This is a genomic window from Pseudomonas sp. I2 (assembly GCF_040984075.1).
In the GTDB taxonomy this organism is placed as follows: Bacteria; Pseudomonadota; Gammaproteobacteria; order Pseudomonadales; family Pseudomonadaceae; genus Aquipseudomonas; species Aquipseudomonas guariconensis_B.
Genome location: NZ_JBCGFQ010000036.1, coordinates 1 through 56330 on the forward strand (window position 1 = coordinate 1; position 56330 = coordinate 56330).

Sequence of the window (56330 nt, forward strand, 5' to 3'; positions counted from 1 at the left end):
TCCTGGTGTTGGGGGAACGGCATCCTGAGGTGTGACAGCGGCTGGGGCGGGGAAGTGCGAAAAAACTGCGGGCAAGCCATTCGGGGCCGCTGCGCGCCCCATCGCCGGCAAGCGTCCCTGCGCCAGACGCTGGCGCACAAGCTTTTGGCCAAGCGGGCGTTTGGCGCCACTCGTCAGCCCTGGGCCATGTCGATTGAGCAGAGGCCGCCAGCGCCGGTTCGGAAGTACTGCATGGCGCAATTCCGTGCCAAGCCAATTCCACTAGCAAGGAGAAACGACATGGCGCGTGACCAAGAGCGATCCGGCCAACGTGGCGGCACCAAGGAAACCAACCCGGGCAATTTCGCCAACGACCGCGAAAAAGCCTCCCGCGCCGGCCACAAAGGCGGCCAGAACTCCGGGGGCAACTTCGCCAATGACCGTGAGCGCGCTTCCGAGGCCGGCCGCAAGGGTGGCCAGCACAGCCACGGCGGCGGCCACAACCGGTGAAGGCCTGCGTTCGCTGAGGCCCGGCGCTGAACCGGCCGGGCAGCGATCCGGGGTGGTGGCCAGGGGCCGCCGCCCCGGATCGATCCATACCCTCCTGGCACGGGGATGCAGGCCGCGGCGAGGGTTTCAGCCCACTCATTCACATTGTTCGACAATCTTTTGAATCTTCACGGAAAACCCCGATCAATCAGGAAGTCATCCATGGAGAAGAGGAGGGCCCCTACGATGCCAACCCCACAGCTGTACATCATCGACTATCGACTGCATGGCGAGCAGCGCAGCTTCATCATTCGCCTGGAACGCATGGACAACGCCGAGGCCTGGCATTGGGCCAGCTGTGATGCCGGGGTCGGGATCATTCCGAAATTCGGGCGGGAGCGGATCAGGAAAGTGAGCCGGCCGATGGCCGAGCGCTACGGGATCACCGAGGTGAGTTGGCGCTTGTCGGGCAGCGGGGCGCAGTTCGTGCCGAAGTCCGGGCCCGGGGTGGCGGCAGCCTTGCCGGGCGATTCGCCGTTGCCAGGGGAGGGGGAAGCTGCGGTCATTGCCTGATCGTCGATGGTCTTGTTTGTCCGTACCAGCCCTATCCTCCCACAGGTACTCCATCGCGTCTGAGGGCAGTGGGAAACCTGTGGAAGCCGGCGCGAAGCGGCCGCAAAACTGGCAGCAAGGCTTGCCCGAGAAGGGGCCACCCCCCGCATAATGGCGGCGGCCTTCTCTAATCCGGTTCAGGGAGAACACATGCTGGCTTCGCTGTTCGCCGTCCTGGCGCCTGTCTTCATCGTCGCCGGCATCGGCTATGCCTGGGCCCGCCGCGGGCTCGACTACCCGACCGAGTTCATCGCCGGGATCGTCATGACGGTCGGCACCCCGTCCCTGGTGCTGTCGACCCTGAGCCGCACCGACCTCGACCCGACGGCTTTCGCCAGCATGGCCCTGGGCTGCGTGCTGTGCATGCTCGGCATGGCCCTGGCCGGCCTGTTGGTCTGCCGTGCGTCGGGCCAGCACTGGCGAGTGCTGCTGCCGGCCTTCATGTTCCCCAACACCGGCAACATGGGGCTGCCGATCAGCCTGTATGCCTTCGGCGAACACGGGCTGGCCCTGGCCGTGGCGTTCTTCCTGACCCTGTCGATCTTCCAGTTCACCGTGGGCCTGGCCATGTCCGGCAGCGCTGCGTCGTTCAAGGCGTTGCTGCGCAACCCGATCGTGATCAGCCTGGTCGGGGCCATGCCGATCATCTTCCTCGACCTGGAGCTGCCGCGCTGGCTGGCCAACACCGTCGACCTGCTGGGCGGCATGACCATCCCGCTGATGCTGCTGACCCTGGGCGTGTCACTGGCCAGCATCCGCCTGCGCCATGTAGGCAACGGCCTGCTGCTCGGCGGGCTGCGCATCGTGCTGGGGGCGGCGGTGGGTTGGGGCGTGGGCGCGGCGCTCGGCCTGGAGCCGCTGGAGCGGGCGGTGCTGGTGGTGCAGTCGTCGATGCCGGTGGCGGTGTTCAACTACCTGCTGGCGGTGCGAGCGAACCGTTCGCCGGAGCAGGTGGCCAACCTGGTGATGTGCTCGACAGTGCTGTCGTTCGCCTGGTTGCCGGCAGTGCTGGCCTGGTGGTTGTAGACGCAGGGCGGGCCCTGCGCCTCGGATGGCTACTTGCCGAACAGCCGCTCGTGCACCCAGCCCTTGTTGGTCAGGACCATGGCACGGGTTTCCTTCAGCGGCGTCTGGGCGCTGGCGACGATCTTGTCCAGGCCCGAGATGCCGGCCTTGACGTTGTCATCGCCGGCCCACGCGGGCAGGTCGGTGACCTTGTAGGCGTAGGTCACGCGGGAGATCTGCTGGCCCATCATCTCGCCCGGCTCGCTGAACCGCTCGATGGCGGTGACCTGGGCCTTGCCGAAGCACAGGCCGCCAGAGGTGGTGCCGTTCATCCTCTGCTGCGCATCGGCCTTGTAGTACTTGCGGCCTTCGTCGGTCAGGTCGTAGGCGTAGTAGATGTCGGTGCGGGCCGGCTGCCACAGGCGCTCGGGCACTTGCGTGCGGGAAATCTCCTTTTCGCTGACCACGCCGACCTGGGCCAGGGCATGCAGCGCCTTGTTGGTGCCGTTGAGGTCGAAGTCGCGGGTCTTGGTCGGGAACGAGGTGATCACGAAGCAGCGGGGGTACTGGGTGTCGAGGTAGGCTTGGGCGGCCTTCTGGAAATTGGCCTCGCTGGCATCTTTGGTATCCGTGCAGCCGGCCAAGGTGGCCAGCAGTGCCAGCGGTACGATCTTCCTGTGCATGGTAAAGCGTCCTTGATTGCGAAGGTAAGGCTCCGGCGTGGCCGGCGGGCAGAATTAGAACCCGCGGGCCAGAGGGTGCGCAATCATGGCAGGACGGCATCTGCGCAATCGGCGGGCCCCATCACTGATGGGGCACATCCCGCGTGCGCAGCTTCTGCGGCAGGGCGAACAGCACCAGGGCGACGGTGACCAGGCAGGTCAGGGCGATCAGGTACAGCGCCGGGGTGGTACTGCCGGTCAGGTCGCGGATGCGCCCCACCAGCACCGGGCTGACGATGCCGCCCAACTGGCCAAGGGTGTTGATCAGGGCGATACCACCGGCAGCCCCGGCGCCAGCGCCGGCCAGCAGTTTCGGCGGCAGCGCCCAGAAGCTCGGGATCGAGGCCACCACGCCAGCCCCGAGCAGGCCCAGGGAGAGGATCAGCAGCGGCGTGTTGTCATCGAACAGCCCGGCGCAGAGGAAACCCAGCGCCCCGAGGGCGACCAGCCCGGCGGTGAACCAGCGGCGTTCGCCGGTGGCGTCCGACAGCCTGCCGCAGATCACCATGGCAATGGCGCCGCAGATATAGGGCACCGCGGTGAGCAGGCCGATCATCGACGGGTTCTCGGTACCCGCGCTGCGGATCAGCTGTGGTGCCCAGAAGTTCAGGCCATAGGAGGCAATCTGGATCAGGAAGTAGATCAGCCCCAAGGTCAGGAAGCCGGGAATACGGATCGCTTGCAGCAGCGAGCCCTGGCCGTGGGCGGCCTGGGGCGGGTCGATGCGCGAGAGCAGCAGTTGTTTCTCCCGGGCGTCCAGCCAGCCGGCATCCTCGACACGGTCCTTGAGCAGGGTCAGCACCAGCAGGCCGAGGCCGACGCAGGGCAGGCCGCCGAGCAGGAACAGCCAGTGCCAGCCGCGGATCTGCATCACCCCGTCGAGGTGGTCGAGCACGAGCCCCGAGAAGGGGGCGCCGAACAACCCGGCGAAGGCCGAGGCGAGAAACAGCAGCGAGGTGATGCGGCCCCGGTAGTGACGCGGGAACCACAGGGTCAGGTAGTACAGCACGCCCGGCGCGAAGCCGGCTTCCATGGCGCCGATGATGAAGCGCAGGGCATAGAACTGCCACTCGCTGGTGACGAACACCATGGCCGCGGTGGCCAGGCCCCAGGAGATCATGATGCGGGCGATCCAGCGGCGCGCGCCGACCTTGTACAGCATCAGGTTGCTGGGCACCTCGAACAGCACATAGCCGACCACGAACAGGCTGGCGCCCAGGCCGTAGGCGGTATCGCTGAAGCCAAGGTCGGTTTGCAACTGGAATTTGGCGAAGCTGATGTTGATGCGGTCGAAGAAGGCGAACAGGTAGCAGACCATGATCAGCGGCATCAGCCGCCAGGCGACCTTGCGCACCAGGGCTTTTTCGCTGTCGGCGCCATCGCTGGCGCCCAGTTGCAGGGCGGAAAGACTCATCGTTCATTCTCCAGTCGGCCGCACTACAGGCGGCCCTGTTGTTCTTGTTGTCTGGTGGGGGCCGGGGGCCCCCGGATGGCGCGGTGTTTCAGCCGGGCAGGTGCTCCGGCAACGGGTGCAGGTCGCAATTGCGTCCGGCCTTGGCCAGTTGCCCGGGCACCTCGTGGCCGAGCAGCGCCGGCAGGCTGCGTGACAGGCTCAGCAGGCCGTCCAGATCGATGCCGGTGGGGATGCCGGTTTCGGCGCACAGGTTGACCAGGTCCTCGCTGCAGATGTTGCCCGAGGCGCCTGGGGCGAAGGGGCAGCCACCGAGCCCGCCGAGGGCCGCGTCGAAACGCCGGGCCCCGGCTTCGTAGGCGGCCAGTACGTTGCACAGGCCCAGGCCACGGGTGTTATGAAAGTGCAGGGTGAGCATGGCCGCGGGCAGGCGTTCCAGGCTACGCCGCACCAGGCGCGCGACCTGGCGCGGGTTGGCCATGCCGGTGGTATCGGCCAGGGTCACGCCTTGCACGCCCAGTTCGAGGTAGGCATCGAGCAGGCGCAGCACCAGGTCTTCGTCGATATGCCCTTCGAACGGGCAGCCGAAGGCGGTGGCGACCGTGGCATTGAGGCTGACCGAGCGCCCGTGCACCGCCTGGACGATGTCGCCGAAACCGGCCAGGGACTGCTCGCGGCGCATGCGCATGTTCGCCAGGTTATGCGACTGGCTGGCCGAGAGCACCAGGTTCAGCTCGTCGGCGCCGACGGCCAGGGCGCGTTCGGCGCCCTTGAGGTTGGGCACCAGGGCGACGTAGACCACCCCGGGCTGGCGGCGGATGCCACGGAACACCTCGTCGCCGTCGCGCAGCGCCGGGATCGCCTTGGGCGAGACGAACGAGCCCGCCTCGATACGCGAGAACCCCAGGCCCGAGAGACCGTCAATGAGCTCGATCTTCTCTTCGGTGGGCACCCAGGTCGGTTCGATCTGCAGGCCGTCGCGGGGGGCGACTTCCTGGATCAGCATGAAGTCGGGATTGGCCGGGATCATTGCACCACCCCCTCGGTACGCAGGCGGGCGATGTCGTCCTCGCCCAGGCCGATGCCCGCGAGCAGGGCATCGGTGTGTTCACCCAGCGCCGGGCCTTGCCAGTCGACCCGCCCCGGGGTGGCGGACAGCTTGGGCACGATGCCCGGCATGCGCACCGGGGTACCATCTGGCAGTTGGCTGTCGAGCAGCATGCCGCGCGCCTGGTAGTGCGGGTCGGCGACGATGTCGGCGACCGAGTAGATGCGCCCGGCAGGAACCTCGGCGGCCTCCAGCGCGGCCAGCACCTGCGCGATGGGATGGCGACGGGTCCAGCCCTCGATCGCCTCGTCGAGCAGCGCGGCCTGGGCGGCGCGGCCATCGTTGTGGGCGAACTCGGCGGCCTCGGCCAGGTCCGGACGGCCAATGGTGTGCATCAGGCGGCGGAAGATCGGGTCGCTGTTGCCGGCGATGACCACGAAGGCGCCGTCGGCGGTGCGGTAGGTGTTCGACGGTGCGATGCCGGGCAGGGCACCGCCGCTGCGCTCGCGTACATGGCCGAGCAGGTCGTATTCGGGGACCAGGCTCTCCATCAGGTTGAACACGCTTTCCACCAGCGACACATCCACCACCTGGCCTTCGCCACCGTTGGCGCGCACGTTGAACAGCGAGAGCAGGGCGCCCATGACGGCGTGCAGCGAGGCCAGCGAATCACCCAGGCTGACGCCGGCGCGGGCCGGGGCCGAGCCCGGTTCGCCGGTGGTGTAGCGGATGCCGCCCATGGCCTCGCCGATGGCGCCGAAGCCTGGGCGGTCGCGGTAGGGACCGCTCTGGCCGTAGCCAGAGATGCGCACCAGGGTCAGCCTGGGGTTCAGCGCGTGCAGCACGTCCCAGCCCAGGCCGAGTTTCTCCAGGGCGCCGGGGCGCAGGTTCTCGATCAGTACATCGGTGTCTTGCAACAGGCGCTTGACGATCTCCAGGCCTTCGGCGGCCTTGAGGTCGAGCGCCAGGGATTTCTTGTTGCGCGACTGCAGGTACCACCAGAGCGAGGTGCCCTGGTGCAGCTTTCGCCACTTGCGAAGGGGATCGCCCTGGCCGAGGGCTTCGATCTTGATTACTTCGGCACCGAACTCACCGAGCAGGCGAGCGGCGAACGGGGCGGCGATCAGTGTGCCTATTTCCAGGACCCTGATACCTTCGAGTGGGGCGGGCATGGTGCGTACCTCTTGTTCTTGGACTATGTGCCAGAGGCTACGGCGACGCGGGCGAGGGCACCAATCCTGTGTCGGCAACTACCGTTCGCCAAATGCGAACGGTCGAGGTGTCCGGTGAGCCTGTCAGCCCATTCTCAACCCCTGTCACCGCGCAAATGCTCGAACAGCAGCCGGCTGACCGGCGACAGCGAGTCGAGGTCGCGCGCCACCAGCAGCAGCTCGCGCTCGGCCCAGTCGTCGCTGAGCGCCACGGCCTGGAGCCCCAGCGCACCGCCGAACAGCTCGAAGGCCTGGCGCGGCAGGATGCCCACGCCCATGTCTGCCTGCACCATGCGGCACACGGCATCGAAGCTCGGCACATGGATACGCAGGCGCAGCACCTTGCCGGCACGGCGCGCCGCCTCATGGGTGCGCATGTTGATGGAACTGGCCGCGTGCAGGCCGACGAAGTCGTTGTCCAGGGCATCGACGAAGGCCACCTGGCCATGCCCTGCCAGCGGGTGCCCGGCGCGCAGCACCAGCACCAGCTGGTCGCGCTTGTAGCGCACCTTGAGCAGCTCGCGGGTGTCGCTGTCGCTGGAGCAGATCCCCAGGTCGGCGACCCCGTCGAGCAGGCCCTGGATCACGCCGTTGCTCGGCCGCTCCTCCAGGTCCACCTTGATCCGCTCGTGGTGCGCGCAGAACAGCGCCAGGTCCTCGGGCAGGAACTGGATGATCGCCGACAGGTTGGCGAGCATGCGCACGTAGCCGCGCACGCCCTGCAGGTGCTCACCCAGCTCCAGGCCGATCTTCTCCAGGTTGAACAGCATGCGCCGGGCATGGTGGAGCAGGGTCTCGCCGGCTGGGGTCAACTGCATGCCACGGGCCTGGCGGACGAACAGTGGCGAGCCCAGGGCCCCCTCGAGCTCGTTCAGGCGCTTGCTCGCCGCCGAGACCGCGATGGCCTCGCGGGTGGCGGCGCGGGTCAGGCTGCCTTCCTCGTGGATGGCCACGAACAGTTGCAGGGTGACCAGGTCGAGGCGGCGGATCAGGTTGTTCAGTTGCATGGGGACAACTCCGGCAGGCAGGGCGTGCGTGCGCGACAGTAAACGCTGGGGCGATGTTTGTCATGGCCTGCGCGTGAGCCGGCAAGGCGCCGTGCGTCATCCATACTGCAGTGATCGGCGGCCTGGAAGCTCTTCGGGGGGGAGGGGCCGCGCTTCTGAGCCAGGGGGCCCATGGACAATCGCTCACCGACCCGGCAGGACCCGCCGCCACCGTACAAGGCCGCTGCGCCAGCCGGCGGCTGGCAGCGCTGGTTGCCCGGCCTGCGCCTGTTGCGCCACTACCCGCCGGGCTGCCTGCCCCGGGACCTGCTCGCCGGCCTGGTGCTGACGGCCATGCTGGTGCCGGTCGGTATCGCCTACGCACAGGCCGCGGGCGTGCCGGGCATCTACGGCCTGTACGCCACCATCGTCCCCTTGCTCGCCTATGCGCTGTTCGGGCCCAGCCGCATCCTGGTGCTGGGGCCGGACTCGGCGCTGGTGCCCATCATCCTGGCCGTCGTGCTGCCCTTGGCCGCCGGCGACCCGACGCGCGCGATCGCCCTGGCCAGTGCCATGGCCCTGGTGTCGGGGCTGATCTGCATCGCTGCCGGCCTGCTGCGGCTGGGGTTCGTCACCGAGTTGTTGTCCAAGCCGATCCGCTACGGCTACATGAACGGCATCGCCCTCACGGTACTGATCAGCCAGACGCCCAAGCTGTTCGGTATCTCCAGCCAGAGCAGCGGCCCGCTGGGCGATACCACGCAACTGCTGCGCGCCTTGCTCGATGGCGCGGCCAACTGGCACGCCTTCGCGTTGGGCGCCGCGACCCTGGCGATCATCCTCGCGTGCAAGCGCTACGAGCGGGTGCCGGGCGTTCTCATCGCCGTGCTGCTCGCGACCCTGGCCACTGGTGGACTGGGCCTGGAGGCCAGCCATGGGGTGGCGGTGGTCGGCGCGCTGCCCGAGGGGCTGCCGGGGTTCTCCCTGCCTTTGATCGGCCTGGATGACCTGGCCACCGTGCTGATCGGCGGTGCCGCGGTGGCGCTGGTGTCGTTCGCAGATACCAGCGTGCTGTCGCGTACCTACGCCGCCCGGACCCGCACCCAGGTCGACCCCAACCAGGAAATGCTCGGCCTGGGCCTGGCGAACCTCGCGACCGGGTTGTTCCAGGGCATTCCGGTCAGCAGCAGTTCGTCACGCACGCCGGTGGCCGAGGCGGCAGGGGCGAAGACCCAACTGGCCGGTGTGGTCGGTGCGCTGGGCGTGGCGCTGCTGCTGTTGCTGGCGCCCGACCTGCTGCACCACCTGCCGGAAAGCGCCCTGGCGGCGGTGGTCATCGCGGCGGCGATTGGCTTGTTCGAATTCAAGGACCTGCGGCGCATCTACCGCATTCAGCGCTGGGAGTTCTGGCTGTCGATCACCTGCTTCGTCGGCGTGGCGGTGTTCGGTGCGGTCCCAGGCATTGGCCTGGCGGTGGTCATCGCGGTGATCGAGTTCCTCTGGGATGGCTGGCGCCCGCACTATGCCGTGCTTGGCCGGGTCGCCGGCATTCGCGGCTACCACGACGTGTCGCGCTACCCCCATGCCCGACGGGTGCCGGGGCTGGTGCTGTTTCGCTGGGATGCGCCGTTGTTCTTCGCCAATGCCGAGCTGTTCCAGCGCTGCGTGCTGGACGCCGTCGCCGACGCCGGGGCCGGGGTGCGGCGGGTGGTGGTGGCGGCGGAGCCGGTCACCAGCGTGGACGTGACCTCGGCCGACATGCTCGTCGAGCTGGAGCAATTGCTGCGCAATGCAGGCATCGAGCTGCACCTGGCGGAGGTGAAAGACCCGGTGAAGGACAAGCTGCTGCGCCTGGAGGTGCTCAGCCATATCGGCACCGACATCTTCCACCCAACGGTGGGGGCGGCGGTGGATGACTACCTGGATGACCATGGCGTGGACTGGACGCCCTGAGTATTGGGGGCTGCAAAGCAGCCCCCAATGGCCAGCCGTCACTGCTCCCGCGTATCGATACTGACCACCACCGACATCCCCGGACGCAGCCGCCGTGCCTCGGGCTGGTCGGGGTCGACGGTGATCCGTACCGGGATCCGCTGGGCGATCTTGACGAAGTTGCCGGTGGCGTTGTCCGCCTGCAGCAGGGCGAACTCCGAGCCGGTGGCCGGCGAGATCTGCTGCACGTGGCCGCGCAACCGCAAATGATCGAGGGCATCGACGGTGAAGGTCGCCGGCTGGCCGATGCGCACGTTGGCCATCTGCGTTTCCTTCATGTTGGCGATCACCCACAGGGTATCGGGCACCAGCGCCATCAGTTGCGCGCCCGGGTTGACGTAGGCCCCCAGGCGGGTGCCGATCTGCCCCAGCTGGCCATCGCGCGGGGCCGTCACCCGGGTGTTGTCCAGGTCGATGCGGGCCAGCTCCACGGCGGCCTTGGCATTCTCCACCGCCGCTTCCAGGGCAGCGCGGTTGACGATCACCGTCTCCCGGTCCTGGCGGGCGATCTCCAGCGCCGCCCTGGCCTGGGCCAGGCTGGCGATCGCCGCGGCATGGCTGGCCCGGCTCAGGTCCAGTTCACGCTGGGACACCGAGCCATCGCTGACCAGCGCCTCGTTGCGCCGCAGGTCGGCCTGGGCCTTGGCGGCCTGCGCCGCAGCATCGTCGATGGCCGCCTGGCGCTGGGCGATGGTGGCCTCGGCGCTCTTGCGCTGCTGCAGGTTGTTGGCCAGTGCCGCCTGCTGCTGTTGCAACTGGGCGATGGACTGGGCCAGGCGCTGCGTGTAGATGCGGTCGTCCAGGCGCACCAGCAGGTCGCCAGCCTTGACGAACTGGAAGTCGTGCACCGGCACCTCGACGATATAGCCGCCCAGCTGTGGGCCGATGATCGTCACCTGGCCACGCACCAGGGCGTTCTCGGTACTTTCGATGGCGCTGCTGAACGGCGGCAGGCGCCAGGCATAGAGCACCAGCAGGATGCCGGCCAGGGCCACGCAGGCGAAGCTGACCGACGAGAGGATGCGCACGCGCCGCGAGCGTACCGGGCTGCTCGGCTCGCTGGGTGGCGTAGTGCCTTCCGGGGTCTCGGCGATGGCGGTGGTGGTCGTGGACTGGGTCGGTTGGGTCATCGGGTCGAAGCGCCACTGGTGGTGTCGGGGGAGGGGGCCTGCCGGGTCGCGTACTTGACCCAGCTGCCGCGGATGAGGATCCAGATCATGGTCGCGACGGCAATGGCGCCGATCAGCATGAAGACATCGTTATAGGCGAGGATATTGGCCTCGCGGGTGGCCGCGTTGGCCAGCAGGCGCATGCCGACCTCGTTGCGCAGGGCCGGGTCATGGATGATGCCGGCGTAGCTGGCGCCGCCACCTTGGACCCGCGCCGCGACCAACGGTTCGAGGGCGCTCAGCTGGTCGACCAGGTTGCTGGAGTGGAACTTCTCGCGCACGGTCTGGAAGGTGCCCAGCAGGGCCGAGCCGATCAAGCCGCCGAGGTTGTTGCAGATCCCGAACATCACCGAGAAGCTCACCAGATTGCGCGGGTTGGTGCGCACATGGCTGATGCCCAGGGCCATGGACGGGCCGAGGAAGAAGGTGCTGCCGAAGGCCAGCATGAACTGGCTCAGGTACATCTGCCCGGGGCGCGTCAGGTTGCTCGAGGCACTGTCCATGAAGGCCCCGGTGGCCATCGCCGCCAGCGAGATGAACAGCGGCGTGACCAGGTGCGCGGGGTTGATGGTCAGAGCGCTGGTGACCAGCCCGCAGACCGCGCCCAGCAGCATGATCGCGTACAGGGTGCGCATCTGCTCGCTGCCCATGTTCAACCCCTGCAGGAAGCCCACCGCGCCGGTGGACTGTTCCGAGGTGACCATGCGGATCAGGATCACGCACAGGGCCAGGCGGATCACCGCGGCGCTGCCCAGCCAGCGGGTCATCAGCAAGGGGTTGCGGCGGTTGTGCTCGATGGCCAGCCCCGAGCACACCAGGGCGATGGACGCAGCCAGGGCCACGCCGATCCACGGCGCGTCCAGCCACCAGTCGATGCGTCCCAGCGACAGCACGGCGCAGAGCAGGGCGGTGCCGCTGGCCATCAGCGAGAAGGTCAGGAAGTCCAGCGGCTCGAAGGTCTTGAAGCGGTCGCCCGGCGGCAGCTTGAGCAGCAGCACGCAGCCCAGCGCGGCCAGCGCCAGGCCCAGCTCGAACAGGTACAGGCCGCGCCACTCGGCGATCTGCAGCAAGTCCTCGGAGAACACCCGGGCCAGCGGTACCGCCAGCTGCGAGGCACCCAGGCCCAGCACCATGGCCTTCAGGCGCCACTGCGCGGGGAAGGCCTGGATCATGTAGTACAGGCCCAGCGAGCTCAGCGCCGCCCCGACCATGCCGTGGGCCGCGCGCACGGCGATGGCCGAGTTCAGGTCGTTGACGAACAGGTGGGCGAAGGTCACCAGGGCATAGAGCACCAGGAACACTTCGGTGAAGGCGCGCAGGCCGAACTCCTGGCGGAACTTCACCAGCAGCAGGTTCATCGACACGTTGGTCATCACGAAGGCGGCGGGCAGCCAGGCCATTTCCGCGCTGGTCGCGCCCAGGGCGCCTTGCAGGAACGGCAGGTTGGCGACCACCAGGGCGTTGCCCAAACCACCGGTGATGGCCACCAGCAGGCCGACCACGCCAAAGGCCAGGCGCTTGGCCGGGGCATGCAAAGGGGTCGATGGCGAGCCGGGCAGGCTGGGCTTTTCGTGGGGAAGCCACTGGCGTGGCGCGTATTTGTCCATGCGTGATGCGGTGCCTTGGTTCGCGTGGGGAAACTCTACGCGACAACCCAGGCCAAGGAAAACACCTACGCGACCACGGCCAGGGCTACGCCCCGCTGCGCTTGTTCTCCAACCAGGGGGCGAACCAGCGTGTGACCTGGGGCATGAAGATATACACCACCAGCAGCACGATGCTGAGCGTGATCAGCACGTTGCTGGCCACATAACCCCCCAGCCAGGGCCAGCGGGCGAACAGCGGCTGCCACAGCAGCGGCACGCCCAGGCTCAGGGGTAGGATCACCAGGAAGGTGACGCAGGCCTGCTTCCAGCGCACCGGCGCGCTGCCTTGCTCGGAGGGCGTGAACCAGAACTCGCGGTCGGCGTTCGCCTCGGTGCGGTCGCCATCGACCAGCAGCGGGGCCACTTGCGCGACCAGTTGGCGACGCTCGTCGGAGTCGAGCCAGCCCTGCAGTTGGGCAGTGCTGGCGAAGCGAATGACGGAGGTGAATTGATGCTGGCCGGCGTCGCGGTTACGCATCACATCGACGCCGAGGTGGCCCGGGTAGCGCTTGGCCGTGGCCACGGTGCGGCGCAGCCACTGCTCATAGTCCTGTTCCGCGCCTTGTTTCACACAGTGGCGTACCAGCAATGTCGCGACATCTTGAGACAGGTCATGGGTCATCGGGCCGCCCTCGGTTTGCGGTGCTGGTGACTACGCTAGCCTCGTCCGTGCGAGGTTTCTTGAATGAATGTGCCGGCTTTGCACCTATGTGCCCTGCTCGTCGTTGCCGTGTCGCTGGGCGCGACGCCAGCTGGCCGGCGCGACGCCAACCTGTTTGAGGAACACCCGGGAAAGGTGCGACTGGTCGGCGAAACCGCATTCCAGGCCGATCTGCGACAGGGGCAGGTGGCTCTGCGTCATCAGCGTCTTGGCCTTGTCGATACGCAGCTTCATCAGCCATTCATGGGGAGACAGGCCGGTGCTGCGCTTGAAGGCCCGGGTGAAATAGCTGCGCGACAGCGAGCATTCCTGCGCCAGGCGTTCGACCGAAAGGCCCTCGACCAAGTGGCTGGCGATCATCTCCTTGGCCCGGCGCAACTGCCAAGGGCACAGTCCCTTGCCGTTCTCGTTGGCCAGCACGGCCTTGCCGTAGCGATCGTCGAGGTGGGTGAGCAGGGCGAGCACCACCTGGTCGATGAACAGCTGGTTGGCTTCGCCGGGCTGGGTCATCGCTGGCAGCAAGGCTTGGGACAGGTAGTAGCTGACCGGATCGACCTGGCTCAGGACCCGCTCCAGCCCTTGGTCCGTCGGGCTGCCAGCTTCGTAGAACAACGAGCGGATTGTGTGGCGTGGCACGGTGAACCTGATGTTGTCGTAGGCCGCCAGGTGCTGGCAGCGCAACTCATCGCCCAGGTAGGCGATGGACACGCTCTGGCGTGCGTGGCCGCCGACAAAGGCCAGGTCGCGGCCACGCCACAGCTTGTGCGCGGCGAAATCCTGAAGCTGGACGATGACGGTGTAGGCGTCGGCACAGGGAATGTCCAGGCGAAGCTCGGGGTCGGGGTGATCTTCGCGATTGCGCACGATCGAGTAGTTCCCTGGTTGCGCCATATGAGAAGCCTTCCCCGGGTTCGTCGGGCGCTTGGCTGGCAACGTAAAGCGCATGGGCGTGCTCCTTCCCTTCAGAGTTCCACTCAGGGCCAAGGGGCTGGGTGGCAGCCTCGCTTGGCCAAGGCCTGCCAAGCATAGTATTGAGAACGGCCGATACGCTGAATAGAATGAATGGCATTTCATGCATGCCATTTTTTCGATGAAAAACCTTCCAGACTTGGAAGCCTGGGCAATCTTCGCCCAGGTCGCCAACAGTGGTTCATTCGCCGGTGCCGCGCAGGTGCTGGGCATCTCCCAGCCGACGGTGTCCAAGGCCATCGGCCGGCTGGAGCGGCGCCTGGGCGCCGCGCTGCTGCATCGCACCTCGCGCCGCCTGGAGCTGACCAGCACGGGCCAGCAGGCTTGGGAGCGTGCCCAGCGCATCCTGGAGGAGGGGCGCGCCGCCGAAGCGCAGGCCTCCCTGCAGGCCAACGTGGCGAAGGGGCGGATACGCCTGGCGGCGCCCATGTCGTTCGGCCTGAAGTACCTCGCGGCGTTGCTGCCGGTCTTTCAACAGCGCTACCCGCAGATCGAGCTCGACCTGTCCCTGGACGATCGCATCGTCGACGTGGTGGCTGGCCGTTACGATGTCGCGCTGCGCATCGCCGAGCTGCCGGACTCCACGCTCAGGTCTCGCCGGCTTTGCGCCGTGCGCCGCCCCTTGGTGGCCACGCCGGCCTACCTGGCGCGCCACGGGCGACCGCAGCACCCGCGGGACCTGGGGCAGCACCAGTGCCTGATCTACACCAACCTGCCCACGCCCGAGCGCTGGACGTTTCGCCATGCGACCCAGGGTGATTTCAGCGTGCCGGTGCAGGGGAGCCTGCGCAGCAACAATGCCGACCTGCTGGGGCCTGCCTTGCTCGCCAGCCAGGGCCTGGCCCTGCAGCCGGAGTTCATCGTCTGGGAGGCGCTGCAGGCGGGTGTGTTGGAAGAGGTGCTGCCCGACTGGCGATTCGCCGATATCGCCATCCACCTGGTCACACCGCCCGGCAGCTTCCGGCCCGCTCGTGTCACGCTGCTGCTGGAGTTTCTGGCGGCTCATCTGTCCATCGCGCCTTGGGCCCGGGCCGGGCAGTTGAGTGGCGATTTGTAGCCCTGGGGCGCGATGCGGCCCCCAGCGCTGGCCGACATTGCCACCAGGGCACAAACATACAAATCAGGATCATTCGTACAAGAAGCTGCCAAGGCACATGCCACACAGTCTGGGCTCGACAACACAACCAGAGGCTGTATCCCATGGCTATCGCAAAAGCTGCGCCTGGCAAGACCCTGCTCGATCCGAGCAACCACACCCTGATCATGATCGATCATCAGTCGCAGATGTCCTTCGCCACCAAGTCGATCGATGCGGTGACGCTGCGCAACAACGCCGCGCTGGTGTCCAAGGCCGCCAGGGAGTTCAAGGTGTCGACGATCCTCACCACCGTGGCGGAAAAAAGCTTCTCCGGGCCGATTTTCGATGAGATCCGCTCGGTATTCCCCGAACACAAGGTGATCGACCGCACCACCATGAATACCTGGGAAGATGAACGCATCGCCGTCGAGGTCAATGCATTCGGCAAGAACAAGATCGTTCTCGCCGGCCTGTGGACCTCGGTGTGCATCGTCGGTCCGGCCCTGTCGGCGCTGGACCAGGGCTTCGAGGTCTATGTCATCGCCGATGCCTGTGGCGATGTCTCCAACGAAGCGCACCAGCACGCCATGGAGCGCATGATCCAGCTGGGCGCGCGTCCCATGACGTCGCTGCAATACCTGCTCGAGCTGCAGCGCGACTGGGCCCGGGGCGAAACCTATAACGAGACCGTGCAGACCTCCATCGCCCATGGCGGCGCCTATGGCCTGGGCCTGATCTACGCCAAGACCATGTTCAACGCCTCCGAAGGCCACTGATCGGAACAGGCTCGCCGGTGGCGCCATGGGCGCTGCCGCGGGCCGTTCATTCCAGCGATGGCGGGCTATGCTGACTTCCGACCCGTGCGGCCTGCGAACCGCTTGCCGTCTGCTTGGAGCGGCCGTGCCACGCCATCGGTGCCGACCTGTGTCGGCCTTGCGAGTAGAACGCCATGAACCAGGACCCACCCAACGACAGCCGTCGCCACTTCCTTGCCGCTACCACCGTACTCGGGGCCGCGGGCGCGCTCTGGTTCTCGTTGCCTTTCGCCAGCGCCAGCGACCCGGCCCATGCCAACCATTCAGGGGGTTCCATGACCGCCGATCTGATTCTTTTCAATGGCCGTTTGCATACCGTCGATCCCGAAAAACCCAGTGCCACGGCCGTGGCCATCAAGGATGGCCGCTTCATCGCGGTCGGCAGCGATGCCGAGGCGATGGCCTTGCGCGGCGCCGCGACCCGCACCATCGACCTTAACCGGCGCACCGTGGTTCCCGGCCTGAACGACTCCCACCTGCACCTGATCCGCGGGGGGCTCAACTACAACCTCGAGCTGCGCTGGGAGGGCGTGCCGTCCCTGGCCGATGCCCTGCGCATGCTCAAGGACCAGGCCGACCGCACCCCCGCACCGCAGTGGGTGAGGGTGGTCGGTGGCTGGACCGAGTTCCAGTTCGCCGAGAAACGCATGCCGACGCTGGAGGAACTGAACAAGGCGGCGCCCGACACGCCGGTGTTCGTCCTCCACCTGTACGACCGCGCCTTGCTCAACCGAGCGGCGCTCAAGGTCGTCGGCTACGACCGCAACACGCCGAACCCGCCCGGCGGCGAGATCCAGCGCGATGCCAGCGGCGAGCCGACCGGCATGCTGATCGCCCGCCCCAACGCGATGATCCTCTACGCCACCCTGGCCAAGGGGCCGAAGTTGCCATTGGAGTACCAGGTCAACTCCACTCGCCAGTTCATGCGCGAACTGAACCGTCTTGGCGTCACCAGCGCCATCGATGCCGGCGGTGGTTTCCAGAACTATCCCGACGACTACCAGGTCATCCAGGAACTGGCCGACCAAGGCCAGTTGACCGTGCGCATCGCCTACAACCTGTTCACCCAGAAGCCCAAGGAAGAACTGGCCGACTTCCAGAACTGGAGCAAGCTGGTCAAGCCCGGCGACGGCTCCGACTTCTTCCGCCACAACGGCGCAGGGGAGATGCTGGTGTTCTCCGCCGCCGACTTCGAGGACTTCCTCGAACCGCGCCCGGACCTGCCGGCGACCATGGAGCAGGAACTGGAGCCGGTGGTTCGCCACCTGGTGGAGCAGCGCTGGCCGTTCCGCCTGCACGCGACCTACGACGAGTCCATCTCGCGCATGCTCGATGTGTTCGAGAAGGTCGACCGCGATATCCCGTTCAATGGCCTGCCATGGTTCTTCGACCATGCCGAAACGGTCAGCCCGAGGAACATCGAGCGCATTCGGGCGCTGGGCGGCGGTATCGCCATCCAGCATCGCATGGCCTTCCAGGGCGAGTACTTCGTCGACCGCTACGGCGCCAAGGCCGCCGAGACGACGCCGCCGATCCAGCGCATGCTCGCCGAAGGCGTGCCGGTGGGGGCGGGGACCGACGCCACCCGGGTGGCCAGCTACAACCCCTGGACCGCCCTGTACTGGCTGGTCAGCGGCAAGACCGTGGGTGGCCTTGAGTTGTACCCCCAGGGCCTTGGGCGCGATACCGCCCTGCAGCTGTTCACCCAGGGCAGCGCCTGGTTCTCCAGCGAACAGGGCAAGAAGGGGCAGATCAAGGTCGGCCAGTTCGCCGACCTGATCGCGCTGTCCGCCGACTACTTCAGCGTCGAGGAAGAGGCGATCAAGTGGCTGGAGTCGGTGCTCACGGTGGTGGATGGCAAGGTCGTCCATGCCGCGGCGGAGTTCGACAAGCTGGCACCGCCGGCCCTGCCGGTGATGCCGGACTGGTCCCCGGTGAACAAGGTGCCAGGGCACTGGAAACCGGCGGCGCCGCTGACGGCGCAGGTGCACCAGTGCGTAGGCGCCTGCGCGGTGCATGCGCACCAGCACGACAGGGCGCGGCGCGCCAATGTACCGGTCAGCGACTACCAGGGCTTCTGGGGCGCGTTCGGCTGCTCTTGCTTCGCCTTCTGACCTTGCACCGCGGGCCGGGTCTCCGGCCCGCGTGTTTCCCTGGAGACCCTCTGCAAATGGCAATCATGGCCCGGCGCATGGCCAGCGGCGCGCTCGTGCTCGCGAGCCTGCACGCCAGCGCAGAACCTGCCGTGCCCGGCACGGAGCAGGGCACGTGGTCGCTGCTCAGCCGGAACTTCTTTCTTCACAACGACTTCCGCCATGCCCCAGGCGCGCCCCAGGGCTACCAGCGGGAATGGGCCCAAGGCTTCATCGCAACGCTCGAGTCCGGCTTCACGCCCGGGACGGTTGGCCTGGGCATCGATGCCCATGGCTTTCTCGGGATCAAGCTCGATGGCGGGCGAGGGCATGCCGGTACCGGTCTGCTGCCTCACGACAGCGGGGGAGACAATGCCGACGACTATGCCGATGCGGGGGCTGCAGTGAAGCTGCGCGTGGGCCAGAGCCTGCTCAGCTACGGCGAGATGACGGTGCAGACCCCCGTGCTCGATACCGGCGACAAGCGCCTGCAACCGGAATATGCCACCGGCGTGCTGCTCGATAGCCAAGAACGCGAAGGCCTGCGCTTGCAGGCCGGGCGTTTTACCCGCTTCAAGCGGCAGAACGGCAGTTCGGGGCATGATGACTTCGCCGGCTACGGGGCAACGACCGAAGGGGCCGCCCTCGGTTTTGCCGGGGCCACCTTCGCGCCTGGCAACGGCCTGGGCACGGCGGTCTACCTGGCGCAACTGGACGACACCTGGCGCCAGGGCTACCTGAACCTGAATCTCGCCCAGGGCCCGTGGAGCCTGGACGGCAATCTCTACAAGACCCTCGACCAAGGCCGCGCCCGGGCCGGGGCCATCGACACCCTGGCCTACAGCCTGCAGGCCCGCTATGCCTTCAGCGGCCAGGCGCTGTCGGTGGCGTACCAGCACATCCACGGCGACACGCCGTTCGACTTCATCGGTGGCGACTCGATCTACCTGGCCAACTCGATCAAGTACGCTGACTTCAACGGCCCGCACGAGCGCTCCTGGCAACTGCGCTACGACCTCGACCTGGCGGCATTCGCCATCCCTGGGCTGACCTTCATGGCCCGTTATGTCAGCGGCCGCAACATCGACGGCAGCCACGCCCCGGCGGGCGGCGCCTACAATCCCTGGGACCGGTCGAGCGACAGCTACCAGCCTTTGCAAGGCAAGGGCGGGCGCCACTGGGAGCGCGACCTCGACCTGCGCTACACCTTCAGTGCCGGCGTGGCGAAGGACCTGTCCCTGTCCGTGTCGCACGTCAGCCACCGGGGCAACCGGGCACAGGGCGGCGATGACATCGATCGCTTGTACCTGGTTGTCGAATATCCACTCAACGGTTGGTTCTGACCCATGAACGCACCTGTCCCGAGCGCCTGGAGCCCCTTGCGCCAAACCACCTTCCGCTGGCTATGGCTGGCCAGCATCGCCTCGAACATCGGCACCTGGATGCACGAAGTCGGTGCCGGCTGGCTGATGACGTCCCTGTCCGCCAACCCGCTGCATGTCGCCCTGGTCCAGGTCGCCGGCGCCTTGCCGATGTTCTTCCTGGCATTGCCGGCTGGCGCGTTGGCCGACATCGTCGACAAACGCAGGTATCTGTTGGGGGTGCAGCTGTGGATGGCGACCATCGCCGTGCTGCTGGCGGGGTTGAGCCTGTCGGGGTTGATCGGGGTCTGGCTGCTGCTGACGCTGACCCTGTGCATGGGCATCGGCACGGCGCTGATGATGCCCGCCTGGAGCGCGACGACGCCTGAGTTGGTGGACAAGGCCGACCTGCCGGCGGCCGTCGCGCTCTCCAGCGTGGGCGTCAACCTGGCACGAGCCATCGGCCCTGCCATCGCCGGCGCCTTGGTCAGCCTGGTTGGCCCTTGGCTGACCTTCGCACTCAATGGCGTGTCGTTCTTCGCGGTGATCCTGGTGTTGCTGACCTGGAAGCGCGAGCCGTCGCCCAGCGTCCTGCCGGCCGAACGGTTGTTCGGCGCGCTGCGCGCCGGCTGGCGTTACAGCCGCAGTTCGCGCCCGCTGCAGGCGGTCCTGGTACGGGCGTTCGCCTTCTTCGTCGGGGCCAGCGCCGGTACCTCGTTGTTGCCGCTGGTGGTGCGCACGCAGATGCAAGGCGATGCCACCGTGTTCGGCCTGCTGCTGGCCAGTGTCGGTGTCGGCGCCGTGCTGGGCGCGATGAAACTGCCCGACTTGCGCGCTCGTCTGGGCACCGAACGCCTGGTCATGCTGGCCACTGTGCTCTACGTCCTGGTGCTGCTGGCGCTGGCGACCTTCCGCAGCCTGTACGTGCTGGTGCCGGTGATGTTCCTCAGCGGCGTGGCGTGGATCGCCGTGTTGTCCAGCTTCCAGGTCGCGGCCCAGACCTCGGTGCCGGCCTGGGTACGTGCGCGGGGCCTGGCCGTGTACATCCTGGTGTTCTTCGGCAGCATGGCCGCCGGCGGCACGCTCTGGGGCGTCGTTGCCAGCCACGCGGGGATTTCCCTGGCACTGGTGGTCGCCGGTGGCGTCCTGCTGCTCGGGTTGCTGGCCAACCTCCGTTACCGGCTGCCGAGCACCGAGGCCGATGACGTGGCGCCTTCGCTGCACTGGCCCGCGCCGATCCTTGCGCAAGGGATGGACCAGGAGCGTGGCCCGGTCATGGTCACCCTCGACTATGACATCGACCCCGACCACGCGGCCGCCTTCCAGGCTGCGATGCAGGAGGTGCGCGGCATGCGCAAACGCAATGGCGCGGTGTCCTGGGGGCTGGTCCAGGACAGCGAGAACCCGCGCCATTGGCTGGAGTTCTTCGTCGACGAGTCCTGGCTCGAACACCTTCGGCATCACCAGCGGGTGACCCGCGCGGAGCTGAAGATCGAGGCGGCTGCCCGGCGGTTCCAGGCTACCGGGGTCGAGGTGCGGATCCGGCATTTCATCCATGGGGCGGGGAAGGGGGATTGAGTGGGGCGCGAGCGGATCGTCTTTACGATGGGCGGCGCCTGATAGATCCTGAGGCTGCGCGGCAGCCATGGATGGCCGTTGAAATGGCCTATTCCTTCAGAACACCTGCCGACAGTTCCAGTGCCCCGCGCCCCCCTCGGCGCAGGCACGCAAGCAACCCAAGCCAGGGGATATCGGTGATCTGTACCAGCGCCTTGGGCATCACACGCACTTCGCCTGCCGTGCCCCCGGCAGGCCCACCGTCCGGCAGGTACACCAGCAGCCACTCGTCGAGGGCTTCGAGCACCAGGCAGAAACGGTAGCCATCGTTTTCCGCAAGCAACCCGACCTTCGCCCCGTCGATGTTCTCCATGCCAGTGAGGCGGGCCGTTGCATCCTTGAGCAACTGGTAGCCAGGCAGGTTACCCAGGACGCGGTTTTCCAGCCCTTGCAGGACCCTGGCGGCAAATGCGGTGCGCGCCAGCAGCCCGGCAACGAAGCACAGGCAGCCCAGGGCGATGACAGCGACGATCGAAACCGCGGTGACGCCCGCGATGCTGAAGCCGGCGAAGAACGGCAGCACCTTCTGCAAGGGCGCGCTCAGCAAATGGATCGCCTTCTCGATCAGCACCACCACCAGCACCAGGGGGAGGATGAACAGTACGCCGCCCGCTATCGTGGTCTTGACGAATTGGAACATGGTGGCCTCCAGGGCAGGGTCCAGGGGGAAGCGGTATCAGTCTTCAGGCGCCTTTTCGTCGCCCACGAGCCTGGCGATCAGCGGGTCGCCATATTCCTTGCGATGTTCCGAAGGGGTCATGTCGAACCAGCGTTGATGGGCACGGCAGAACGAGGTGGTGCGCCGATAGCCCAGCTCGCTGGCGATCTGGCCGACGCTCAGGCTGGTCGTGCGCAGCATGTGCTCGGCCTGGCGGCGGCGGATACGGTCCAGGTGCGCCTCGAAGTCCACGCCATCGCGGGCCAGCCGTCGCTGGAGCGTGCGCGGGTGCAGGTCGAGCGCTTGCGCCACCTGCTCCAAGGTGCAGCGGTGGCTGGGCAACATTGTCTGGATCCGGCGCTCGACCTGTGCGCACAGGTCGTCGGCCTGGCTGTCGTGGGTCTCGAGGTAGAAGCGCACGATCGAATGCAGCACCGCGTCATGGCGTATGCACGGCTCACGCAGGATTTCCGGGGGCAAGAACAGGCAGTTGTGCTCCTGTTGGAACATCACCGGGCAGTCGAAGTAACGCTGGTAGCCGTCTGGTTCGCCCAGCGGCGCATGCCGGAAGGTCACCGCTCGCGGGCGGAACACCGTGCCGTGCAGCTCGCCGACCAGCAGCCGCGCCGCCAGCACCGATTTTTCGACGATCTGCGGCGTCTCTTCGGAGCCGGGCAGGGAGTTGTGGAAATACAGCAGGGCCTGGCCTGGGCGATGCTCGAGCCGATAGTGGATCGATGGGCTGTAGTTGCGCATGTAGCGGATCACGGCGACCAGGGCCTGGCCGATGGTAGGTGCCGAAGTGGCCAGGTGGCGGAGCGGCCCCATGAGCGTGGAGCCCTGGCGCTTGCCGAGCTCCAGGCCGAACTGGGGCAGGCTCAAGGCATTTGCGCTGCCTTCGAAGAGCTGCACCAGGTTTTTGTAGGGCAGGGTTTTCTCGTAGCTCCCGACGACGTCGAGGTCGATGCGCAGCGGACGCAGGAAGTCACGCTGCGACCTGCCGTATTCAGCCAGGAGTTCGCCAAATTGAAGCAGTGCGGTACCGCGGATGCTGTCCATGATTCATCACGCCTGAGTTGTCATTCCCTGGAGGAAGGCGAGGTGCCGGCCCGCTGCGACCACCGGCGCGCAGCGGGCTGCACAGTTTATTTCTTCAGGGCCTGGAAGGACTTGACCATGTCCTGTGCCCAGCCATCGAGCACGGCCCGTGCATCCTTGGCCTGCATGACCTGGGACGAGTTATCCAGGTCGGCCCCGGCGCCTTTGCGCACGACCTCGGCAACCACCTCGTTGGTGTTGCCGTCGAGGAACGCCGCCTCGGTGGCGATGCTGGTGTCCTGGTCACGAATGCCCGTCGCCGTGCTGATGCCCGCCGCCACCAGGGCGATCGGGATGACCTCGTAAGGACGCAGCCCTTTGGTGGAGGCACTGACCCCGGTGATCGCCGGGCGTACGACCAGCACGCCGTGACCCGGGCTCTGCGCCAGGGGCAGGACCTTGGAGAACTGGGTCTTCAGCGCCTGGTCGTAGTACTGGGTGATGCCCTGCAAGGTCGATTGCGGTATTTTCTCGGTCGGTTGTGGCCTCGGATAGAGCTGGCTGGGTTCGATGTAGATGCTGGTATAGCTGTTCACATCGACGCCTGGCTTGATCCAGCGCATGACCGGGGCGCCACTGGGCGATTTCTCTTCCTTCAGGATGCTGTAGTCCTTGAGGAAGCCAGAGTATTGATCGGGCTCCACGTACTTACTCGCGCAACCGGAAAGCAGTAACGAGGAAAGGCACAGGGTTGAAGCGATCGACTTGAGTTTCATGGGGTTTCTCCTGATGACAGTCAGCATTCTCTGCAGCCATGCGTAGTGCGTGTTGGGTCTCGCTCTCAAAAGCGCCAGGTCGCTCCACCTCCGATGATGTGCAAGGCACTGTTGTCGTAGCTGCCTGACAGCGTGTTGCCCGAGCGTGCCTTGGTTTGCTCCACGTCCATGTCGCCCAGCCAGATCAGGGTATAGGCCAGGTGCAGGTCGAGGCCTTCGTCGACCTGGTAGTTGATGCCGGTCGCCAGGCGCCAGGCCTCGCCCATGGGGTTGTCGACCGTGCGGTCGTCATCGTCCACCGCGGAGCTGTCGTACCCCAGCCCCAGGCTCCAGCGAACCCGGGGCGTGGCCTGGTACATGGCACCGATCGAGGCATGCCAGGTGTCCTTGTACTTGCGATCGACCGTACGGCTGACGCCACCGCCGTTGGCGTCCACGTCGACCCCGACATCGCCGAAGTCGCTCCAGTCCTGCCAGCCGAGGCTGCCGAGCAGTTTCCATTGCTCGTCGAGGTCGTGCGCCACGCTGAAGGTCACGGTCTGCGGCACGTTGAGGTCCAGCTCCAGGGAGTCGAGGCGACGCAAGCCGGCATTGAGGAGCGGGTTGCTGATGTTGCGCACATGAGGGCTGTCCTCGAACTCCAGCTTGATCTTGCTGGTGTAGGCCAGGCCCACGGTCGTGCGCGGGGACAGTTGGTAGAGCACGCCGAGGTTGACGCCGGTACCGACGTCGGTGTCCTGGTATTCCAGCTGGCCGTCCGGGCGGTTCCGCAGGCCCAGCAGGTTGTTGTTGATCGCCATTTCGGTGCGGTAGTAGCCATACATGATGCGTGGACCGATACCGACGGAAAGCTCGTCGGTGAACTTGTACGCCAGGGTCGGCTGGAACGAGACACCGATGACCGCAGCCTCCTGGGTGAAGTAGCGACCGGCCCAGTCATCATCGTAGTCCAGTGCCAGGCCGAAGTTCCCGTACATGCCGAAGCCGATCGCCGCCCGGTCGTCGAGCTGATGGCTGATGAACAGGCTTGCGCCGGGCAGGTACTCCAGGCCATTGCCCCCTTCGTTGCCCTCGAACTGATTGTCGCCACCGCGCGAGAAGCGCAGGTCGCCGAGGATCACCTGGGCGTTGGCACTGACCTGGGTGCCTTGCAGCTGGGTGATGCCTGCCGGGTTGTTCATCAATACGCTGGGATCGGTGGCCAGTGCGGCGGATCCGGCATTGGCCAGGCCGTTCCCTTCCTGCCCGGTTTCATAGATGAAGATGCCACCGGCGGACGCGTGGCTGGCGGTGAGCAGGAGTGCGCAGGCCAGTGCCCGGCGCAAGGCCGGGCAGGGCGATAGGGGGCCGGGAACCGGCGTGCAAGCAGCGTCCAGCGACGTGTCGTCCTTCGCGCTGTTGGCTACAGGTGCCCTGTGGGCTCGGTGCTTGTTCGTCATGTCGTTTCAGTGCTCTTGTCCGTAGTGAAATGACAGGGTCTCGTTGGGCAATGGCAGAAGAAATCAATCGAGAATCTGCAGGTTCAGGCCAAGGAATATCTGCCATCGTGGTTGCCCGGGGCCGTCATCGGCCACTGAAAACTGAGGTTCGATAAAGAAGTTGTAGACGGTCTTGTCTTTCTTGATGACCTGGCCAATGCCGATGCCCAGGGGAACGCTGTAGGCGTCGTTCTCGAAGTTGTACGACCAGATGGGTGTGGAACGCAGGTAGGTGCCCTTGCCCAACTGATAGAACGCAAAGGGCTGGAACGCTGCGGCATTGACGTCTTCACGGTTGTCATTGCCGGCGAAGCTGTGTTGCCAGGACAGCAGGTAGCCATACTGGAAAACCGGGGAACTGGCATTGAACAAGACGTTGACCAGGCCGCCCGACCATCGCTCGCTGCCCAACTCGTCCTTGCTGGCCGTGGGCGCCGTGACCTGTGGCCCGACACCGAAGCTGACGGCAGGATTACCGACATCCAGCAGATAGGCGGCGAACACGTTCAGGTCGCCGATGCCGGTTTCCTTGTGCCCGTTGGGCGGGGTTGGAAAGGTATTGACCGGCAGCGAGGCGCGCAGCAGCCATTTGCTATCGCCAAGGTCGAATGGCTTGGCAAAGCGAAACCAGGCCTGGTTGGCCGTTTCGTCCGACTCGCTCAGGTCCCCGATGTAGTAGTTCTGGATATTGAAGGCCGTCATGTTCGCCAATGGGTTGTTGGCCTGGGCAGCGCCGTCGCCCCCTTCGGCCGCATTCACGGCGCTGGCGGCAAGCAGTATCGAGCAATAGCCGCTCCAGCACGCTGCATTTCTGGACATGAACACCTCCCTGTCTTCCCATGGCCCTGCCAAGCCTAGTCGGGCACTTGAAAAAGGAGGCAGGGCATCGGCGGACGCCGCTGCCCTGCCTTGACGCCGGACTGCGTCAATGGAGCAATCAGGGCATTACACCGGGGAACCAGAATTCGAAGTTGTCCATGTCGTTCATCAACTCATCGAGTTTGCCTTGCGCACCCTCGATCCCAGGCAATAGTGTTCTTGTCTATTCAACGGTGTAGCGAGGGCGATCATGACAAGCTCCTTTTGCTAGGGGGCGCTCTACCGTTGTCGGTAATTGCCAGCGGTATGTTTCGTACTGCTGGGCAAGGGTAGCTGCATTTCCTGGCGTCCATGCAGGCCAGGGTTGTCTTTTCGCGACAGGGTCGGCGGAAGGCAAAAACGTTCAAAAAGATGAGTACGGACCATCACCTTTGGACGACAGGTCTTGCCACACCCCATTCGATGTAAAAACCAGCAAATACTCGGCAGACCACGTGGCGGGATGAATGGCACACGCCTGCCCATGGCGAAGTAGGTGTGTCGCAAGATGCACATGGGGGCACGCTGTTTTATCAGTGACCGACCGCCGCTTCTTTATCCTGGAGTTGCGACTGGCGATGTTCCAATGGCGTACAACCGTACCAACGCGCATGGGCCCGGCAGAATGAAGCGGTACGTCGATAGCCAAGTTCCTGGGCGATCTGCGTAACGCTCAACGCGGTGTTTTGCAACAAGGACCTGGCCTGTCGGCACCGCGTCTGCTCCACCAGGTACTCGAACTCGACCCCTTCGTTCGCCAGGCGTCGCTGCAGGGTCCTGGCATGCAGGCCGAGCATCTGCGCGACTTGCTCGAGGCTGCAGCGTTGCCTGGGCAGCAGTATCTGGATCTGCTGGCCGACCTTGGCCTGCAGGTCGTCTTCACCCATGCAGTGTGCCTCGAGATAGAACCGCAGGATGTCATGCAGCACGGGGTCGTACTGACTGCAAGGCTGTTGCAAGTCCTCCGGGGCCAGGGCCAGCGCGTTGTGCGCCTGGCGAAACAGCACCGGGCAGTCGAAATAACGCTGGTAGACCGCCCGCGTGGCCTGGGGTGGATGCCGAAAGAGCACGTTCTTGGGCTTGAACACAGTGCCAAGCAGTTCGCTGACCAGCAGGCTGCCGTGCAGTATCGACTTTTCGACGATCTGTGGCGTCTCCGCGCCGCACGGCAGGGCATTGTCAAAATACAGCAGGGCCTGGCCGGGCCGTCGCTCCAGGCTGTAGTGAATCGCTGGACTGTAGACGCGCATGTAGCGCAGGACAGCGACCAGCGCATCGCCCACGGTCGCCGCCGAACGGGCCAGGTGCTGCAACGGCCCGAGCAGCGAGGAGCCTTGGCGTGTCGCCAACTCCAGGCCGAACTCGGGCATCTGCAGGGCCTGAGCGCTGTCCTCGAAGATGCGCACCAGGCTCTTGTAGGAGAACTGCTTTTCGTAGTTGCCGACCACATCCAGGGGGACCTGGTGGGGCACCAGGAAGTCGCGCATCGAGGCGCCATGGCTGGCGAGCAACTCGCCGAACTGCAGGAATGCGGTACCGCGAATGCTGTCCATATCTTCGTCTTGTCTTTATATGACAGGGGTTCGAACGCAGCGCCTTGAGTATGGTCGCGGATACGCAGGCCTGCGGGAGGAACCGACGATCGTGCATTTGATCCGGCGCGGCGCGCCATTAAAGGCCAGGTCGTCGGCTAGCCACCAGCAGTGCGTGGAGCATTTGCGACAGGTGTCTCAGTGCACCAAGCAAAGGCTCAGAAACCACTTTCACGCATGAAGACCGCCGCCAGGTGCATCAGGCCATTGGCCAGCAGGCTGCGGCGCTGGCCTTCGATCTGCAGGTGGCCACGGGTCTCGTGGAGGGTGGGTGGCGGCGCATCGAGCTGGACCAGCAAGTGGAACAGCGGTGCGGCAGGTACCAGCGCATCGCCCTGGCCAACCACCTCCAGCGGCCCGCCGTGACGGGACGCCAGTGCCGACTGGGCCAGTTGGCTGATGCGCGTCGTGCCAATCTGCAGGACCCGGCCGCTGATGGCCTGGGGCACGCCTTCCGGATAGAACCGCACCGGGCTGCCCTCTTGCAGCCGTTGCAGGTCGTCCGGCCCGACATAGGCGTCCACCTGCCAACTGCGCGGGTCGATGAGCACTCCCAGCGCTTCACGGGTGCCGATCCACTGGCCGCTGTGCCAGTCGGGGTTGAGGTCCAGCCATCGCCCGGTGAACGGCGCTTTCAGGTTCAGGCGGGCGATCTCCGAGCGTGCGGCGCGCACCTCCTGGTACTGCACGCCGTAGCGCTGGCGGGTGGCGGCGGCCTCGGCGAGCCCGGCCGGGTCCGCGAGCAAGCCGGCCAGGCGCGCGCTGTAGCCGCGCATGCCAGCTTCGTTGCCGACCAGGCGGGTGGTGATGTCGGGCTGGCTCAGCACCACCAGGGTTTGCCCGGCTTGCACCGCTCCCGCCTCGCGCATCTCCTGCAGCATGGCCGGGAAGGGGGCGTACAGGCGAAGCTGATGCTCGGCGCGGGCCAGGCCCACGGCATGGATCTGGCTGCGCCAGGGCACGGCGACCAGCAGCAGGATCATGCCAAGCGCGCCCCAGAGCAGGTGCCGGCGGCTGGGACGCACGTCCTTGCGGTGTTGCCACCAGTGTTTGAGTTCGCGCCAGATCGGCTGCAGGATGAACCAGGCGATTTCCACGGCGAAAAGAAAGATCCCGAGCAGTTTGAAGAAGAACAGGTACACCGTGACCGCGATGCCGAGGAACAGCACCAGCCGGTATACCCAGGTCAACAGGGCAAAGGTCACCAGCAGCCTGCGGCGAGCGGCCGGAAACGGCTCCGGCCAGGGCTCGTCCAGGCCCAGCAAAGTGCGCCGCAGCGTCACCTTGGCCACGGCCGTGGCGCGTTCGTGCAGGTTGGGGAAGTCCAGCAGGTCCGAAAGAATGAAATAACCATCGAAACGCATGAACGGGCTGGCATTGAGCGCCAGGGACAGCGCCCAACTGGTGGTGGCCAGGTAGAGCAGGGCATTGCGCAGCGGGCCAGGGTCGCACAGCGCCCAACCCAGGGTGGCCAGACCCGCCAGGCCCAGCTCGGTGAGAATGCCTGCGCTGGAGATCGCCAGGCGCTGCCGGGGGCTGCGCAGCTTCCAGCTCTCGCCGGTATCGGTGTAGAGCATCGGCCACATCACCACGAAGGCGATGCCCATGTGCGCCACCTTCAGCCCCAGGCGCGTGGCGACCAGGGCGTGCCCGAGCTCATGGAGAGTCTTGGCCACGACCAGGGCCAGGGCGAAGCTGAGCAGCCCCTCGGTGGAAAACGACTCCACCACGTCATGACGGAAGGTATCCCATTGGTGCGCCACCAGGACGATCCCCAGCAGGCCCAGGCTCACCACCAGCAAGCCCGTGACGGGATGGAACAGCCAGCCCAGGCCCTGCGCCAGGCGCCGCAGGTGGCGCTGCGGGTGCATCAGGGGAATGCGAAAGAACAGGTAGTGGTGCAACCACCACTTCCAGGTCAGCCATTGGCGGCCTTCGCTGGCCTGGCGCAGGCGCTCCAGCGCCTGCGCGCCGGGGCGTACCAGTTGGTGGCGCTCGAGAAAGGCACGAAAACCCAGCACCTGTTCCGGATCGGGCTTGAGCGCGGTCTGCTCGGCGATCTGCTCGGCGATGCGCCGTGGTGTCTGTTCCCAGCGCAACAGGCATTCGAACTCCAGCCAGCCGATGCGGAAGAAGCGGTTGGTGACGCTGTCGTGAAGCACCCAGACCGGTTCGCCTTCGCTGTTGCAGTGGGTCTGGGCGATGTCGAGGTCGTCGCGCAGCGGTGGCGTGGGCAGGTCTTCGGCGTTCGTGTTCATCACCAACCGGTCCAGGCGCGGGCGGCGGCCAGGGGCCGGCGCAACAGGTAGTAACCCAGGGGCACGCGCTCGCCGTACAGCTTGGCCGTGCCATGCAGACCCAGGCGTGCATGGGCTGGCGTACCCTCGACGCTGGCCAGCAGGCGGTAGGAGGCGACGCCATCGTCGCCCGGGCGCGCCTCGTAGCTAGTCTCCAGGATAGCGCCATGCAACGGCGAAAGTGGGTAGGCGGTGAGGAACAGGGTCACGGGGGCACCGCTGTCCAGGGCAATCGCATCGGCCACCGGCAGGTGGATACGCAAGCCCGGCTGGCGTGGGTCGGCGACCTGGAGAATGCGTTCGCCGATGACCACCGGTTTGCCCAGCCAATCATTGGGGTCGCTGTACACGGCGACCCCGGCGCGCGGCGAGAGTACCGTCGTGCGCGCCAGTTGTGCCTGCACGGCGGCCAGTTCGGCACGGCGTTGCCGCAGCGTGCCGGTGAGGACTGCCAGCTCACCCTTGCTTTGCGGGTTGTCGAAGGCGCGCTGGTTGGCCGCCAGCAGTTCGGCGTCGGCCACCGCGACCTCCTTGGCCAGCACCTCGGCGCGGCTGCGCAAGGTGGTTTCGTCGAGCGCGAACAGCGGCGTGCCGACCTCGACCGGCTGGTTCGGCCGCACCAGCATGCGGGCAATGACCCCGTCGATCGGCGAGCTGATCACCTGGGCATTGCGCGATACCACTTCGGCCGGGGCCAGGGCGGTTTGCCGTACCGGTACCAGCAACAAGGCGGCCAGCACGCCCAGCCCGACCAGCGCTTGGCGTCGGCTCGGGCGCCAGAAGCGCAGCGGCCGGGGCTTGCCGAAGGCCGCCCAGCAGTGCGCCCAGGTCTGGAACACGCCCTGCAACAGGTTCACCAGCGAGGGCGCCGGCGCTTCGTCGAGCAAGAACAGCAGCAGCCCCAGGCGCTGGCCATGGCGGTCCTGCAGCGGGATGCACCACAACCCGCTGGGCCACCATTCGGCCCAGCCATCGGCGATGTCCTCAGGCAGCGCCAGGCCCTCGCGCGGCAGCCAGGTCGGTGTCGGCTCGCTCAGCCGCTGGTTGAGCCAGTGGCTCGCACGACGTAGCCAGACCAGGTAGGGCGAGTCCTCGGTGGGGCGCGCCAGGCCGGAAATGCACAACAACTCCAGGTGCCCACCATGCTGGGCAAGGACCAGGGCCTGGCGAAAACGCAGCAGGGCATAGAGATCGTTGGCCATGGAGAAGGCCAGGGCATTGACGCTTTCGGCGGCCAGCGCACGGTCCCGCAGGCTGGCCAGGCTCAGCAGCAGTTGCGGCGGCGGCAGTATTTCACTCATGGCGGCCTACTCGTGTGCTGCGGGAAAGCGTGCGATCCCGCTCATGCCCGCGATCAGCTCCGGGTAGGCCGCGTCGAGGCGGGCCTCCAGCTCGACGGTCTGGGCCACGGCATCGACCCGTGCGTTGATCGCGCTGACCTTGGCCGGATAGCGCTTGCCGGTCTCGTGGATCTGCACCTCCAGGGGCATGTCGGCCTCGAGCTGGGGGAGCAGGGTGGAGGGTACGTTCAGGCGCACCTTGAGTGCGCTGTCGCTGACCAGGTCGAACAGCGGCGCGCCGGCCTGCACGGTCTGGTAGGGCTTGACGTAGACCTTGACCACGCGGCCGCCGAACGGGGCCTGCACCTGGCAATAGCCGGCCTGGGCCTTGGCCAGCGTCAGGGCGCCTTCGGCCTTGCTCACCTCGGTGTTGGCCATGGCCACCTCCAGGTCGCCGGCGGCATCGAGCTTGCGCAGGTTGCGCTTGGCGGCGAGGTTCTGTCGGGCCATGTTCAGCTCGGCGCCGGCCACCTTGGCCCGGGCCTGTACTTCGACGCATTGCAGCTGGGCCAGGGTGGCGTTCTTGTCGACGTGCTGGCCCAGGCTGGCCTTGAGCTCGCCCAGGGTGCCGTTCATCTGGCTGGACAAGGTGGTCTCCAGGTCCGAGGCCAGCAGCACACGAATGGCGTTGGCATCGTCCTCGGCCAGCAGCGGACGGGTATCGCCCGGCTCGCTGGCGAACGCCGACGGCACGCAGACCAGGCACAACAGCAACAGGGCCGACGACAGGGGTTTATGGCTTGGCGACATTGACGTTTCCTTGGTTGCTGGCGGTGAGCAGGTGGCTGCTGGTCTGTTGTTCCAGGGTGCGCTGGATCTGCTGGGCCAGTGTCTTGATGTCGTGGTCCTCCACCTTGTCTGGCAGTACGGCGAAGCCGACCGAGTTGTACAGCCGGCCCCAGGCGGCCTGGGCATCGGAATAGGCGGCCTCGCGCTGGTAGCGCGAGAGCAGGTAGCGGCCCTCGGCACGGATCAGCTCGAGCTCGGTGCCCAGGGCCGCGCTGCGGGCTTTCTGTGCATAGTCGAGCAGGCTCTTGTCGACCCGCAGGCTGTCATCGGCGAATTGCACCTCCTGGCTGGCCAGTTGATAGCGCAGCAGGCCAACCCGCACCTGGGTGAGGATCGCCATGGACAGTGCGGTGCGGCGCATGTCGTCGGTCTTGGCCTGACTCTCCTCGGCGGTCTTGAGCGCCGGGTACTGCAGCAGGCGCAGCAGGTTCACCGAGACCTGCAGGCCGGTGTCGTTCCAGTGGTTGTTGTACAGGTACTTGTTGGAGTCGTAGGTGTAGCTGTAGTTGACGCTGACGTTGGGCCACAGCTGGGCCTTGGCGATTTTCAGGTCGTTTTGGTCGACCCGCTTGCGGTACCACTCCTCCATGATTTCCGGGCGGTTGCGCAAGGACATCTGCTCCAGTGCATCGACGCTCTGGGTCACCTGGGGCAGCGGTGCCTCGAGGGTATCGGCCAGTTCCATCCGCGAATTGGGCGGCAACGACATCAAGGCCGCCAGTTCGGCACGGGCGAACTCCAGGTCCTGGCGGCGCACGGTGAGCATGTACACCGAGTCGAGCAGGGCACGCTGGTAGGCGAGGATGTCCTGGCGTGGTAGCAAGCCCTTGCTCTCGGCCTCGCGGGCGGCGGTCAGGGCGCGGTGGGTGCGCATCAGCAGGCTGTCCACCTCCGGCAGCAGGCGCTGGGCGCCGAGGGCGCGCCAGTAGGCATTGCGCACGTCCTGCAGGACGTTCTGGGCCACCCGCTCGCGGCGTTCCTCGGCCATGAGGATCTGGTCGGCCTTCTGCTGCGTACGGTAGTAGGCCACGCCGAAGTCCAGCAGGCTCCAGCTCAGCCCGAGGCTGTCGATGGTGCGGTAGCGTTCCTCGGAGGTGGACGGGCGCAAGCTGACCTCGCGATCCTGGATGCCGATGGAAGTGCCGCCGGAGTCGTTGTTGCGTCCGGCGTAGCCGGCCGAGGCCACCAGCCGCGGCAGCATCTCGTGGGCGGTGACGTCGCGCAGGTCCGAGGCCAAGGCGCTCTCCAGCAGCTTCAGGCGGTAGTCGAGGTTGTACTTCAGGGCCCTGGCGGCGGCCTCGTAGAAGGTGATCGGCGTGGTGACCGGCTCCTGCTCCTGGTACATGCGTGCCTGGTCGTCGATGACCCGCTGGCGCATGTGCTGTTCATCGTAGGGCTCGGCTTCCTTCAGGGCCGAACAGGCGCCCAGCAGCAGGCTGGCGGTGATGAGTGCACTCAAGGCATTGACACGATATCCAGGCATAGACGGTCCTTGATTTACGCGTGGTCGTTTCGGGTTGTTCACTGGGGCTGTCCTCGGCGCTGTGCGGCCTCTTGCAGCTGCGCGCGCAGGCCGGGAGCGGTCTGCGGTCGGTCGGTCCTCGGCACCAGGTCGCTGGGCAGCGGGGCCCACAGCGACGGGTCGCTGAGCAAGCCGTCGGCGCTCAGGCCGGTCACCCCATTGCGGCCCTGCACCCACAGGGTGTCGAACTCGCTCATCTGCCGGCTTTCGGCAACGGCGGCCGCCACGAACTGCCCCGGCACCAGGCCCAGGTTGGCGGCGATGCTGGAGCTGATTTCCGGCGTGGCGAACAGGTTTGCGGCATTGCCGTTGGCACCACGGATGATCTGCTGGCGAACCAGTTCGATGCGGCGGATCTCCGGCTCCACGTACACGGCCGGCTCGAAGTCCAGCAACGGCTCTACGAAGGGTTGGCGCCCGGCGTCGAGGTCCCGATAAGGCCCCGGTGGAATGTAGGGCGAGGCGATGTCCAGGGTGATGGTCAGTTGCGCCTGATCGGTGGCCCCGGCACGGTCGGCGATGGTGTAGGTGAAGAGGTCCTGCAGGACCTGGCCCAGGCCTGCTGCGGCAAGAACCTGCGGGTTGCTCTGGTCGATGGTGTAGGTGTAGCTGCCATCGGCATTGAGCGTGAGGAAACCGTAGCGCCCGGTCAGCACCTGGCCGATGGTGCCCAGGGTGCCGCTGGCCGCTTCGGCACCCGTACGCACGCCGACCACGGTCAGGCGGTCGCCGTTGTCGACGTCGCTGTCATTGGGCAGGACATTGCCACGAGTCTGCGGCGCCCGGACCTGGTCACTGGCGACATTGCTGTCGTCGCGCGCCACCGGGTTGTCATCGGCGCCCTGCACGGTCACGCTCAGCCGGGCCGAGGAGGTCGCGCCGGCGGTATCGCGCATCTGGTAGGTGAAGACCTCGCGCAGGGTTTCCCCAGCACTGCGCAGGGCCTGCACACGCGGGTCGGCATTGTTCACTTCGTAGCGGTAGCTGCCATCGGCGTTGAGCCGCAGGGTGCCGTAGCGCCCCTGCAGCAGTGCGCCAGCCGCCACCGATTGCCCGGTTTCGCTGCTCACGCGCAGGACCTGGCGGGTTTCGCCGTTGGCCACGCTGTCCACGTCCTGGTCGTTGTCCAGGACGTTGCCGATCGGGTCGACGCCGGGGCGGGTGTTGGCCACGCCACCGGCCTCGACGGCGATGGCCGCGTCGTTATGTGCGACGGGGGTGTCGTTGGCGCCACGGATGACGATCACCAATTGCGTGCTGGCCGTGGAGGTCCAGCGGTCCTCGACGACGTAGGTGAATACGTCCGTCAGGGTCTGGGCGCCGGTGCGCAGGGCCTGCACGGCCAGGTTATCGTTGTCCAGCTGGTAGTGCCAGCTGCCATCGGTATTGAGCACCAGGGTGCCGTACTGGCCCTTGAGCGGCTGCCCAGGCACGCCATCGGGGGGGCCGCTGGGGTCGGCGCCGGTGCGGATCTCGACCACCGTCATCGGGTCGCCTTCGGCGTCGATGTCGTTGCCCAGCACGTTGCCGCTGGGGTCGACCCCTGGGGTCGCGTTGTCAAGGCCGCCAGCCTCGAGCGCTTCGGCGGTGTCCGGGTTGGCATCGGGCGGCGAGTTCAGGGCGAAGACCACGACGTGGAGCTGCGCCAGGTCGACCAGGCCGCCGCTGTCACGGACCTCGTAGGTGAAGTAGTCGTCGAGGGTTTCCAGCAGCCCCAGTGCCTGCACCACCGGGTTGTTATTGTCGACGCGGTAAGTGAAGCTGCCATCTGCACCGATGATCAACTGCCCGTAGAGGCCATCGATGAGGGTGCCGTTGCTGTTGTCGGTGCCGGCATCGACCGCCGTCAGCGTGCCGCCGGCTTGCTCCTGGCCATTGCGGATGCCGCTGACCTGCTTGCTGTCGCCGGCGTCCACGTCAGTGTCGTTGCCCAGCACGTTGCCGCTGGGGTCGAAGCCATTGTTGATGTTCGGCTTGGCCGCCAGGGCCAGGGCCAGATCATCGTTGGCCACGGGCGCGTCGTAGGCACCGTGCAGGGTGATGGTGAGCTGGGCGATGTCGGTGGCCCCGGCGCTGTCGTGCATCCGGTAGGTGAAGGTCTCGACCAGCGTCTCGCCGGCCTTGAGGGCTTGCACCCGGGCATCGAGGTTGTTCACTTGGTAGCTGTAGTCGCCGTTGGCGTTGAGGGTCAGCACGCCGTACTGGCCATTGACCACCTGGCTGCCGCTGACACCGGTGAAAGTACCGCCGGCGGCCTCGGTGCCCGTGCGGATGGCATCGACCTGCTTGCTGTCGCCGGCGTCCACGTCGGTGTCGTTGCCCAGCACGTTGCCGCTGGGGTCGACCCCTGGCGTGCCGTTGGCGGTCCCCCCACGCTCGGTGGCGTCGGCACGGTCATTCACGGCCACGGGGTTGTCGTTGCGACCCTGTAGGGTGATGGTCAGGGTGGCGGTGGCCGTGGCCCCGGAAAGGTCGCGAAGGGTATAGACGAACTGCTCCTGCAGCGTGTCGCCGGCGGTGCGCAGTGCCTGGACCAACGGATTGTCGTTGTCGAGGATATAGCTGAAGCTACCGTCGGCGTTCAGCGTCAAGGTGCCATAGTTGGCGACGAAGGCCTGGCCGACAGTGCCGACGCTCAGGCCTTGGCGGAACGCGGTCACACTGAGCACGTCGCCGGCGTCCACGTCGGTGTCGTTGCCCAGTACATTGCCGCTGGCGTTGCTGCCGGGGGTACCGTTGGCCACGCCACCGGCTTCGACGGCCGTGGCGCTGTCGTCGCGTGCCACCGGGGTGTCGTTGGCACCGGTGATGGTGATGCGCAGGGCGGCCTGGTCGGTGGCCAGGGCGGCATCGATCACGGTGTAGGTGAAGGTGTCGACCAGGGTATCGGCACTCGTGCGCAGGGCCTGCACGTCCGGGTTGTCGTTGTCCAGGCGGTAGCGGTAGCTGCCATCGGCATTGAGGGTCAGCCAGCCATAGGTACCGCGCAGCTCGACACCGACGCTGCCGGCCGTGCCACCGCCGTTCTCGGCACCGGTGCGCACGGCGCTGACGGCGCTGGTTTCGCCGTTGGCGACGAAGTCCACATCCTGGTCATTGGTCAGCACGTTACCGCTCGGGTCGGTCCCGGGCTGGTTGTTCTGGCTGCCGCCGGCCTCTATCGCCGTCGCGCTGTCGTCCGCGGCCACCGGGTTGTCGTTCTGGCCGTCGATGAGGATGAACAGGAACGCCGGTGTGGAGAAACCGCCCTGGCCGTCGCTGACGATGTAGCTGAAGGTGTCGATCAGGTGGTCGCTGTCGCTGCGCAGCCCTTGCACCTCGGGGTTGTCATTGTCGAGCACATAGTCGTAGGTACCGTCGGGGTTGATGGTCAGGGTGCCGTACTGGCCTTGCAGCGTGGTGGCGCCATCGACCGGCGTGCCCGGCGGCGTCGTACCTGTGCCGATGAACGCCACGTTGATCGGGTCGCCATCGGGATCCACCGCCGTGCGGGTCACGTCGCCGCTGGGGTCGATACCTGGCAACTGGTTGTTCACGCCGCCTTGTTCCACCGCACGGCCCACCACGATCTGCGCCACGGGTGGATCGTTGACACCATGGATGGTGATGACCAGCTGGGCGCGGTCGGTGAGGCCTTCGCTGTCGGTGATCTCGTAGGTGTAGATCACTTGCAGGGTCTGCCCGGCGTTCAACCCCTGGATCGTGGCGTTGTCGCTGTTGACATCGAAGGTGAAGGCGCCGTTGGCACCGATGGTCAGGCTGCCGAAGGCGTTCGGGTCGGTGATCTGGATGCCATTCTGCTGCGCGTAGGTCGCCAGGATCACGGTGCCGTTGCTGGCGTCGGTACCGGCCGCCACTGCGGTCATGCCGGGGTTGGAGAGTTCGGTAGCCGAACTGATGCCGGTGACGCGCAACTGGGTGCTGGGGCGGTCGATACGGTCGACGTCGGTGTCCACGCCATTGCCGCCAGGCTGGTCGATGTTTCCCGGCCGGCTGGGAAAGAGGATCACGTTGCCGCTGGGATTGCTTTCCAGGGTCGGGTCATTGGTGGCGCCGGCCTGGGCCACGGCCTGGTCGTCGCTGGCCACGGGGTTGTCGTAGGCGCCGTCGATGGTGATGCGCAGTTCGGCCAGGTCGCTGAGGTTGCCCGTGTCGGTGACCCGGTAGGTGAAGTATTCGAACAACTGGTCTTCGGCGCCAAGGCGCTGCACCGCTGTGTTGTCGTTGTTCACCACATAGGTGTAGCTGCCATCGGCATTGATGGTCAGGCTGCCATAGGTGCCGTCGATGACCACCGGCGCGTCGCGGGTGACCTCGACGATGCTACCGCTGGCGCTTTCGCGCAGGGCGCGGACACCGGTGACCGCCCGGGTCTCGCCGAACTGGTCGACATCGCTGTCGTTGGCCAGGACGTTGCCGGTGGCGTCGCTGCCAGGCGTGCCGTTGTCGATGCCCCCGGCTTCGACCGCCTGGCCGACATCGTTCTCTGCCACCGGGGCGTCGTTGGCGCCTTGCAGGGTGATGGTGAGGGTGGCGATGCTGGTGGCGCCCGCCAGGTCGCCGATGGTGTAGGTGAAGACTTCCTGCAGGGTGTTGCCGGAAAGGCGCAAGGCCTGTACCTCGGGGTCGTCGTTGTCGACGATGTAGGTGGTACCGCCGGAGGCGGAAATGATCAGCACACCATGGGCACCGACGATCTGTATCTCGCCGTCGTCCGGCACCGCCTGTTGCAGACCGCCCTGCAGCCCGGCACTGATCACCTTGATGACATCGTCGTTGGTGGCGATATCGACATCGCTGTCGTTGTTCAGCACGTTGCCGGTGGGGTTGTTGCCGGGCGTCTGGTTGTTCGTGCCACCTGCCTCGATGGCCGTGGCGACATCGGGGAGGGCGATGGGGGCATCGTTCACCGGGTCGATCACCAGCGCTACCGAGTCGCTGTCGCTCAGCGCATCCTGCGGGTCCTGCCCGGGGATGCCGTCACCGTCGGCATCGCCCGCGTTGCCATGGTCGTTGGTGACCATGGTCAGGGTTTCGCTGGTACGGGCGCTGTTGAAGTCCTGGTTGCCCTTGTAATAGACCTGCGCCAGCCAGGTGTTGAGCTGTGACAGGGTGCCGGTGAGGGTCAGGCTGCTGCTGGCTCCGCCGGGAGGCGTGTCGTTCGGCCCGGGTGGGGTGGCGGTCTGCCACAGCACGCCGTGCTGGACCGTCAGCGTGACGGACAAGATGCCGCTGCCGGCATCCGGGTCGGTCACGGCCAGGCCGGCCAGGCGCAGCACGGTATCCTCCTGGCCACGTTGCTCGGGGAGGGTATTGATCGGTGCCTCGTTCAGGTGCACGTAGCCGGCATCGGCCGTGCCGACGGTGCCCTCGGCCAGGGTGACGCTGACAGCGCCCAGGCCGCTGGCATTGGTGCCGGTGTCGCTGTCGATGCGCACCTGGAAACGGTTGTCGGCCGCGAGCTGGAACGCGGGCGGAACCACGACCAGGTAGTTGCCGGCTGGCAGCAGGGCGAACTGGTAGCGACCGGAGCTGTCGGTCAGGGTGGTGAAAATGCGGTCGTCGGCGCTACCGAAGAGGCCATCGGCACCGGCCCAGGTCAGTTGCACGCTCTGCCCGCCGAGGCCGGGGCCATCGGGGGTGATGCTGTCGGTCGCCGAGTCGGTGTCGTTCCACAGCGTGCCTTGCACCAGGCCCAGGCCGGCGCCTTCGCTGAGGATGTAGTTGTTCAGCCCCGCACCGCCATCCTGCCCGGTGCGCTCGCCGTCGGCGCTGCCGGCACTGCCGGGCAGCGAGCCGCCCCAGCCGCCGGTCTCGAAGCTGCTCGGCAGGCTGGTCCAGGTCAGGACCGCGGCACTGGCGGCGTTATCGGGCACCACGGTGTTGGGGACCGTGACGCGGTAGATCACCTGCACCTGGTCGCCGACCGCCAGGCGGTCGAAGTCGACCGACAAGGCGCCGCTGGTGCTGATGCCGATCCCGTCCGGCAGGTTGGCCAGGTCCACCGCCGTGCCATTGATCAGCAGGCTCTGTACCTGGTAGTCGCTGCCATCGGGGAACTGGTCCTGCAGGTGGACGTTGTAGGCCGGCACCTCGCCGTTCTGGGTGAAACGCACGGAGACGGTGGCGGTGGTGCTGTCGACACCGGGCTGGATGTCGATGACCTGCTTGTCCAGGCCGGTGAAGCCGGGTTCCACCACGTGCTCGAAAAGAATGTCGCTCTTGCCGCGATCGACGTCCTGGCCGGGCAGCCCTACATGCTCGAAGGCCTGTATGCCGAGGGCGGCGCCGTTCTGGTTGGCGGCCACGTTGGTGACGCGCACGTTGAATTCGAGGATCACGCCTTCGATGTTGTCGTCGGTGGTCTCGGTGTTGGTGAGGTTGCCCAGGTTGAAGGTCACCGTCTGGCTGCCATCGGCATGGGTGACGATGTTCAGGTTGGTCGAATTGCCATCGAAGATACCGCTGGGCGCGATGCCGCTGAGGTTGGCATCGAGGGGCTGGGCCACCGCGCTGTTCTGGTCGCCCGGCATCCAGATGCTGCCGCTGCTGATGAGGTCGGCATCGGTGGCAAGGCCATTGAGCGAGTCGGACACCAGGGCGATCAGGATGTTGTTGAGCTCGGCGGGGATGAACGCCAGCCCGGCGTCCAGTTCGATACGGATCTGGTAGTTGGGGTTATCGCCGGTGGGCACCAGTACGGCCACGCGGTAGCGGATCACTTCGCCCACCGCGACATTCTCGCTGATGCCGGAGGTGTTCGTGGTGCCGCTGGTGTCGACCGGTGGCGGGGTGTCCGGCAGCCCCCCGACGTGGGAGATGCGGATGCCATTGCTGACCGGGAACAGCAGGGTGGAGTCCAGGCGGTAGTCGTTCAGCGTGCCGCCGTTGAGCACGCCATCGGCCCCGCCGCGCTCACCGGCGTTGGCCCCATCGAGGCTGGTCCAGCGCACCTGGGCATCATTGGCGAAGGCTGCCTCGCCTGCTGCCGAGGCGTTCACGGTCCCGCGCAGGTGCAGGACGATGCTGCCGCCCTTGGCGATGTCGATGTTGGCACCGGAGGCGCTCAGCAGTTGGCCGCCCTGGATGATGAAGTCCGGGCCGCCGTTGTTGGTAGCGCCCTGGTAGAGGACGCTGGTCAAGCTCACGCCATCGAGCTCGCTGGGCAGGTTGTCGAGGAAGCTGATGTCGTAGGCGTTGTAGTCGTTGGCGCCATTGCCGTTGCGAAGGGTGATGGTGAAGTCGATCACGTCGCCTTCGTCGAAGCCGCCGAAGTCGGGCGTGGTGTCGATGGTCTGGGTGATCTGCAGGGTCGGTTCGCGAAGGGTGACGGTGGGCGCGCCACCGCTGAGGTTGACCTGGCGGTCCACGGCGGTTCCGCCGTTGGCTACGTCGCCGTCGATATCCTGGTAATGCAGGTTGGCGCTGTTTTGCAGCGACCGGTTGGCCTGGTTGCCGATTTCGTTGCTGGCGACCAGGCGCACGCGAATGACGAAGGCGTTGTTGCCGGTGTCGTTGTCGGCGCTGGTGGCGAACACGCTGAAGGTGAAGCGCGCATCGACGCCATCGGCGCCCAGGGTCCCACCGACCCCACTGATGCCGCTGATGACCACGTTGCCGGCGAAGTCCTGTCTCAGGCTGCCACCGCTTGCAGCCGCCGTGAGGATCTGCAGGTAGCCCAGGTTGTCGTTGAACGTGGTGTCCAGGCGCATGCCCGGGGGGATCAGGTCGTCGATGCTGAGGTTGTGCGTGCTGCCCTCCGGCAGCCGGACGATGATGTCGTAGAGCATGCTCTCGCCGACCACCAGGTCGCTGCCGCTGGTATGGCTGGCGCTGGAGTCGCCGTTGTCCAGGCTGCCGCCCGCGAAGGTCTTGCTGATCACCGGTGCGGCCACCTGCTGGTTGGCGATTTCGCTCAGGTCCACGGGGGTGAAGTCGGTGCCGCCCTCGACGCTGGCATAGTTGCTCAGCGTAGCCGTGCTGCTCAGGGTGCGGCTGGCGGCGACATTGGCGTTGACGGTGACGTCGTAGGTGATGACGACGATGTTCTGGCCACTGCTGTCGGCGGTCGTGCCCGTGCGCCCGGGCAGCAAGGTGGGCTGGGCATCGGCATCGAGGAAGGTGATCTGGTTGCCAGTGACGCTGTAGTCCACGCCCAGGCGCAACAGAGTGCCGTCGCCTCGGTAGATCTGCAGGTTGGCGGCCGCCAGGCTGCCGCCGACGAAGGCCAGGTCAGGGGGGAGGGTAATGCGGGTCACCACGTCGTAGGCGCCGCCGCCACCGCTGTTTTCGATGGCCGTGGCCAGGCGCAGCAGGTCACCGCCATCGATCCCGCTGACATTGCCATCGATGGCCGACAGGTCGCTGAGGGTGCCGGTGAAGGGTAGGCCGCTGCTGCCGGGCGGGGCCCAGCTGCCGCTGGTGCCGGTGACCGTACCGTTGCTGCTGGAGACCACGCCGTGGCGGATGTCCAGCACTGGTTCAGCGACCGAGACCACCACGGCCACGTCCGAGCTCAGCAGGGGCGTCTTGTCGAGGGTGGTGGTCTGGCTGGACTGGGCCAGCACATCCAGCGAGCGCTGGTCGGCGAAGGGCTGGTCGCCTACGCGCAGGGTGAAGGTCAGCTCGATGCGCCCACCGACGATCTGGTCGATGGCGTACTCACCGAAGTCGAACACCACCGAGTTGCCGGGTCCGCTGGACACCGTGACCGCCCGCGACGGGTCGCTGTCGCCAGGGCCGAAGCTCCACTGGCCGACACCATTGCCGATGCTCCAGGTCAGGCCACTGACATCCAGTAGCGGCAGGGGCAGGTAGGCCGTGAGCTGGAAGTTCTCGTAGTCGCCGGTGACCAGGTCGTAGGACAGCTGGAAGGTCACCAGGTCGCCGGGGCGTATCTCGCCGTTGCTCGGTGGCGTGGTGCCATTGACACGCCAGATATCGATATCGACCTGGCTGGTGGGCACCGTGCTGAGGCTACTGGAGCCGTCGCTCTGGTCGCTGCCCTGGTTCACCGCATCGAGCAGCACGGTAGCGGTCAGGGTGGCGTCGTTGCCGACGCTGTCGCCCTCGTTGATGTCAGGGTGTGGCGGGTGGTTGCCGACATAGGCCTGGCTGATCAGCGTGTTGTAGCTGATCACCGCGGTGGTGGCCGCGGTACGGGTGGTGTCGAAGGCCAGGTCGCCGAACAGGGCGCCGAAGGTATCGGAGGCCCGGCGCAGGGACTCGGCGATGTCGATCACCAGCGTGGTGGTGCCATCGGCGTTCGTCGTCTGGGTGTAGACGAGCTCGATTGTGCCACTGGCACCGTCCTGGCTCACCGTCATGGTCAGTGGGCCGCTGATCACCTGGCCGTCAGCGACGGTGTCGACGATGCTGAACTGACCGTTCTGCAGGATGTTGCTGCCGAAGGCGAAATAGTCAGACAGCGCCACGTCGAGCACATAGCGCAGGGTATCGCCCGGGCTCAGGCCGGTGGTGCCGGTGTCGGTCTGCAGCACCGCGTGCTTTTGCAGGGTGATGGACTTGGCGACGAACTGGGCACCGCTGCCGTCGCCGGTGGCGGTGAAGTCCACCTCGGTGGCCGGTGGCGTGATATCGCGAGGGTCCAGCGGGGTCCATTCCCCGGTGGCGGTGGGGGTACCGAAGTTGATGGTCACCGGGTTGCCGGTGTTCGGGTCGAGTACCGCAGTGCCCGCGCCGCCAATCTCGGGGACATAGAAGGTCACCGTGGACGTGGCGGGTACGCTGAGGGTGGCGTAGGTGACGCTGTAGGAGGTGATGAATACGCTATCGCTGTCGATCGCCGCGGCGATCAACGTCGGGTTGGTCAGCACGGTGCCGTTGCGCAAGGTGATGGAGGTCAGGGTTCCGCCTGGTCCGGGGGTGATCGCCGTGACCTGCACCTGGTCCGGTATGTCCTGGGTGACGACCACGTCATGCAGGGTCTGGCCGTTCGCTGGGGTGACGGTGACGGTCTGGTCGTGGGTGAAATTGGGGCCGGTGGCGGTTTCGCCTTCGGTCATGTCCAGGTTCTGGGTCAGTTCCACCAGGGTGGGGTTGACCACCAGGGCATGCAGGGCGGCCTCCACCAGGCTGGGGTCGACGGTGGGGTTGTTCAGCGAGTCGTTGCCGTACTCGAAGCCTGCACGGGCATTGATGGTCAGGGTAGGGCTGCCATTGGTGTTGCTGGTGTCGGCCAGGTCGCTCAGGCGCGCAGTGACCTGCAGGGTGATGTCCGGCTGGTCCTGGGAGACGCTGGCATAAGGAATTTGCAGAACCACGAGCTGGTCGCCCGGGCGCATGCCCACGCTGGCGGCGCTGATCACCAGAGGTTGGCCGTCGGCGCCCTTGGCCAGCGGGTGGGTGGCGTTGCCGGCGGCGTCGAAGGTGATCACATGGCTGTTGATCGCCTGGCCCAGGTACGTGGCCCCGACGAAGCTGATGCCGTCGTCACCGTCCTTGCCGGTGCTCGGCAGGAACAGATCGACATAGGGGGCGTAGCCGACCTGGCTGGCGGCATTGCGCAGGCTCACCTCGAAGGTGAAGGTATCGCCGATCAGCACGTCGCTGCCGGGCATGCTGATGCTGGTTGTCGGCGCGGCATCGGCCAGCAGGCCCTGGAACTGCTCCAGGCTGGTGGCGGAAAGGGCGATGCGCTTGTCGATGTCGCCGTTGCGCACCTCCAGCGCCCAGTCGCCACCTGCGGCGCGGCTGCCGGTGGCATTGCTGGAGGCACCGACGTCGGCGCCGGTCCACTGCGCCAGGCGATCCACCAGGGCCTGGCCGGCAGCGCCGGCACCGATGTCGCAGCCATAGAGCTGGATGTCGGCACCTGCGTTGAGCGTTGCCCGCCACTGGCCAAGGGTGCTGCCGAACGGGTCGAGGTTGGCGGCGCTGAAGGTCTGGTTGCCCAGGGTGAACTGCCCGGACGCGCCGTGGGAGAACACCTGGATCGAGTCGACCTTGCCCAGTTGGGCAAGCGCCGCACTGATGGCCGCCAGGGCATCCTGGCCGCTGTCGACCACCAGGGTGACGGTACCGGCGCCAAGGCCGGCGGTCAGTTGCTCGCGGTTTTCCACGCGGCTGTCGAGCACCACCAGGGTCTGCGCCGGGGCCGCTGCCTGGCCATTGGCCGCCCGCTGGCCGGCGGGCGCCGGGGTGGCGTCCACCTGCGGGGCGTCGCCGCTGTCATGGTGCTGCTGGTCGGCAGCGGCGCTTGCAGCGGCGCCATCGAACAGGATCCTGGGCTCCAGGGCCAAGACCTGGCTGTGCGGGCGGAAGACCTTTGCGTTGCGTCCAATGTCCATTTCGTAACCCATCCAGAAAGAAGGGGCGGCCTGTGCCGATGGCGAGCCCCAGGTGCTTCGGCCAGATCAGTGTTCGCTCGAGCGGGGCTCGGCCAGCTCGGCAGCCGGCGGGGTGGCGACAGTCGGCGGGGCGACCGGCGTCTGCCCCACCCAGGAATTGAACAGTTCATAGCCGACAGCCAGGACCACGGGGCCGATGAACAGCCCGATGAAGCCGTTGCTGATCATGCCGCCCAGGGCGCCGATCAATACCACGGGCATGGGCACGGAAACGCCGCGGCCGAGCATCAAGGGCTTGAGCACGTTATCCGACAGCCCCGCCGCGATGGTCCAGACGGTGAAGATGATGGTCGCGGCGCTGACCCCATCCTGGCTGATCACATAGATGACGATGGGCAGGGTGACCAGCAGCACCGGCAGTTGCATGATGCCGAGCAACAGCACCAGCAAGGCCAGCAGCCCGGCACCAGGGACGCCCATCACCACCAGGCCGACACCGACCAGCAGCATCTGGATGAACGCGATCCCGACCACGCCCTGAGCCACTGCACGGATGGTGGCGGCGCACAGGCTGGCCAGCTCGGCGCCGCGCTCGGGGGTGAACACCCGCTGGGAGATGGCCACGGCCCTGCGGGCGCTGTGCTCGCTGTTGGCCAGGAACAGGCCGGCGATGATCAGTGCCAGGACGAACACCAGGACCCCGCTGCCGACGCCGGCCAGCTTGAGCAGGACCAGGCGGCTCAGGTCCTTCAGGTGCGGGGCGGCTTGCTGGAAGGCCCACGACAGGTCCTCGGAGGCGTGCAACCAGATGCGAAACAGCGGCTCACCGATCAGTGGCCACGCCTGCACGCTCTCATTGGGTGGCGGGATGGCGAGGTTCCATTCGTGGACCGAGCGCAGGGCGGCCTGCACCGAGCTGGCCATGGATTCGCCAAGAAAACCCAAGGGGACCATGAGACACAGCAGGATCAGCAGTACCACCAGGATCGCGGCCTTGCCCAGGGAAACACCAAGCAGCCTGGCGAGGCGGGCATTGAGCGGGCTCAGCGTGACCGCCAGGATCACGGCCCAGAGCATGACGCTCAGGAAGGGGTGGAAGATCTGGTAGCAGAACACCGCCAGGACGACGATCAGGCCCGCCCGTATCAACACATCCAGGAGTTCCTTCGGGCTGGTGGTGCCGGTGTTTTTTTCGCTTGCCATGGTCCGCTTGGGTCCTGTGCCGGTCCGCTTGACGCTCCTAGTCTGGATCATGCGGGCACAGTGTTCTTTTTCGATGTTTTCCGATCGCGACAAATGATACGTGGCATATTGCAATCAAACCTTGCCCGGGCACATGCAACAAAACGTAACTCACTGATTGTGCGGGCCTTGGGGGAGCGCGAACGAGGGGCTGGCCCTGGCCATACAGCGGTGGTGTCAGGGCCGTTCGCGGGCAAGCCCGCTCCCACAGGGGCCTTGTGTCAACCGTATGTTCTCTGTGCGACAGCGCGGCCCGAAGGGCTGCATGACGCATGATGGGCGAACGCCGCTGGCCCCTGTGGGAGCCGGCTTGCCGGCGATGGAGCGCGCAGCGGCCCCAGATGGCAGCAGGGCGGCACGAGAACGGCAGGCCAACATTGTCGCGTATTGGATATAGCCAGAATGCCAATGAGCGAAATTTGACTACGCTAGAGCCCATTCGATCGGTAAAACGCGAAGCAGATCACTGAGGGACGGGGAGCGTGGGGATGAGGTGCTGGACCAGCATGAGGTCGCTGCTGTTGCTCGGTGCGTTGTTGTCGATGTTCATTACCGTCCTGCCCCTTGCCGCTGCCGACGACGCGGTTTCGGTGGAAGGTGCGCCGGGGCAGCCTGCCGACTTGAAGATCGCCAACCGGTCGATCATGACCTTTCACGCCACCTTGCTGGGCGAGACACCTGCCGCCCGGGCCAGACGGGCCGCCGCGGTGATCGAGGAGGCGTTGCAGAGCGCCGACGACGCACTGCCAGTGCGTGTGGAGCCCATCTTGCACAGCTACCTGGTCCTGCTGGGGGATCGGCGGGCATTTATCGTCGCCCCCCTGGATGTAGCCGGGGACGGCGGGGTGCGCGAAGCCGCCGAGCAGGCCGCGCGGAACCTGCGCACCGTGGTGGCGGAAACCGGCCAGGCGCGTAGCCTGCATTTCCTGCTGGTCGCCGCGGGCTATTCAGTGCTGGCGACCTTCCTCTACCTGTTGCTGCTCAAGGGCACTCGTGCCCTGCGGCGCAAGCTGTTGGGCCTGCTGCCACCGCTGATGGGCAAGCATTCGCAGATGTTCCGGGTCGGGCGCATGCCGTTGTTCGACCTGCAGAACCTCTACTACCTGGTCGACCGCCTGCTGTGGCTGCTGTACTGGCTGCTGTTGCTGCTGTTCAGCTACCAGTGGATGAGCTTCGTGCTGTCGCAGTTCCCCTATACCCGGCCATGGGGCGAAAGCCTCAATGTGTACCTGTTGCAACTGGTCCGCTATCTGCTCACCGGCATGCTCGACGCGATTCCGGGAATCGCCGTGGCGGTGGCGATCTTCTTCATCGCCCGCGGCGCCAGCGGCTTCTGCAAGCGTGCCCTGCAGCGCATGTCGCGCCCCGGCACGATCCGCTGGTTGACGGCCGAGACCCTGCAACCCACCACCCGCCTGGTGTCGCTGGCCATCTGGCTGTTCGCGCTGGTCATGGCCTACCCGTACCTGCCGGGATCGGACAGCGATGCGTTCAAGGGGGTGTCGGTGCTGCTGGGGCTGATGATCTCGCTGGGCGCTACCAGCGTGGTCGGCCAGGGGGTCGCCGGCCTGATCCTGACCTACACCCGTACCCTGCGGGCGGGAGAGTTCGTGCGCGTGGGCGACTACGAGGGCACGGTGATGCAGGTGGGCATGTTCACCACCACCATTCGCACCGGCCTGGGCGAGGTGCTGACGCTGCCCAACTCGATGATCACAGGCTCGGTCACCAAGAATTACTCACGCATCGTCCAGGGCCAGGGCTATGTCGTCGATACCGTGGTCACCATCGGCTACGACACACCCTGGCGTCAGGTTCACGCCATGCTGATCGAAGCCGCGCGGCGCACCCACGGGATTCTCGAGCAGCCCGCGCCGCAGGTGTTCCAGACGGCGCTCAGCGACTTCTATCCTGAGTACCGCCTGGTCGCCCAGGCGGTCCCCAGCGAGCCTCGGCCACGCGCCGAGTTGCTGAGCATGCTGCATGCCAATATCCAGGACGTGTTCAACGAGTATGGGGTGCAGATCATGTCGCCTCACTACCTGGCGGATCCGCCAGAGGCCAAGTGCGTCCCCAGGGAGCGCTGGCACATGGCGCCGGCAGCGCCGGAGCAGGATGAATGACGCCTCGAACGCCATGCCGTACCGATTCATCACCCTCATCCCAGCATGAGTAAGGAAACCGTGTGTATTGTCGTCCCCTGATCGTGTCGTTGTGCCTGCTGATGTTCGCCCCCATCGCCAGCTGGGCGCAGCAGGCCGGGAAGTCGCCGGCCCAGGCGAAGGAAGCCGAGGGCTACGCCGAAGCCTCCAGTTGCCAGGGCTGCCACCAGGTGCAGGCAGGGCAATGGAAGGACTCGGACCATGCCTGGGCCATGCGTGTCGCCAATGCCGACAGCGTCCTGGGGGCCTTCGATGGGCGTACCTTCGACGATGCTGGGGTCCAGGCACGTTTTCACCGCAAGGGCGGCCGCTACTTCGTCCACACGGAAGGCGCCGACGGCAAGCCTGCGGATTTCCAGGTGCGCTACACGTTTGGCTACTACCCGTTACAACAGTACCTGGTGGAGTTCCCCGGAGGGCGGTTGCAGGCGCTGACCATCGCGTGGGATAGCCGCACACGGGAGGAGGGCGGCCAGCGTTGGTTCTCCCTGTACCCCGGGCAGCGTTTCGCGCCCGATGATGCCCTGCACTGGACCGGACGCTACCAGAACTGGAACGCCATGTGCGCCGACTGCCACTCGACCCGCCTGCTCAAGCACTACGACGACCAGCACGACAGCTACGCCACCACCTGGCAGGAACAGACCGTCGGCTGCCAGGGCTGCCATGGCCCGGCGCAGGCCCATGTGGACTGGGCCAAGCAGGCCAAGGGCGAAGGCAAGGCCTCTGCCTCGGCCGCACAGATGGGCTTGAAGGTCGATTTCAAGGCCCTGGACAACAAGGGGGTGGTCGAGCAATGCGCCTTCTGCCATAGCCGCCGGCAGTCCCTGGGCATGGGCCAGCAGCCTGGCAAACCACAACTCGATGCCTCGCTGCCGGCCACCTTGCGCGAGGGCATGTACCACGCCGACGGCCAGATCGATGGCGAGGTGTACGTCTACGGCTCGTTCTCCCAGAGCAAGATGTTCGCCGCCGGGGTGGGCTGCACCGATTGTCACGACCCGCACACCACCCGCGTGAAGATCCAGGGCAATGGACTTTGCCAGCAATGCCACAACCCCCATCCGCCCACCAGCCGCTTCCCCAGCCTGCAAGGCAAGGACTACGACAGCCCGGAGCATCACCATCATGCCCAGGGCTCGGCCGGTGCGCAGTGCGTGAACTGCCACATGCCGAGCAAGACCTACATGGTCGTCGACCCCCGGCGCGACCACAGTTTGCGGGTGCCGCGGCCAGACCTTGCGGACAAGTCCGCCAGCCCGGATGCCTGCACGGCGTGCCACACCGACAAGCAACCCGCCTGGGCGGCCACGGCGATCCAGGACTGGTTCGGCACGCCTCAGCGTCCGCCCCATTACGGCGAGACATTCCATGCCGTGCGCAGCGGCCAGGGCGATCGGTTGAGCCTGCTGACCGCGATCATCGCCGATATCGGCAAGCCCCCGATCGTTCGGGCCACCGCCGCTCAACAACTGACCGAGCTCGGCGCCCCGGCCATCACACCGTTGAGCTGGGCGCTCAACTCCAAGGAAGGGATGGTGCGGGCCTACGCCGCCGCCGGCTTCGCCCGTGTACCTGAACAATCGCGCATCCAGCGATTGCTGCCATTGCTGGACGACCCTCTGCTGGCCGTGCGTGACGAGGCCCTGCGCGCCTTGGCCGACGTGCAACCGCAAGCACTTGCAGCCGAGCGCCGGGAGGCGTTCAAGGCGCAGTTGGCCGACTATGAGCGGCGTTTGCGCGACAACGCCGACCTGCCCGGCGGCAGGCTCAACCTGGCGGTGCTGCTGCAACGCCTCGGGCGGCAGCCGGAAGCCATCGAGCAATACCGCCAGGCCCTGCGCCTGGATGCGCATTTCTCTCCCGCTCGGGTCAACCTGGTGACGCTGTACAGCGGTGCAGGTCAGCTCGACGAGGCGCAGGCGCTGCTGCGCGAAGGCCTTGCGCTGAAGGACATGCCGGCCAGCGACCACGGGAACCTCGCCTACATGCTGGCCTTGCTGCTGGTCGAGCAGGGCAAGGCCGACGAAGGCCTGGAGTGGCTGGGCGTGGCCGCCCGGGAGATGCCCGGCAATGCCCGAGTGCACTACAACCAGGGGTTGCTGTTGGCCCAGATGAACCGGCGTGACGAGGCGTTGCAGACGCTGCGCAAAGGCCTGGAGGGCTCGCCCGAAGACCCAGACCTGCTCTATGCGCTGGTTTACCTGCATGCGACGGCCGGCGAGGCGAGCCTGGCCGAACAGTATGCGCAGCGCATGCGCGCGGTGGCTCCGGACGATCCTCGTTTGCCTCCGGCGCGACAGTGACTCGAGGGCGCCCAGGGTGTTCTTTACACGACACGCCCTGGGTGACTTTTCGATGGCGAACAATGACCTGTGAGCTAGAGTTACCACGCATCTTCATCTGCACCGTGGCATGGGCAGTGTGCCGGTTGGTTTCGGCAGGTCGCTGGCAGGGAAGTCGGTTCACCGGGTGATTGACGCAACTCAAGGACAACGACGCATGAGCATTCGTGATGAGATCGCCGGCCTGCAGGCCCAGGTCGGGCTTCAGGTCCTCGGCCAGGAGCAGACCATTGGCCATATCATGCTGGGCCTTCTGGCCAATGGTCATGTACTGCTGGAGAGCCTGCCCGGCCTGGCCAAGACCCGTACGGTCAAGGCCCTGGCCACCCACCTGGATGCGCGCATGAGCCGTATCCAGTTCACCCCCGACCTGCTGCCCTCGGACATCACCGGCGGCGAGATCCTGCAGCAGACCGAGGCCGGCAACCAGCTCAGGTTCCAGCCAGGCCCGCTGTTCGGCAACGTGATCCTGGCCGACGAGATCAACCGGGCGCCGGCCAAGGTCCAGGCGGCGCTGCTGGAGGCCATGGAAGAGCGGCAGATCACCGTGTCCGGGCAGACCCACGCGATGCCGGGGCTGTTCATGGTCCTGGCGACGCAGAACCCCATCGAGCAAGAGGGGACTTACCCACTGCCCGAGGCGCAGATGGACCGCTTCCTGATGAAACTGCTCATCGACTACCCGAAGGTCGAGGATGAAGCCCACGTCCTGCGTCTGGTCCGCAGCGAAGACCAGCGCCAGCAGGCCGGGGTCGGCGGCGAGCCGGCAGCGCCCATGGCGCAGGAGACGATCTTCGCGGCACGGCGTGAAGTCGGTTCGGTGCACGTATCCGAGGCGATCGACCGCTACCTGGTCGACCTGATCAACGCGACCCGCCACCCGGCCGACTACGACGCCGACCTGCAGCGCTGGATCAAGGTCGGCGCCAGCCCGCGCGGCGGTATCGGCCTGGACCGCGTCGCCCGGGCCCACGCCTGGTTGTCCGGCAGCGACTATGTGACGCCCGACGATGTGCGCTCGGTGCTGCACCCGGTGCTGCGCCACCGCTTGCTGCTGTCGTATGACGCCGTGGCCGATGGTGTCAGCGCCGACCAGGTGCTGGACCGTCTGCTCGACACTGTTGCAATCCCTGCCTGAAGGGGAGGTCGCCATGCCCGTTGTCGCCGACGGCGCGGTCTACGCCTCGCTGGAGCAATTGATGCTGCTGGAGCACCGCGTGCGCGGCTTGAGCTTCCTGTCGCGCCAGCCGTTGTCCAGCGTGCTCTCCGGCAACCATGCCGCACGCTTGCGTGGCCGTGGGCTGAGTTTCGACGAGCTGCGCCAGTACACGCCCGGCGACGACCTGCGCCACCTCGACTGGCGCGCCTCGTTGCGCTACAGCAAGCCGTTCGTGCGCAGCTACACCGAGGAGCGCGACCGCCCGACGCTGGTGCTGGTGGACCAGCGCATGAGCATGTATTTCGGCTCGCAGCGTGTGTTCAAATCGGTCACCGCCGCCGAACTGGGGGCGATCGGTGCCTGGATGGCCCTTCACGCAGGCGATCGGGTCGGGGGCCTGGTGTTCGGCGACAAGGACATCGAGTCGATCCGGCCATTGCGCAGCCGGGCCCGGGTCGAGGCCCTGTGCGCGGCGATCGTCCGGCACAACCACAGGCTTCATGCCATGCAGGCCGACGACGAGCAAGCGGGCCAGCTCGACCGGGTATTGCGCCACTGCCTGGGCATCGCAGGGCATGACCATCTGATCGTCATCATCAGCGATTTTGCCGGCGTGACGGAGCAGACCTTGCAGTTGCTGCGCCAACTGGCCGCTCATAACGACGTGCTGGCCCTGCAGGTGTTCGATCCCATTGCCTTGCAGGTGCCAGACCGTGGACGGTTGACCGTGACCCAAGGCCAGGTACAGGTCGAGCTGGAGATAGAGCGTCGCCAGGTCAACCGGCCGCTGGGCGATTTTCTCGCCGGGCGGCTGAAGGATGTCGCCACGCTGCTGCGGCGCAGCCAGGTGCCGTTGATGATGTTCAGCACCGGGCGCGACAGCCTCGAGCAGCTGCGCGCTGAACTGGGACGGCTGACGGCGGTGGCACGATGACCAAGGTGGCCGCGCCGAACATCGACCAGTTGCGCGAATTGGCCTTGCCGCCAATGCCCGTCAGCTACTGGCCGCAGACCTGGGGCTGGCTGGCCGTGTTGCTGGTCCTGCTGGCGATCGCCGCAGGGCTGGTCACTTGGCGCTACCTGCGCTGGCGCCGCAACCTCTATCGCCGCGAGGCGCTGGCGCGCCTGGAGGTGCTGGTGCAGACGTCGAACGATCCCTTGCAACGCCTGGCGGCACTGCGCGAGGTCCCGCAGTTGCTCAAGCGCGTGGCCCTGTCGATGCCCGCGCCGGAGGCCGTGGCCACGCTGCGTGGGCAAGACTGGCAGGCATTCTTGCAGCGCCACAGCCGCGCACCGCTGCCAGAGTGGTTCGCCGAACGCCTGGCGCTGCTGGCCTATGCGCCAGCCGAGCGGGTACTGGCTTTGCCCGAGGCGGATCTCCAGGCCTTGCTGGCGACCTCCCGACACTGGATCGAGGTGCACCGTGTGGCAGCTTGACTACCCCTGGTTGCTGCTGTTGCTGCCGTTGCCCTGGCTGGCCCGCCGTTACCTGGGCACCTACCGGGAATCACGCAGCGCCCTGCGGGTACCGTTCTTCGCCGCCATGAGCCGGGCCGTGGGCCAGGAACCCGGCAGTGCCCGTGCCGAGGGCGATCGCTGGCAACTGCCGTTGAACCTGCTGGTCTGGGGCCTGGTGCTGCTGGCCTGCGCACGACCGGTACTGGTGGAAAAACCCATCGAGCGCGAGCTGCCAGTGCGCGACCTGATGCTGGCGATCGACATTTCCCAGTCCATGGCCACCACCGACTACGACGACCCTTCCGGGCAACGGGTGGACCGCCTGCAGGCCGTCAAAGGGGTGGTACGCGCGTTCATCGACCGGCGCAAGGACGACCGTATCGGCCTGATCGTGTTCGGCACCGCGGCCTATCCGCAGGCGCCGCTGACGCTGGACCATGCCAGCCTGGGCATCCTGCTCGACGAAGTCGGCATCGGCATGGCCGGGCCGAACACCGCCCTGGGCGACGCCATCGGCCTGACCATCAAGTTGCTGGACAAGGCCAAGGAACAAGAAAAGGTGTTGATCGTGCTGACCGATGGCAACGACACCGGTAGCGCGATCACGCCCGAGCATGCCGCGCGCATGGCTCGGGAGCGCGGCATCGTGGTGCACACCATCGGCATCGGCGACCCCGAGGCCAGCGGCGAGGCCAAGGTCGACCTGCAAGCCCTCCAGGCCATCGCCCAGCAGACAGGCGGGCGTTTTTTCCATGCCGGTGACCGTGCCGCGTTGCAGGAGGTCTATGCCACCCTCGACCGGATCACGCCCCATCGGGTCAAGACCTTCAGCCACCAGCCCAGGCGCGAGCTGTTCTGCTGGCCATTGGGCGCGGCGCTGCTGGCATTGCTGCTCGGCCATGGTATGGCGGCCCTGGCCACGGCACGCCGTGCAGGCAAAGGGCAAGCCACGGAGCGCTGACATGGATATCGACCTGAGCGCCTTTCATTTCCTTCGCCCCTTGTGGCTGTCGACCATCGTCGCGGGCCTGCTTTTGCCCTGGTTATGGACGCGCCGGCATGACCTGTTGCGGCGCCTGGACGGCATCATCGCGCCACACCTGGTCGAGCACCTGGTCATCACCCCCGAGGACAATCAGCGCCTGCGCCCGGTTCATCTGCTGGGCGCGATACTGGTACTGGGGGGCATCGCCATGGCCGGACCGACCTGGGAGCAGGACACGCCGGCGTTCCTGGACAACAAGGCACCGCTGATCCTGGCCCTGGACCTGTCGCCCTCGATGGACGCCGACGATGTCCCGCCTTCGCGGTTGGCCGCGGCCCGCCACACGCTGCACGACCTCATCCAGCGCCGTGGCGGCAGCCGTACGGCGCTGATCGCCTATGCCGGCAGTGCCCATCTCGTGCTGCCCCCCACCGACGACCCGGCATTGCTCGACAGCTTCCTCCAGGCATTGTCCACCGCGCTCATCGACAGCCCCGGGAAGGACGCGCTCGGCGCGGTGCGACTGGCCAAGGGCCTGCTGGCCGCCGAGGGCTCCCCCGGCACCCTGGTGTTGGTCAGCGACGGCGCCGACGCCGGTCAATTCGAAGCCATCGGCACGCAACTGCGCGGCAGCGACCTGCAGGTGCTGGTGCTGGCGGTAGGCAGCCGGGACGTTGACGTCCTGCTGGATGCCAAGGGCCAGCCGCGTACCGATGGCAGCGGCCGAACGTTGCACGCACGCTTCGATGCCGAAGGGCTCAAGGGCCTCGCCGATGCCGCCGATGCCCCTTTGGGCAGCCTCACGCTGGACGACGATGACCTCGACTGGATCGAGCTGCATGCCCAGCGGCACTTCCAGGCGGCCCAGGCTGACGACCAGCCGTTGCACTGGAAGGACGCAGGCTACTGGCTGTGCTGGCCCTTGCTGGTGCTGGCGTTGCTCGGCCTGCGCCGGGGCTGGCGGGTGCATTGGCTGGGCGCCTGGCTACTCGCACTGTCTGTCGGCTATGCCCCACAGCCGGTCCAGGCCGGCGCCTTGGCCGATGCCTTCTTCACCCCCGACCAACAAGGGCGCTGGGCATTCGAGCATGAGCATTACCCGCAGGCGGCGCAGCACTTTGCCGACCCTTACTGGAAGGGCGTGGCGGCTTACCGTGCGGCGGATTTCGACGCAGCCCTGGGCAGCTTCGCGCAACTGGACACGGCGGCCGCGTACTTCTACCAGGGCAATGCCTATGTGCGCCTTTCGAAGTTCGAGCTGGCCATCGCCGCCTACCAGCAAGCCCTGCGGCGCCAGGCGGCATTCCCCGAGGCCAGCGCCAACCTGGCCCTGGCCCAGGCCTTGCTGAAGGACCGCGAGGCCCAGCAGGAAGCGGGGCCGCCAGATGAAAAGGCCGACCAAGTGAAGTTCGACAACACCTCCGGCAAAGGCAAGGACGTCCAGCGCCCAGCAGGGCAGGCGAGTTCCGACCAGGCCTGGCTGGACAACCTGACCACCTCGCCCGCGCAATTTCTCAAGCGCAAGTTCCTGCTGCAGGATGCCGCTCGCCAGCAGGCCTCGGAGGCCACGCCATGAAACGCCTGTTGCTGCTGTTGCTGCTGCCCCTGCTGGCGCAGGCGGCCGAACCCGAGGTGCGCGTGCGCAGCCAACTGCTGCCGGCCGAGGGTGTACTGGTCGGTGGCACCCTGACCTTGCAGGTCGACCTGCTGGTGGACACCTGGTTCGACGCCGCGCCGAACCTGCCGCCCCTGAAGCTGGAAGGCGCAGTGGTGTCCGCCCCCAGCAGCGAAGGCGCCCACCTGAACGAAAGGATCGACGGCAAGGCATTCTTCGGCTTGCGCCTGAGTTACCAGATCACGCCGCAACAGGCCAAGGCCTTCGACATCCCGGCCTTGGCCATCGAAGTCAGGCCGGGGCAGGGCAGTGGCCCCGTGAAGGTGTACAGCCAGGCCCAGCACTTCGTCGCCCGGCAGCCTGCCGGCGGCGGCCAGGGGCAGCATCTGGTGGCCCGGCAGGTGCGTTTCACCCAGCAGTTGGAGTACGCCCACCAGCCGCTACGGGTCGGCGACAGCGTCACCCGACGTGTGCAGGTGCAGGCCGAGGACGCCCAGGCCATGCTGATCCCCGCACCGACCTTCGCCGACATCGAGGGGCTGCGGCGTTACCTGCAGACGCCGGTTGTCGCCCCGCTGAGCGATGGCCGTGGAGGCGTCAGCGGCGGTCGTCGCGACGACGCCGTGACCTATGTAGTGACCGAGGCGGGGCACTATCGCTTGCCCGCCATCGAGCTGAAATGGTGGGACGCCGAGAGCGGCGAAGCCCGCACGGCGACGCTGCCGGCCCTGGAGCTGGAGGCATCCGGGCCGGCGGCCTACCAGGCGCCGTTTTCAATCCGCGACGATTTGCGCGCCCTCGGCC

At 66.6% G+C, this 56330-nt stretch carries 37 protein-coding genes and 1 pseudogene; 17 read left to right on the forward strand and 21 right to left on the reverse strand.

What is annotated here, in order from left to right; translation table 11 throughout:
- Window positions 1–279 precede the first annotated feature (279 nt).
- The 3 genes from WCE05_RS18195 (at window position 280) to WCE05_RS18205 (ending at window position 2106) form a co-directional block, all read left to right on the forward strand.
- Window positions 280–489, forward strand: coding sequence for a general stress protein (locus WCE05_RS18195; protein ID WP_225787748.1), 210 nt, complete (start codon window positions 280–282; stop codon window positions 487–489).
- 225 nt (window positions 490–714) lie between these two features.
- Complete coding sequence (locus WCE05_RS18200; protein WP_225787749.1) at window positions 715–1041, forward strand: DUF6555 family protein; 327 nt, start codon at window positions 715–717, stop codon at window positions 1039–1041.
- Between the two features lie 189 nt (window positions 1042–1230).
- Window positions 1231–2106, forward strand: a complete 876-nt coding sequence (locus tag WCE05_RS18205) for an AEC family transporter (RefSeq protein ID WP_225787750.1) — start codon at window positions 1231–1233, stop codon at window positions 2104–2106.
- Between the two features lie 29 nt (window positions 2107–2135).
- On the opposite strand, the gene WCE05_RS18210 is transcribed toward WCE05_RS18205, so the two are convergent.
- From WCE05_RS18210 to WCE05_RS18230, 5 genes are all read right to left on the reverse strand, one after another.
- Entirely contained in the window at window positions 2136–2768 is a 633-nt protein-coding gene (locus tag WCE05_RS18210) for a hypothetical protein (RefSeq protein ID WP_368816260.1), read from the reverse strand.
- Between the two features lie 121 nt (window positions 2769–2889).
- Window positions 2890–4221: an MFS transporter gene (locus WCE05_RS18215; RefSeq protein ID WP_225787752.1), complete on the reverse strand. Its 1332-nt coding sequence runs from the start codon at window positions 4219–4221 to the stop codon at window positions 2890–2892.
- An 88-nt stretch (window positions 4222–4309) separates the two neighbouring features.
- Complete coding sequence (locus WCE05_RS18220; RefSeq protein WP_368816261.1) at window positions 4310–5248, reverse strand: hydroxymethylglutaryl-CoA lyase; 939 nt, start codon at window positions 5246–5248, stop codon at window positions 4310–4312.
- The gene (locus WCE05_RS18225; protein WP_225787754.1) at window positions 5245–6438 is read right to left on the reverse strand and encodes a CaiB/BaiF CoA-transferase family protein; all 1194 of its coding nucleotides are present in this window, start codon (window positions 6436–6438) and stop codon (window positions 5245–5247) included. The genes WCE05_RS18220 and WCE05_RS18225 overlap by 4 nt, the downstream gene beginning before the upstream one ends.
- Before the next feature lie 134 nt (window positions 6439–6572).
- The gene (locus WCE05_RS18230) at window positions 6573–7484 is read right to left on the reverse strand and encodes a LysR family transcriptional regulator (RefSeq protein WP_225787755.1); all 912 of its coding nucleotides are present in this window, start codon (window positions 7482–7484) and stop codon (window positions 6573–6575) included.
- A gap of 171 nt (window positions 7485–7655) precedes the next feature.
- Here WCE05_RS18230 and WCE05_RS18235 point away from each other — a divergent pair, with 171 nt between their 5' ends.
- Window positions 7656–9416, forward strand: a complete 1761-nt coding sequence (locus tag WCE05_RS18235) for a SulP family inorganic anion transporter (RefSeq protein WP_368816262.1) — start codon at window positions 7656–7658, stop codon at window positions 9414–9416.
- A gap of 38 nt (window positions 9417–9454) precedes the next feature.
- On the opposite strand, the gene WCE05_RS18240 is transcribed toward WCE05_RS18235, so the two are convergent.
- The 4 genes from WCE05_RS18240 to WCE05_RS18255 form a co-directional block, all read right to left on the reverse strand.
- Window positions 9455–10585, reverse strand: a complete 1131-nt coding sequence (locus WCE05_RS18240) for an HlyD family secretion protein (protein ID WP_368816263.1) — start codon at window positions 10583–10585, stop codon at window positions 9455–9457.
- Window positions 10582–12231 carry an MFS transporter gene (locus WCE05_RS18245; protein WP_225787758.1) on the reverse strand — a complete coding sequence of 550 codons (1650 nt, stop codon included), beginning with the start codon at window positions 12229–12231 and terminating at the stop codon, window positions 10582–10584. The genes WCE05_RS18240 and WCE05_RS18245 overlap by 4 nt, the downstream gene beginning before the upstream one ends.
- Window positions 12232–12316: 85 nt before the next feature.
- Window positions 12317–12892, reverse strand: coding sequence for an antibiotic biosynthesis monooxygenase (locus WCE05_RS18250; RefSeq protein WP_225787759.1), 576 nt, complete (start codon window positions 12890–12892; stop codon window positions 12317–12319).
- 84 nt (window positions 12893–12976) lie between these two features.
- On the reverse strand, window positions 12977–13822 hold the full coding sequence (locus WCE05_RS18255; RefSeq protein WP_253080532.1) for a helix-turn-helix domain-containing protein: 846 nt from the start codon (window positions 13820–13822) through the stop codon (window positions 12977–12979).
- Between the two features lie 199 nt (window positions 13823–14021).
- Here WCE05_RS18255 and WCE05_RS18260 point away from each other — a divergent pair, with 199 nt between their 5' ends.
- The 5 genes from WCE05_RS18260 to WCE05_RS18280 all read left to right on the forward strand — a co-directional run bounded on the left by WCE05_RS18260 (window position 14022) and on the right by WCE05_RS18280 (window position 20864).
- Window positions 14022–14957, forward strand: a complete 936-nt coding sequence (locus WCE05_RS18260) for a LysR substrate-binding domain-containing protein (protein ID WP_368816264.1) — start codon at window positions 14022–14024, stop codon at window positions 14955–14957.
- A gap of 143 nt (window positions 14958–15100) precedes the next feature.
- Window positions 15101–15754 carry a hydrolase gene (locus WCE05_RS18265; RefSeq protein ID WP_225787762.1) on the forward strand — a complete coding sequence of 218 codons (654 nt, stop codon included), beginning with the start codon at window positions 15101–15103 and terminating at the stop codon, window positions 15752–15754.
- Window positions 15755–16068: 314 nt separating this feature from the next.
- Window positions 16069–17907, forward strand: coding sequence for an amidohydrolase (locus WCE05_RS18270; protein WP_368816273.1), 1839 nt, complete (start codon window positions 16069–16071; stop codon window positions 17905–17907).
- Window positions 17908–17972: 65 nt separating this feature from the next.
- Window positions 17973–19268: an OprD family porin gene (locus tag WCE05_RS18275; RefSeq protein ID WP_368816274.1), complete on the forward strand. Its 1296-nt coding sequence runs from the start codon at window positions 17973–17975 to the stop codon at window positions 19266–19268.
- 3 nt (window positions 19269–19271) lie between these two features.
- Entirely contained in the window at window positions 19272–20864 is a 1593-nt protein-coding gene (locus tag WCE05_RS18280) for an MFS transporter (RefSeq protein WP_368816265.1), read from the forward strand.
- An 88-nt stretch (window positions 20865–20952) separates the two neighbouring features.
- Here WCE05_RS18280 and WCE05_RS18285 read toward each other — a convergent pair whose 3' ends face one another.
- The 12 genes from WCE05_RS18285 to WCE05_RS18340 form a co-directional block, all read right to left on the reverse strand.
- Window positions 20953–21543 (reverse strand): hypothetical protein, encoded by a 591-nt coding sequence (locus WCE05_RS18285; protein WP_253080535.1) that lies wholly within the window; start codon window positions 21541–21543, stop codon window positions 20953–20955.
- 36 nt (window positions 21544–21579) lie between these two features.
- A complete protein-coding gene (locus WCE05_RS18290; protein ID WP_253167736.1) occupies window positions 21580–22620 on the reverse strand; it encodes an AraC family transcriptional regulator in 1041 nt (346 codons plus the stop codon).
- 86 nt (window positions 22621–22706) lie between these two features.
- Window positions 22707–23375 (reverse strand): DUF3313 domain-containing protein, encoded by a 669-nt coding sequence (locus tag WCE05_RS18295; RefSeq protein WP_225787767.1) that lies wholly within the window; start codon window positions 23373–23375, stop codon window positions 22707–22709.
- Between the two features lie 65 nt (window positions 23376–23440).
- The gene (locus tag WCE05_RS18300; RefSeq protein WP_253090773.1) at window positions 23441–24814 is read right to left on the reverse strand and encodes an OmpP1/FadL family transporter; all 1374 of its coding nucleotides are present in this window, start codon (window positions 24812–24814) and stop codon (window positions 23441–23443) included.
- A gap of 63 nt (window positions 24815–24877) precedes the next feature.
- Window positions 24878–25672, reverse strand: a complete 795-nt coding sequence (locus WCE05_RS18305) for a hypothetical protein (RefSeq protein ID WP_368816266.1) — start codon at window positions 25670–25672, stop codon at window positions 24878–24880.
- Window positions 25673–26244: 572 nt separating this feature from the next.
- Window positions 26245–27264, reverse strand: a complete 1020-nt coding sequence (locus WCE05_RS18310; protein WP_253080538.1) for an AraC family transcriptional regulator — start codon at window positions 27262–27264, stop codon at window positions 26245–26247.
- Window positions 27265–27461: 197 nt separating this feature from the next.
- Window positions 27462–29561, reverse strand: coding sequence for a site-2 protease family protein (locus WCE05_RS18315; RefSeq protein ID WP_368816267.1), 2100 nt, complete (start codon window positions 29559–29561; stop codon window positions 27462–27464).
- Window positions 29561–30901: an efflux RND transporter periplasmic adaptor subunit gene (locus WCE05_RS18320; RefSeq protein WP_253080540.1), complete on the reverse strand. Its 1341-nt coding sequence runs from the start codon at window positions 30899–30901 to the stop codon at window positions 29561–29563. The genes WCE05_RS18315 and WCE05_RS18320 overlap by 1 nt, the downstream gene beginning before the upstream one ends.
- Before the next feature lie 6 nt (window positions 30902–30907).
- Window positions 30908–31690 carry an efflux RND transporter periplasmic adaptor subunit gene (locus WCE05_RS18325; protein ID WP_368816268.1) on the reverse strand — a complete coding sequence of 261 codons (783 nt, stop codon included), beginning with the start codon at window positions 31688–31690 and terminating at the stop codon, window positions 30908–30910.
- A complete protein-coding gene (locus tag WCE05_RS18330; protein WP_368816269.1) occupies window positions 31674–33212 on the reverse strand; it encodes a TolC family protein in 1539 nt (512 codons plus the stop codon). Before WCE05_RS18330 ends, WCE05_RS18325 begins: the two co-directional genes overlap by 17 nt.
- Before the next feature lie 38 nt (window positions 33213–33250).
- Window positions 33251–44560, reverse strand: a complete 11310-nt coding sequence (locus tag WCE05_RS18335) for a VCBS domain-containing protein (protein WP_368816270.1) — start codon at window positions 44558–44560, stop codon at window positions 33251–33253.
- Between the two features lie 66 nt (window positions 44561–44626).
- Window positions 44627–45763, reverse strand: coding sequence for an AI-2E family transporter (locus WCE05_RS18340; RefSeq protein ID WP_368816271.1), 1137 nt, complete (start codon window positions 45761–45763; stop codon window positions 44627–44629).
- Between the two features lie 581 nt (window positions 45764–46344).
- Here WCE05_RS18340 and WCE05_RS18345 point away from each other — a divergent pair.
- From WCE05_RS18345 to WCE05_RS18380, 8 genes and pseudogenes are all read left to right on the forward strand, one after another.
- Window positions 46345–47925, forward strand: a complete 1581-nt coding sequence (locus WCE05_RS18345) for a mechanosensitive ion channel family protein (RefSeq protein ID WP_253080560.1) — start codon at window positions 46345–46347, stop codon at window positions 47923–47925.
- Between the two features lie 101 nt (window positions 47926–48026).
- Window positions 48027–50270 carry a tetratricopeptide repeat protein gene (locus tag WCE05_RS18350; protein ID WP_368816275.1) on the forward strand — a complete coding sequence of 748 codons (2244 nt, stop codon included), beginning with the start codon at window positions 48027–48029 and terminating at the stop codon, window positions 50268–50270.
- A gap of 196 nt (window positions 50271–50466) precedes the next feature.
- The gene (locus WCE05_RS18355; RefSeq protein WP_225787770.1) at window positions 50467–51447 is read left to right on the forward strand and encodes a MoxR family ATPase; all 981 of its coding nucleotides are present in this window, start codon (window positions 50467–50469) and stop codon (window positions 51445–51447) included.
- Between the two features lie 13 nt (window positions 51448–51460).
- Entirely contained in the window at window positions 51461–52402 is a 942-nt protein-coding gene (locus tag WCE05_RS18360; protein WP_225787771.1) for a DUF58 domain-containing protein, read from the forward strand.
- A complete protein-coding gene (locus WCE05_RS18365) occupies window positions 52399–52905 on the forward strand; it encodes a DUF4381 domain-containing protein (protein ID WP_225787772.1) in 507 nt (168 codons plus the stop codon). Before WCE05_RS18360 ends, WCE05_RS18365 begins: the two co-directional genes overlap by 4 nt.
- The gene (locus WCE05_RS18370; RefSeq protein WP_253102620.1) at window positions 52892–53887 is read left to right on the forward strand and encodes a VWA domain-containing protein; all 996 of its coding nucleotides are present in this window, start codon (window positions 52892–52894) and stop codon (window positions 53885–53887) included. Before WCE05_RS18365 ends, WCE05_RS18370 begins: the two co-directional genes overlap by 14 nt.
- A gap of 1 nt (window position 53888) precedes the next feature.
- Window positions 53889–55487 (forward strand): VWA domain-containing protein, encoded by a 1599-nt coding sequence (locus WCE05_RS18375; RefSeq protein WP_368816272.1) that lies wholly within the window; start codon window positions 53889–53891, stop codon window positions 55485–55487.
- Window positions 55484–56330: pseudogene (locus WCE05_RS18380) on the forward strand (hypothetical protein); the annotation flags it as partial. The gene WCE05_RS18375 and the pseudogene WCE05_RS18380, both read left to right, overlap by 4 nt.

Excerpts from the sequence above, each read along its gene's own strand:
- WCE05_RS18365 (WP_225787772.1), top strand. The coding sequence starts at position 52,399 with ATGACCAAGGTGGCCGCGCCGAACATCGACCAGTTGCGCGAATTGGCC.
- WCE05_RS18335 (WP_368816270.1), bottom strand. The coding sequence starts at position 44,560 with ATGGACATTGGACGCAACGCAAAGGTCTTCCGCCCGCACAGCCAGGTC.
- WCE05_RS18320 (WP_253080540.1), bottom strand. The coding sequence starts at position 30,901 with ATGAGTGAAATACTGCCGCCGCCGCAACTGCTGCTGAGCCTGGCCAGC.
- WCE05_RS18260 (WP_368816264.1), top strand. The coding sequence starts at position 14,022 with ATGAAAAACCTTCCAGACTTGGAAGCCTGGGCAATCTTCGCCCAGGTC.
- WCE05_RS18290 (WP_253167736.1), bottom strand. The coding sequence starts at position 22,620 with ATGGACAGCATCCGCGGTACCGCACTGCTTCAATTTGGCGAACTCCTG.
- WCE05_RS18340 (WP_368816271.1), bottom strand. The coding sequence starts at position 45,763 with ATGGCAAGCGAAAAAAACACCGGCACCACCAGCCCGAAGGAACTCCTG.
- WCE05_RS18315 (WP_368816267.1), bottom strand. The coding sequence starts at position 29,561 with ATGAACACGAACGCCGAAGACCTGCCCACGCCACCGCTGCGCGACGAC.
- WCE05_RS18360 (WP_225787771.1), top strand. The coding sequence starts at position 51,461 with ATGCCCGTTGTCGCCGACGGCGCGGTCTACGCCTCGCTGGAGCAATTG.
- WCE05_RS18270 (WP_368816273.1), top strand. The coding sequence starts at position 16,069 with ATGACCGCCGATCTGATTCTTTTCAATGGCCGTTTGCATACCGTCGAT.
- WCE05_RS18300 (WP_253090773.1), bottom strand. The coding sequence starts at position 24,814 with ATGACGAACAAGCACCGAGCCCACAGGGCACCTGTAGCCAACAGCGCG.
- WCE05_RS18295 (WP_225787767.1), bottom strand. The coding sequence starts at position 23,375 with ATGAAACTCAAGTCGATCGCTTCAACCCTGTGCCTTTCCTCGTTACTG.
- WCE05_RS18265 (WP_225787762.1), top strand. The coding sequence starts at position 15,101 with ATGGCTATCGCAAAAGCTGCGCCTGGCAAGACCCTGCTCGATCCGAGC.
- WCE05_RS18215 (WP_225787752.1), bottom strand. The coding sequence starts at position 4,221 with ATGAGTCTTTCCGCCCTGCAACTGGGCGCCAGCGATGGCGCCGACAGC.
- WCE05_RS18305 (WP_368816266.1), bottom strand. The coding sequence starts at position 25,672 with ATGTCCAGAAATGCAGCGTGCTGGAGCGGCTATTGCTCGATACTGCTT.
- WCE05_RS18195 (WP_225787748.1), top strand. The coding sequence starts at position 280 with ATGGCGCGTGACCAAGAGCGATCCGGCCAACGTGGCGGCACCAAGGAA.
- WCE05_RS18200 (WP_225787749.1), top strand. The coding sequence starts at position 715 with ATGCCAACCCCACAGCTGTACATCATCGACTATCGACTGCATGGCGAG.
- WCE05_RS18240 (WP_368816263.1), bottom strand. The coding sequence starts at position 10,585 with ATGACCCAACCGACCCAGTCCACGACCACCACCGCCATCGCCGAGACC.
- WCE05_RS18280 (WP_368816265.1), top strand. The coding sequence starts at position 19,272 with ATGAACGCACCTGTCCCGAGCGCCTGGAGCCCCTTGCGCCAAACCACC.
- WCE05_RS18350 (WP_368816275.1), top strand. The coding sequence starts at position 48,027 with ATGTTCGCCCCCATCGCCAGCTGGGCGCAGCAGGCCGGGAAGTCGCCG.
- WCE05_RS18375 (WP_368816272.1), top strand. The coding sequence starts at position 53,889 with ATGGATATCGACCTGAGCGCCTTTCATTTCCTTCGCCCCTTGTGGCTG.
- WCE05_RS18245 (WP_225787758.1), bottom strand. The coding sequence starts at position 12,231 with ATGGACAAATACGCGCCACGCCAGTGGCTTCCCCACGAAAAGCCCAGC.
- WCE05_RS18210 (WP_368816260.1), bottom strand. The coding sequence starts at position 2,768 with ATGCACAGGAAGATCGTACCGCTGGCACTGCTGGCCACCTTGGCCGGC.
- WCE05_RS18345 (WP_253080560.1), top strand. The coding sequence starts at position 46,345 with ATGTTCATTACCGTCCTGCCCCTTGCCGCTGCCGACGACGCGGTTTCG.
- WCE05_RS18275 (WP_368816274.1), top strand. The coding sequence starts at position 17,973 with ATGGCCCGGCGCATGGCCAGCGGCGCGCTCGTGCTCGCGAGCCTGCAC.
- WCE05_RS18205 (WP_225787750.1), top strand. The coding sequence starts at position 1,231 with ATGCTGGCTTCGCTGTTCGCCGTCCTGGCGCCTGTCTTCATCGTCGCC.
- WCE05_RS18325 (WP_368816268.1), bottom strand. The coding sequence starts at position 31,690 with ATGTCGCCAAGCCATAAACCCCTGTCGTCGGCCCTGTTGCTGTTGTGC.
- WCE05_RS18355 (WP_225787770.1), top strand. The coding sequence starts at position 50,467 with ATGAGCATTCGTGATGAGATCGCCGGCCTGCAGGCCCAGGTCGGGCTT.
- WCE05_RS18250 (WP_225787759.1), bottom strand. The coding sequence starts at position 12,892 with ATGACCCATGACCTGTCTCAAGATGTCGCGACATTGCTGGTACGCCAC.
- WCE05_RS18235 (WP_368816262.1), top strand. The coding sequence starts at position 7,656 with ATGGACAATCGCTCACCGACCCGGCAGGACCCGCCGCCACCGTACAAG.
- WCE05_RS18285 (WP_253080535.1), bottom strand. The coding sequence starts at position 21,543 with ATGTTCCAATTCGTCAAGACCACGATAGCGGGCGGCGTACTGTTCATC.
- WCE05_RS18220 (WP_368816261.1), bottom strand. The coding sequence starts at position 5,248 with ATGATCCCGGCCAATCCCGACTTCATGCTGATCCAGGAAGTCGCCCCC.
- WCE05_RS18225 (WP_225787754.1), bottom strand. The coding sequence starts at position 6,438 with ATGCCCGCCCCACTCGAAGGTATCAGGGTCCTGGAAATAGGCACACTG.
- WCE05_RS18230 (WP_225787755.1), bottom strand. The coding sequence starts at position 7,484 with ATGCAACTGAACAACCTGATCCGCCGCCTCGACCTGGTCACCCTGCAA.
- WCE05_RS18310 (WP_253080538.1), bottom strand. The coding sequence starts at position 27,264 with ATGGACAGCATTCGCGGTACCGCATTCCTGCAGTTCGGCGAGTTGCTC.
- WCE05_RS18330 (WP_368816269.1), bottom strand. The coding sequence starts at position 33,212 with ATGCCTGGATATCGTGTCAATGCCTTGAGTGCACTCATCACCGCCAGC.
- WCE05_RS18255 (WP_253080532.1), bottom strand. The coding sequence starts at position 13,822 with ATGGCGCAACCAGGGAACTACTCGATCGTGCGCAATCGCGAAGATCAC.